Here is a 57671-nt window from a genome sequence, read left to right as displayed (position 1 = left end):
AGTTCTGGAAAAGGCCGCGCAAATTGGCCTGAATGTGATGCAGGTGTACGGATTGACCGAAACCTACGGTCATATTTCCCAATGTCTTTGGCAGGACGAGTGGGAAGCCCTGTCTGTTTCTGCAAGAGCTGAAAAACAGGCGATGCAGGGCGTCGCCCTTCCGATGGTCGAAGACATCCGCGTGGTCGACCGAGAGACTGGCGCGGATGTGCGACGGGATGGGCTGACACAGGGGGAGATCGCCATTCGCGGCAACACGGTGATGAAGGGATATTACAAAGACGCGACCGCCACCGCGGCGGCCTTCGAGTCTGGCTGGTTCTGGTCCGGCGATGCTGCGGTGGTGCATCCGGACGGCTATCTTCAAATCCGAGACCGGCTGAAGGACGTGATCATCTCAGGTGGTGAAAACATCTCGTCGGTCGAGGTCGAGTCCATTCTATACCGACATCCCGCGATCAGTGTTGCGGCTGTGGTGGCCCGTCCGCATCCAAAATGGGGCGAAAGCCCATGCGCCTTTGTCGAACTACGCGAGGGCGCGAGCGTGACCGAGGCGGAAATCATTGCCTTCTGTCGCGCCCATATCGCCCATTTCAAAGCGCCGAAAACCGTGGTGTTCGGCCCGTTGCCCAAAACCGCGACAGGCAAGATCCAGAAGTTCATTCTCCGGGCAGCAGCCCGTGACCTGGGGCCTTTAGCATGACATTTGAAGCACCGGTCAAGGACCTGATGTTCAATATCACCCATATCGCGCCATGGTCGGGCGATGCGGGCAGTGATCTTGAGACGGCCTTGGTGGTCCTCGAGGAGTTCGGCCGCTTTTGTGCTGAGGAAATCGCGCCGCTGAATGCTGCGGGCGACCGCGTTGGCTCGCATTATGACAGAGGTCGGGTCCAAACGCCGCCCGGCTTCCGTGAGGCCTATGCCAAGTTCGTGGCCATGGGCTGGCAGGGATTGCGGCACCCGACTGAATTCGGTGGGCATGATATGCCCCACACTGTCGCCGCTGCCGCTACTGAAATCGTCAACGCGGCGAATATGAGTTTTGCGCTATGCCCACTGTTGACCGATGGCGCGATCGAGGCGCTTCTCCGTTTCGGGTCGCCTGAAATCCAACAGACCTATTTGCACAAGCTGGTTTCCGGCAGATGGACCGGCACGATGAATCTGACCGAGCCACAGGCGGGCAGCGATCTGGCCCTGATACGGACAAGGGCCGAACGCCAGGCGAATGGCAGCTATCAGATCTTCGGAACAAAAATCTTCATCACATATGGCGAGCACGATCTGGCCGAGAATATTATCCACCTCGTCCTTGCTCGAACGCCAGGCGCGCCCGGCGGCGTCAAAGGTATCAGCCTGTTTCTGGTGCCGAAACGGCTGGTGGACGAAAGTGGCGAACACGGAGTGCAAAATTTACTCCGCTGTCACAGCATCGAGCACAAGCTCGGCGTCAGGGCGAGCCCGACCTGCATGCTGGAATTCGAAGGCGCTACCGGCTTTCTAATCGGCCGCGAAAACGCCGGGTTGGAAATCATGTTCACGATGATGAACGCAGCCCGCTTCGCCGTAGGCGTTCAAGGGATTGCGATAGCGGAGCGTACCTATCAAATGGCTCTGTCCTACGCAAAGACCCGTATCCAGAGCCGTCCAGCCGATGGTTCCTCACTTGAGGCCGTTCCCATTATCCGTCACCCGGATGTCCGTCGCATGCTGGCGCACATGCGCGCCACGACCGAAGGGTGCCGGGCCCTTGCCGCCTCGGCCGCAGGATGGCAGGACCGTGCGCAGTTTGCCGCGACGCCGGAACTGAGAGCGGAGGCCTTGGCGATAGCCGAGTTTCTTGTGCCGCTGGTCAAGGGCTTCTGCACCGAGATGAGCTTACAGATAGCTTCAACCGGCGTGCAGATTCATGGTGGCATGGGATTTATCGAAGAAACCGGCGTTGCCCAGCACTACCGCGACGCGCGAATCTTGCCGATCTACGAGGGCACAACAGCCATCCAGGCCAATGATCTGCTGGGCCGCAAGACTCTTCGAGACGGTGGATCAACGGCGAGACGCATTGCTGCAATGATAGCTCAAACAGAAAATGCTCTTCGGCAAGGCTCACCCGCCGCGCAAGAGATCGCAAGGCAGCTATGTTGCGCGCGCGAAGCATTCGAGTCTGCCGTTGCCTATCTAATTGCGGTCAGGCCAACGGATTTGAACGTCGCTTATGCAGGCGCCGTGCCCTACCTGATGCTGGCTGGCAATCTTGTCGCGGGCTGGCAACTGGCCCGCTCGGCCCTTGTCGCTGAAGCGGGACTGGAGGAGGGTGGAGATCCCGAGTTCATGATGGCCAAAATTGCCACGGCCCGATTCTATGCCCAACACATTCTCATTGAGGCCGACCTTCAGCGAGCCCGTGTCATGGACGGCGCCGCAAGCCTGTTGGACGTCGGATTCTGATTTGATCCATCACCCATCTTCACCTCGCGAACTGGACCGCAACATGGCCATCCAAATCGACGTCGCCCGATACGAGAACCTTGCCGTCGAGGCTCATGACGAAGGGGTTTGGGTCGTAACCCTGAACCGTCCCACCAAACGCAATGCGCTAGATGCAAACACGATCGAAGAACTGGTCGACTTTTTTTCCACCGCTCCTCGCGCGGGTATCCGCGCGATTGTGTTGGCTGGCTCAGGAGACCATTTTTGCGCCGGACTAGACTTGATTGAACACCATCAAGCTGACCGTAGTCCGGCGGATTTCATGCATATTTGCCTGCGCTGGCACGAGGCCTTTAACAAGATGGAATATGGTGGCGTGCCAATCATCGCGGCTCTTAGCGGCGCCGTTGTGGGAGGTGGGCTGGAGCTGGCCAGCGCCGCCCATATCCGGGTGATGGATAAGACGACCTATTTTGGGCTGCCTGAAGGCCAACGTGGACTTTTCACCGGCGGCGGCGCCACTATCCGGGTCGCTGATCTGGTGGGCAAGTCGCGCATGATCGACATGATGCTGACGGGGCGGGTGTATCAGGGGCAAGAAGCGGTCGATCTGGGGCTCGCGCAGTACATTGTCAAAGGATCGAGCTTCGAGAAGGCCCTGGAACTTGCTCACAAGGCGGCGCAGAACCTGCCGCTGTCTAACTTTGCAATTTGCTCTGCTGTGAGCCACATGCAAAATATGTCCGCGCTGGATGCCGCTTATGCTGAGGCTGTCGTCGCGGGTGTGGTGAACACACAGCCCGAAGCGCGTGCTCGACTCGCCGCCTTCGCGGATAAGAGCGCGGCACGCGTGCGGCCCAACAATTAATATTCGGGATTGTTCTGACAGAAGCGCGATTTGGCAAGGTTGCGTCGCTAGGGCCGGTGCCTTTGCGTGGGCGAAGTAACGGCTGTCGGTATCGAAAGCCTGCACGGAGCATCTTACCGCGCGCTGAGCGACGGCATTCCCCCGCGACGAAAAGGTGGCACATTCAAGGAATGCGCCGTTCCGCAGAACTCCGCGCCGCTGACGTTTGCACGCTGCATCACCCTCAGACCTCCGCAGGAATTGCCATCCAATGCATTTGGTGCAATCTGCTTGCATGAAGATATCGGGGTCCGATCTCCATCTGTTTCGCGTTTTTGGCCTGATGACCGGCGTGGAACTGGTGGTAGATCGCTTGACAAAGGAGCCGGCTATCACACAGATCGCGCGGCTCATTGAAGACATGCTCGCCCGCAACATCCTTATTGGGAGGGCACGCCCAACATGCTCAGGCTACGCCCTCCGCTGATTTGGTCGCGCGACGAAGTCTACATCTTCGTTAGCGCGTTCGATGACTGCAAGGCATCAATGGACCTGCTAATTCATTTGCTAGAGAACGGATGACAGGCTTGCCTCCAGCCAATCGGGGGCAAGGTCAACGGTACTCTACTTGCCTCCATGAATGGAGGAACAATCGCCTACATCGTAATCCGTCGAGAAAGATCGCGAATTCGGAAACTGGAGAGCGCCGCGGTGTAAGAATTGGTTGCGGCCTCCCCCCGCAACCAATCCTGTCATAAATCAATAATCGTCCTGATCTGGCCGTCAGGACGGTTTTTGCGTTTGCGCCGAAGCCGCCGTTGAATTCTTGAAAGCATCATCAAAGCCCTGAAGTGGACTACGTCCTCATCTCCAATCCCGCTACTCGGAATAACACAGAGTACTCGAGCCAATGATAGTGCCTTATTCGGTGGCAATCGCTGCGTGCGAGCTTATTTGCTCGCCCGCGGAAGTCTGCGAATGGAAGTCAATCGCAGTCGGCTTGATCCGGAACCACGCAGCATAGAGCGCTGGGAGGAACAGCAAGATGAGCACCGTGCCCGCCGCCGTGCCGCCGATCAGCGTGAAGGCCATCGATCCCCAGAAGACGGAATGCGTGAGGGGAATGAACGCCAGCACGGCTGCGAGTGCGGTCAGGATCACTGGTCTTGTGCGCTGCACCGTGGCCTCGATAACAGCGTGATAATCGTCGAGGCCAGCTGCCCGGTTCTCTTTGATCTGCTCGGTCAGGATCAGCGTGTTGCGCATCAGGATGCCAGCCAGTCCTATCAGCCCCAGGATCGCATTGAATCCAAAAGGTTGATTGAACGCCAGCAACATAGGCACGACACCTACAAGCCCGAGCGGTGCGGTCAACAACACCATGGCCATCATCGAGAAGGATCGCACCTGCAGCATGATGACAATCAACGTGGCGGCGATCATGACCGGGAAGACCTTGCCCAAGGCAACATTGGCCTTGGCAGCTTCCTCGATCGACCCGCCGATTTCAATGCGGTAGCCAGACGGGAGTGATGCGATCAGCGGTTGAAGGGCCGACATGATTTGCTTGGATACCTCTGGAGGCTGGGTCGCCTCATTGATGTCGGAACGGATCGTAATGACGGGCGTGCGGTCACGGCGTTTCAGGATCGGCTCTTCCAGACGGATTTCAGAGTGTCCGATCTGGCCAAGCGGGATCTGCCGGCCGTCCCGGCTCATCAATGAGAAATCCTGAAGGCGTGTCGGATCCAGGCGCTCGCCGCCGGAACTACGCGCCACAATAGGGACATTGCGTATATCCTCGCGAACCTGGGTAACGGGGATGCCGGTGAGGAGGAACTGCAACTGCTGGCTCACCTCCGCCGGCGAGAGACCAATGAGGTTCAGACGATCCTGATCGGGAACAAAGCGAAGCACGGGCGTGCGATTGCCCCAGTCACGGTTAGCCTGCCTGACGTCCGGCACACTGCGCATGATATCGAGAGCCTTTTGGGAGATCCCGTACAGTTGCGCAGGATCGGGGCCCATCACCCGGAACTCGACCGGGAAAGGCGTATAGGGCCCGAACACGAGTTGAGTGACACGCGCATAGGCTTCGGGAGCAAGTCCTTGTGCCAGAGCCGCTCGGAGCCGATGCTTCAAAGCTTCACGCGCTTCAGCGTCTGGCGTCAGGACGACGATCTTTGCAAAGGCTGGGTCGGGCAGTTCGGGCGCCATCGCAAAGAAGAAGCGCGGCGCGCCTTGCCCGACATAGCTTGTGACGATCTTGGCCTCGGGCTGGCGGTCCAGCCACTTCTCCAACTTTTTGACCGTGGCCGTCGTCGTCTCGATGCTCGTGCCTTCGGGCAGGCGTACCTCCACCAGCACTTCGGGACGATCGGATGTCGGGAAGAATTGCTGTTTGATGGCCCCCATGCCGACAACCGAGAGAGCGAAGGCAATACCAACGATGGCGCTGGTGACGAATTTGTGGCGCACGGCAAATGTGATGAGGTGCCGCAAGCGCCGATAGTTCGGCGTATCGTAGATCGCGTGATGTCCGCCTTCGATCGGCTTGAACGCCGGAAGCATCTTGACGCCCAGATAAGGGGTGAAGACGACTGCGATGATCCAGGAGACAATAAGGGCGAAGCCAACAACCCAGAAGATGTTGCCGGCGTATTCCCCCGCCGTGGATCGGGCAAATCCCACCGGCAGGAAACCAGCGATGGTCACCAGTGTCCCGGAGAGCATGGGTGCAGCGGTGTGGCTCCAGGCATAAGCCGCCGCCTTGATGCGATCCATGCCCTCTTCCATTTTCACCACCATGACTTCGATGGCGATGATCGCGTCGTCCACCAGCAGGCCAAGTGCAAGGATCAGTGCGCCCAAGGTGATGCGGTCGAAGAACCGGCCGGTTTCCAGCATGATAAGGAAGACAACAGCAAGCGTGAGCGGCACGGCAGCCGCCACGACGATGCCAACGCGCCAGCCGAGGCTGAGCAGGCTCACCAGCAGCACCACGCCGAGGGCCATCGCGAACTTCAGCATGAATTCGTCAACTGCCGAGGAGATGTTGACAGCCTGGTCGGTAACCTTTTCAAGCGTCAGCCCAAGCGGCATCGCCTGGGCGATTGCTGCGGACTTCGCCTCGAGCGCCTTGCCGAGCTCTAGTCCGTTCCATCCCTCCTGCATGACTGCGGAGAGCATGATGGTGGGTTCGCCCTGACGTCGGATAATGTAGGTGGGTGGGTCTTCGTATCCGCGGCGGACGTCGGCGATGTCGGAAAGCTTCAACGTTCGCCCTGCAGCAACGATCGGTGTATCGGCAATCGTCTTGACGCTGTCGTAGGCCCCATTGACCCTAATGAAAACCTGCGGACCCTGGGTATCGATGGAGCCCGCTGGAGTGACAGTGTTCTGTCGCTGCAAGGCAGTGACGATATCTTGGGCCGATACACCCAGAGTTGCCAGTTTGGGATAGGAGAACTCGACAAATATCTGCTCGGGGCGCTCACCAATGATGTTGATCTTCTTCACGCCGGGAACATGCAGGAGTTCCTGGCGGATGGTCTCGGCCTGCCTGGCCAGTTCGCGCATCGGAAGGCCTTTGGCCTTGAGCGCATAAAGGGCGAAACTCACGTCCGAATATTCGTCGTTGACGAACGGGCCGAGGGCGCCGGGCGGCAGATTGCGAGCCTCGTCTCCCAACTTCTTGCGGGCCTGATAGAATTCCTCCTGCACGATGGACGGAGGTGTGCTGTCCTTCAGTGTTACCGTCATATAGGCATAGCCGGGCCGCGTCGTCGTCTCGACACGGTCGTACCAGGTCAATTCCTGAAGCCGCTTCTCCAGCGGTTCGGCGACGAGGTCCTGCATCTCGCGCGCCGTGGCGCCGGGCCATGCGGTCGTGACGGTCAGTGTCTTGATGGTGAAATTGGGATCCTCCGCCCGTCCGAGCATGACGAAGGCATATGCGCCCGCAGCCACCAGCAGGAGAATGAAGAACAGGGTAACAGCCCGTTCACGCACTGCGATCGCGGAAAGATTGAACGACATCACCGGCTCCCGCTCTCAGACACGGTCTTGACGCGTGCGCCTTCCTGGAGGAGATGAGCCCCGAGGGAGACAACGGAGTCTCCTTCGTTCAGCCCGGAGATCACGGCCGTTTCGCTGCTCATGCGAACAAGGTGTATAGGGCGGAAATGCACAGTCGAGGTGGCTGGATCGAGTATCCAGACGCCGGTCTTGCTGCCGTCATCAAGCACGGCTCCAAGAGGAATCTGGCGCTGCGGCTGGTCCGCTTGGCTTGCGACTCGAATGGTAACTGTTGCGCCGAGCGGAGCTGTCGCGGCTTTGCCATCGAGCACATAGCGAGCCTCGTAAGTGCGGGTCTGCGGATCGGCAGAATCCGACAACTGGCGCAGATGCGCCGTGTAGGGATGTTCGTCGCTTCCAAAAAGAGTCGCCTCGGCTACAGAACCGATCGTAGGCCGCATCGTCTCGGGAAGGGCCACCACTGCTTCGCGAGGCCCGGCCACGGCAAGCCGAACGACAGGCTGGCCCGCGGAGACAACTTGACCTGGCTCCCCGAGTGTCTCGACGACCGTTCCATCTGCATCTGCGACCAGGACGGAATAGGTCGCCTCGTTTTCTGCAACCTTGGCATCCGCCTCGGCCGCGGCAACTTGTGCCTGGGCGGTATCGAGGGCCGCCTTGGCCTGGTCATAACGTTGCGGGGTCGCTGCCAGTCCGCTCTTCACCAATGTTGCATATCGCTTCTCGTCTGCGCTCGCCTGAACCAAGGCAGCCCGTGCTGCGGCAACAGCGTTGCGCCTTGCCGTCACTGCGAGGCGAAGATCCGTTTCGTCGATCCGCATCAACGGTTGGCCGCCCTTCACCTGTTCACCCGTATTAACCAGGCGTTCCAGGATTTTGCCGGGAACGCGAAAGCCGAGATTGCTCTGCACCCTGGCCCCGATGAGGCCGGTGAAGCTGCGCTCGTTTTCGACCGCGTTGCCTGCCCGTATCACTCTGACCAAAGGCGGTTCCTGTCTGGGGTCGCTTTCAGCCGAAGCTTCGTGGGGCCGCGCCAAAAGCACAACGAACCCGGCCACGCCCAATGCTGCGACCAGTGCACCTGCCCCAACCAGAACGGGCTTCAGTTTCATGTCCGTGGCCTCTTTGAAAGATAGATTGCGTTCGACCTCTATATCTGATATAGATTACGAGTGCAATCTAAATACGAGGATCAGTGATGCGGGTAAGTCGCGTTCAGGCCGAGGAAAACCGCCAAGCCGTGATCAATGTGTCGGGCCGCCTTTTTCGCGAGCACGGCTTTGACGGCATCGGGCTCAAGGACTTGATGAAGGGAGCTGGCCTGACCCAGGGCGCCTTTTACAAGCAGTTTACGTCGAAGGAGGATCTGGCGGCGCAGGCCTCCAAACGAGCGATGGAAAGCGCTGGGCAAAGATGGGCCGCCGCAGTTGCGGCAAATCCTGACGATCCGCTTGGCGCAGTGCTGGGCTTCTATCTCAGCATGGAGCACAGCCAGGAGAAGATGGACGGCTGTCCGATTGCGGCGCTGGGCTCTGATGCAGCAAGACAGGGCACAAGCGTGAAGGACTCGTTCGAAGCCGGAATTAAGACGCATCTTGAGGCGCTCGGCAGCATGCTTCCCGGGCCGGACGGCGAGCCAACGAACGGCAAGGCAATGGCCATTCTTTCGACAATGCTTGGCGCATTGACGCTATCGCGCGTGGTGAACGACCCTGAGCTTGCGCAGAGTTTTCTGACTTCGGCTGCGCATCATATCCGTGAGACCGTCGCAACCTGAAACGACAATCGCCGCCGGTGACCCGGTTTAAATTAGACCCGTGCCAAGTGAAGCCATTCTGGTCTGGTCGATAAACGCGCCACCGACGACTGCAAGCCGATGAACTCCGGTCACATCCATGAACTGCTGCTCGTAAATCCGCAGCTGATTCACAACCTAGAGAAAGAAACAATCTCCATGACCAAAACTGATCTTGGTGTCGCCTTGGTGACTGGCGCATCCACCGGCATCGGGCGTGCAACGGCAAAAGCTCTGCGGCAAGCTGGCTTTCGCGTGTTCGGAACCAGCCGTCGGGCAGGCGCCGAAGACGTCGACGGCATCACCATGTTGACCTGTGACGTGACCGACGATGAATCCGTCGCAAAACTGATCGACCGGGTGTCGGCCGAAGCCGGTCGCATCGATCTGCTGGTCAACAATGCTGGTATTGGTTTGCTGGGCGGCGCGGAAGAGTCCTCCATTGTCCAGGCTCAGGCCTTGTTCGACGTGAACGTTTTCGGCGTTTTGCGGGTTACCCGCGCTGTGTTGCCCATAATGCGCAGACAGGAGAAAGGCAGAATCGTCAATTTGAGCTCGGTCCTCGGTTTGATCCCCGCCCCCTATTCCGCGCTGTATGCTTCGACCAAGCACGCCATCGAAGGCTATTCTGAATCGCTCGATCACGAAGTGCGGTCATTTGGAATTCGCGTCGTGTTGGTCGAGCCTGCTTATACCCGAACATCGTTTGAAGAAAATCTCACAAGACCCGACAGTTTGCTCGGTATCTACGACTCTCCGCGGGCAATCATGAACCGCGTCTTGCGCAAAGCAATCGAAGGCGGAGATGCGCCTGAGATCGTTGCCAAGACAATCGTCGAAGCAGCGACCGCCGCCGCTCCTAGAAAGCGCTATGCAGCGGGAAAGATGGCGCGTCGCATCAGCTTGTTACGGCGCCTCGTACCAGAATCTGCATTCGACAAGAGCCTCCGCAAGCAAAATGGCCTACCAAATTGACTTCAAGATTGAGGAAAATACGTAGAAAAGTGGCTCGACACGTTTTGCCTTTGCTAATGAGCGATGATTTATCTCCAGATAAATTCCAATATTGCGTTCAACTGAACGATATTGACGGACCAAAACGCGTTTTTGAAAAGATATTATTATGAAGATTGGAATCGTTGGTGCTAGCAATTTTGGCACTGTCCTCGCGCCAAAGCTTGCCGCTTGCGGCCACGAGGTCAAGCTCGCAAATTCAAAGGGACCCGATACCATTCGCGAACTCTCCCGAGAAATAGGAGCATCAGCCGTTTCGAAGGAAGAAGCGGTTGAGGGGGGACATGATCATTCTTGCGATACCGTTCGCGGGCTCTCGGGATCTCGCTCATCTTTTTGACAACGTTCCGGCCGGCGTCGCCGTGATCGACACATCAAATTACTACCCATTTCGTGATGGCTCGATCGCAGAAGTCGATGCGGGCAAGCCTGAGAGCATCTGGGTCGGTGAGCAGATAGGGCGCCCGGTGGTGAAAGCCTGGAACGTCGTCTTGGCAACAACGCTTGCCGAAGGAAGGTAGCCGGGAGGGCAACCTGGACACATCGCTATTCCGGTCGCCAGCGATGATGCAAAGTTCAAGGTCACACCCATGGCGCTGGTGGAGGCAACCGGCTTCAATGTGCTGGATGCAGGAGGCATCAATGACTCGTGGCGTCAGCAGCCAGGCACGCCTGCCTATTGTATGGAGCTTACGTTACGCGAATTGGAATCCGCGCTTCAATCTGTGAGAACGCGTGGAATGTTGTCCCCCTGATGGGCGATGATCGCAAATGGAAATCGGCGGAGCTTGTATCTGACGGGCAGGCTCATGCCACTCGATGTACATCGGCCCTCGCCATTTCCCATGTTAACGTGACAAGGCCGTCGAACCTTCCGACAGTGTCAGCATTGCCGCGGCTTAAACGATGCGGATCCTTTTTCGCGTTCTGCTCAGTCTTCGTCCTGCCACCTGCGCAGATTCGTCTCGTCATGATAGGCCATGCGGTCCGGGGTGGTGATGAATTCCATCGTCGTGCCCCACGGCATGCGGCAGTAACAGACCTTGTTTCCAGGACCTTTCTCGGTTGCATAGGGAATAGCGCGCGGCGCGGTGAGGGGGGTGCCTCCCGCCTTCTCGAAGCGCTCGACCGATGCATCGATGTCGTCGGTGTAGACACCGAAGTGCGTAATGCCGAAGTCGCTCGCTCGAACCGGCTGGGCTTGTTCGGTGCCGTGCATTTCGAAAAGCTCGATGTCAGGTCCGGTGCCGATCTTGACCATCGCCTGCGCACGCACGACCGTTCCGGGGAAAGCGCCGACGGCCCGCTCGAATTCGGGTCCCTGCCGCGGCGGATCCTGTGGTCCGAAGGATTGATAAATCACTTGGCCCCCGAAAGCTTCCACCAGGAACAATTTTGCTGCTTCGATGTCGGGCACCGTGATGCCGATATGATTGACGCCGCGAATTTGAGGTGCGGTCATGGTAGTTTCCTTTCTTGTTTTGTCGATCGAACGCGACAGGTGTGGGCGCAACCCGTTGCGATGTCGTGATCCGACCTCCACGACGGGGCGGTGCGGTATTTTAGTTGGCCTTGAGGAAATCGATCAGAGCGGCTGCGACTTCATCCGGCCGCTCGTCCGCTACATAGTGGCTGCTCCGCGCAATCGGGCCGCCTGTTACATTGCTGGCAAACTCCTCAAGCATAGGCACCATTTGTGCACCGAAACGCTGCTCCCCGCCGAGACCTAACACCGGTATCTTGAGCGGTTGCTTTTTGTACCCGAGTGCGGCCGCATGGTCGGCGGTGAGGGTGCGATACCATTCCATACCGCCGCGCGTGCGGCCAGGAAGGGCCATTGCTTTCGCGTAGATCTCGATGTCCGCCGAATCGAAGGTACTGTGATCGTAGAACCGCTCAGCCATGAAGGCCGAAACATAGTCATATTCACGGCCGTGGATCAGTCGCTCCGGTAGATCCCGGTTCATATGGAAGCTAAAGTGCCAGATTTTTCCCGTCGTCGCCTCCCATTGCGTCCAGCCGGGAAGCGGGACGTCGAGGACGGCCAGGTGGGTAACAGCCTCCCGATAGATGGCAGCCTGCGGCAACGCCACCATTCCGCCAATGTCATGGCCGCACACGGCGTAGCGTTCATACCCAAGAGCTACCATGACCTCGTGCGCATCGCGCGCCATCGTCGCCTTGTCATATCCACCAAGCGGGCAGTCGGAAAAACCCGCACCGCGCAGATCCATGGCCACCACGCTGAAATGCTCGGCCAACGGCGGCATCACATGGTGCCATTCCCACCATGTTTCCGGCCAGCCGTGAAGCAGAAGGATCGGCGGGCCTGAGCCACCGGTGACGGCGTTGATCTTGATGCCATTCACCGGCACCAGTTGTTGGGTAAACCCCTTCCAAGCTGCGATCATGATCGCTTTCCAGTCAGATGTTGACGTTCAAACAGAGCTCGCGGCCAGCGATCAGGGCTGGTCGAAATCGGTGGCGATGGTGATGTCGCGCCAGGCGTCGATATCGCCGCGGAAGGCCGCCAGCTTTCGCTCTGCGATCGAGTGCGCAGCCGGGCCGAGCGGCAGGTGAAGCGGGGCGTTATCGGCATCGACTGCCTGCAGTATCACCGCGACGGCCTTGTCGGGATCGCCCGCCTGATTGCCGTCGTTCGTTTCGCGATAGCGCTTGCGGGAGGTCGCGGCATATTCCGGCATCTCGTTGGCCGCCATCGTGATCGAACGGCCAAGGAAATCGGTGCGAAACGGCCCGGGCTCGACGATCAGCACACGAATGCCGAACGGCTTCAGCTCGCCGGCAAGCGCTTCGGAAATCCCTTCCACGGCAAATTTGGCGGCGTGGTAATAACCCCCGCCGCCGCGGCCCTCGATGCCCGCGCCGGACGACATATTGACGATCGTTCCGCCAGAACGTCGCAGGATGGGCAAGGCGGCTCTGGTGGTTTCGATCAGACCGAAGACGTTCACCTCGAACATCGGCCGATATTCCTCGGGCGTGCCTTCCTCGATCGCGCCGAACAGGGCGTAGCCGGCATTGTTCACGAGCACGTCAAACCCGCCGAAGGTCTCGACCGCCTTTGCGACCGCTGCCTTGGCTGCCGCCGCATCAGTCACGTCGAGTGGCAAAGTGATCATGCGGCCGCCGAAAGGCTCGGCCATGTCCTCGATCATCTTGACATTGCGGGCCGTTGCGATGACCCGATCGCCGCGCTGTGCTGCAGCGAGCGCGAGCCGCCGCCCAAAGCCGCTTGAGCAGCCTGTGATGAGCCACGTTTTCATGACTTTTTCTCCTAGTTGTTTTCAGACGATGCCAGGGGACCGGCTAACGCTGGCGAAGGTGGATTGCCAGAACTCATGGCTTTCAACTTCAATGGCAGGGCGCAGACCCGGAGAGATCGGCGGCCTGCGCAATCGACAGGCACCGATGCGCCGCTCAGAGCTGCTTCACGATGCTGCGCTGCGGTTTGACGGCGGTGACGATCTCGACGTCAGCCATTACCTGAGCGGTCTCCGGCGAATTGAGCGCCGCTTCCATGGCGGCCTCGTCGCGGAAGTTGACGAAGCCGACCGCGATCAGCCCGGCGCCATCACCCTGCGGAAAGAACCCGCCGGCGCTGACCAGCCCATAAGGTTCCCAACTTTCCCGCACGAGCGGGAAGTGTATGTTGATCCAATGATCGCGGTTGAACGGCGCTTGCTCATCGCCCGCATAGGTCACCAGCATCGTGATCATCATCGAAGTCCTTATTTGCGATCGTCGGACCGAGACCCGCGCCGACGAGTTGGCCGGTCGCGATGCCGAAGCCGCAGGGGTGGCTTCGGCGCGTGGGTCACGAAACTTCCGCAGCCCTGAGCCTGAACATCAGGGCATCGGCTTCATTTGCTCGCCGCTTCGGCGATGACATCGGCGACTTCGCGCGGATGCGAGATATAAACCGCGTGGCTGGCACCGGGCACCTCGGTGACCGTCGCACTTGCCCGCTTGTACATAGACCGCTCCGCCTCGGCGCTGACAGCCATGTCCAGCCCGGCCACGATGCCGTAGCTCGGCTTGGTCTTCCAGGCCACGTGCTGCGTCTTGGTTCCGAGGATCTTCGCCGAAACCGGCACCTGCGAGTTAGCCATGAAATCCGTCTCGCCCTTGGACAGGTCAGCGGCGAATCCGGCTCGGAACTTCGCGGGATCGAACAGCAGGAAGCCGTCAGAAGTCGACTTGAACGCGTCCGCGGTCGGACTCGGCCACTTCTCAAAAAGATCGCCTACGCCCTCGCCAACATCTGGGACGATGGCCGCGACATAGACAAGTGCCGAAACCTTCGGATCGACGCCGGCTTCGGTGATGATCTGACCACCATAGCTGTGGCCGACGAGGATGACCGGCCCGGTTTGCTGCTCGATAGCGCGGTGAACCGACTGAACGTCATCCGCCAGCGAAGTGTTCGGTTCCTGAACGACCGTGACTTTCAAGCCCTTGGCGACCAGGCGCTCATAAACGCCCCTCCAGCCGCTGCCATCGACCAACGCGCCATGGACCAAAATCACATTTTGGGCCGGCTGCGCGAAAGCGGAAGGTGCGCCGAACACCACTGCTAGAGCCGCAGCACCGAGATAGAGAGATTTGAGAGACATTTGCCGATCCTTCCGAATGGCATGAGGTGAGACATGAGAGACGGTCCCGATGGACCGATAGTGGGAATTTAGATGTTTAAATTTGTTCTTAAACTGACATACATGTATTCTCCGCGTTCATTTTTGTTTGGATGATCGCGATGGAATGGAGTGACGTCAGAATCTTTCTTGCTATTGCGCGATCCGGTACGCTCGGCGGCGCCGCGCGTTCTCTCCAGACAAGCCATCCGACCGTCGGCAGGCGCCTTCGCGCACTTGAGCAGGCGATCGGTCACACGCTCTTCCAGCGCACAGCGGACGGTCTTGTGCTGACAGAGGAGGGCCACGGGATCATCGCGCTGGCCGAGCAGATGGAAGAAGGTGTGCTGGCCATGCAGCGCCGGCTTGCGGGGCAGGAGCAGAATCTCAAAGGCAGTCTGCGCATTTCATCAGCGGACTGGTTTGGGGCCTATGTCCTCCCTCCTATCCTGGCGGATTTCTCGAAAACCTACCCCGATGTCGACGTCGAGATCTTGACCGGCACGCGCCAGTTCAACCTCGCCCAGCGGGAAGCCGACGTCGCTTTTCGTATCGTGCCGTTCAACACTGCCGATATCGTTCAGCGGCGGCTCTTCAGGCTTGAATACGGCGTCTACATCGCCGAGGAGGCGGCTGATCCAAAATATGGTGATGGGACCGGTTGCCGGCTGATCACCCATGACACATCCACGGGCCATTTCCCTGACATCGCGTGGCTCATCGAGAGTTTCCCCAATGCGAGACCGGTCCTGCGATCGAACAACCGCAACGTTCAGGGGCGCATGTGCAGGCAAGGCGTCGGCATCGCTGTCCTGCCCCGCGTCGTCGGCAATCAGATCCCGGGTATCCGCAGACTGGAACTGCCGACGCCGCCGCCGGCGCGAGACATCTGGATGGGATATCACCGGGACCTACGACGTCTTCAGCGTCTTCGTGCGTTCATCTCGACCGTATCGGACCATCTCCTGAATGCGACTGCATGATGTGCGGCCTAGATGATTCAAGATTACCCGAGAAACTCCAAGATCGCTGCAGTCGTCTCGGCCTGTCGCTCGTCGGGGATCCGGTGCCCGGTTGCCTGGAATTCGATCATCGTCGCATGCTGCGCCTAGCGATCAAGGAAGGTCTTGAGGAACGTTGTGCTGATCCCACTGATGTCGAGCACCGGCACCGCATATGACCGCGCCTCGTCGTTCGCGAGGAGCTGTTCTGCCAGAACTTTATCGAACGCTTCCCGTTAGCATCGGTCACAGTGCAACCCCGCGGGCCTATCGTGGTGTGATATTGGTGAAGCGTTCCTCATTCGCAATGACGGGACGGCCTCCGGTGAGGCGAACGCGGCTACGATTGATGCGTTGTCGAGAAAGCGGCACTCGCAGATCGCGATGGTTCCGTTTTGGACGAGAGTGGGAAAGAAGGCAGACGCTATCCAACCCGTAAGCCGCCCAGGACCGGATCACCAGCAGCTCACGGGTCGTGAATGGGAGGCGACCTTCACCGAGCTCAGACAGGTCGAGGCGCTGACCGCACAGGGCAAACAGCCGCTGGCGCGGTCCGATCGAGGGGGGGCTCACAGCGACCTATTATCGTCGGTGCACGGAATATGGCGGGATGAAGGGCGACCAGGTCAAACGGCTGACGGAGCGCGAGACAGAGGCTTCACGCCTCTCGGGAGGCGGTGGATTTCCACTGGCTTAACATCAAGCGGATCAGCCAAATGCCACCGAAGCGATTACATCGAGAATATCCTGTTCAGCTTCAATCAGGTTGCCAGGCCGCCGATCACAGGATTGTGGCCCAATGTACCGGGCTGGTCGGCCAGCATATGCAGGTGCTCGAAATCGCGAACGATCAGAAAGCCGGCCTCCGACAGAGCGTCGACGAATGCAAATCTCGCTGCTTCGGCGGTCCTGAGATTGGACATGGCTTTTTGGCACACGTCCAAAGCATGTTCATAGAGATCACCGCCCTCGTCCGGCCACCGCGTGCGCATGAACTCCAGCGTTTCGATGACACCACAAATTTCAATCCAATGCTCGGCGTCCAGCAGGAAACGAACTGGTTTGTCGAAATGGCCACTGTTCATAGTCTACCTCTGTGTCACTGCTTGAGCCTGGCCAATACTTCAATGCGCACCCGGCTGCACGAGTACTGGCCAGCTACTCGGCTTATATCCGTTCCGATGAAGCCTCTCCGAGACTTCACTGCAAGGACGGACTACCCCCCTCCGATGAATGTCGACCACCGGCCGCTCGACGCCTGCGCGCCGTCCGATTGTAGCGGGACACACTATTCGGCCGATCGCTGTCCAGCGCGCGAAGCGCATCCATGATCTCATCGAAGGGGACAACGCGCCCTTTGCGGATCTCCCGAAGGCTCGGAGTCGCCTCCAAAGCGCAGGCGTCCGAAGCCCATGCTGCCAGGATTGCCCGCTTTTCGTTCAACGTCAGATCCGGATCGGCAATGATGTCCCTTGGATGATCGAAGGCCGATCCGGGATTAAGAAGTTGGGAAACATCGAATTCGTTTCGTCGTGTTCGCTTTTCCATGACAGTATTCTCCGTAGACGGAGGGCGATAAATTAGCGCCCCTCTAGTCATAGCATTCAAGCTGCCTTGGCTGGCCTACTTTGATCGGCGGCTTCAGCGGAACTGATCTCAATGCGGCGGGGCTTCATGGCCTCCGGTATCCGCCGCGTCAGATCGATTTGCAGCAAGCCGTTTTCGAACCTTGCGCTGTCGACCTCGACATAATCGGCCAGATTGAAGCGACGTTCGAAGGGCGCGGCCGATATGCCGTGATAGATGTAAGCTGCGCCATTCTTGGTCTCCGACTTGCGTCCGACTATGATCAAAAGATTTTGTTGTGTCGTGACAGCTATATCGCTCGCTTTAAAGCCAGCGACGGCCAGGCTGATCCGGAAACTGTCTTCACCGGTCCGGATGATGTCATAGGGGGGATAGCCTTCGACTGTCTCCCTGGTGCCTGCATTCAGCAGGTCGAACAGGCGATCGAACCCAATCGCCGATCGGGCAAAAGGTGTGAAGTCGTAAGTTCTCATAGCCACATCCTCGTGAAAGCAACATGGTTATAAGCAGCGCGCCAGACGCCGCTGACGTCTGCATCGGGCCCATATTGGGCACCCGACGGGCAACGAGATGGTAAGAATGACATCCCTTTCAAGGGAGCCGGAAGAAAAAATTCTCACGCACACCCTTGCCCCGACATCGGTCTCCATTTCTGCACTCATCATGGCTGCCATCAGTTATGATCGATCAGCATTGTGCCCTCTCAATCCGTTTCGTGCTGAAATGTTTGAAGGACTGCCGCCAGTCTGGCTCGCACCTCGGTATTGGCCGCGGCTTGTACTGTGGCGCCGGATTCGGACGTTGCGCGAACCATGTACTCACCATTCCGTGCCTGCAGCGCATCGATTTTCCATTTTGGCCTGCCCCATGCCCTCAGCTTTTCGACGGCATCGAGGGACGAGGTTAGCATCGGAATAAAGGTCGGTGTTTCCACCTTCGTCGGTGAATCATAAAGCATGATGATCGTCGACGATGGATGAGCTCTGACATTGGTGTATTCAACCAGGGCATCCGGAACATACTGCAGCGCTGCCGCTATTTCGCAATCCAACCTGGGATCACGCCCCTCGCTCTGTTTGACTCGTTGAACCAGGTCCTCAAGTTTCGTTTTGTCGATCAGCGAGCTTGCTTCGTTCATTTTGCTCCCACCTTCCTCAAGGGAGTAACGACTTGGAAAAGGATGCGCCGTTTTCTCGGCTTGACGGATCCGACAAATCCCACAGCCGCTCAGCCGCAAAATCGGCGCTAGTGCTGCTGCTGACCGCGATGCCGCTCAGACACGCGTTCTAAGCGTGAGGCTGGAAACCAGGGCTCTATTTTGCCGTCTGGACGTCGCAGATCCACATTTCCCTCAGGATCGTTGCCAGGGCCGAAATGCAAAGCGATCACTTCGTAAGTTGTTTCGGCGCTGAACATTTCTGACAAAGACGACACTGCGTCCGATTTGACGCGAACGACATCACCGATGTTCACCATATTCTCCTCCTTACACGTGTTCAGAAGTCTACCGAGACGAAAGGCTCAAGTTCTGACCGGTTGTCCCCCGAACCGTTCTGAACCTTTCCTCGTCTTCGGGCTCAACCATCTTGTTCACATTGAAGCCAGCTTCCGATCGCAGGCTGTTGTTGCTTGCGGGTCGGCCGCAAAGCTCTCTTGGCTTCCGAGTGGTCAGATCGCGTGAAAACTCTCGCAGAGGTGCCGAGCTCGCGCCGGCCATTGTCCCAGTCGCAAACCAGGCGTGCCCTTTTTTGCCGGTCTGGCTTATGCGTTCCCCGGCCAGGTCGGGATTTTTGTGGGCAAATAGTCGGATCTGGTTAGACGTCGTGCGGTCGGACATCTTGACCGTCGGCCCGATGCCTTCGCTTTCGCTGAATTCTTCGAGATGCGACATTCCCGCTTCGGCCAGGGCCCCAGCAAAGGCCTGGCGGCAGTCATCGGCATTCATCCGACCGAGGGCAGCAAGATAACATGCGTTGCGCGCGGCCAGATATGCCGGACCTCTTGCTTGCGGCCAGTGATGCAAGAGAAAATAGGAAGCTTCGGCTGCATTGGAAATCCGCTGCAGCAAGTTTGGGCGAAGCATGAAGACGACGGGTCTTTCAAATGATGCTTTGCTCATTGCCAGACTTGAACCAAGCTAAGTTCAGAGCAAATCCGCTCCTTCCTGTTGATCGGCGGGGCGGCAGTCATGCTCATACCGCCGCCCCTGCGCTGCTCAGCTCTTAACCTCAATCCGCTTGACCTGCGTTTGCGCCTTCGCGGTCTTGGGTAGCGTAATGGTCAGCACACCATTCTTGAATCGTGCACTGACCTTGTCTTCCTCGACCTCGAGGCCAACGGGGATACGCCGCTCGAACTGACCGTAGAAACGCTCGGAGAATTGCCTTTCCCTATCCTCGGTCTCCGAATGCTTCTCACCCTTCAATGTCAGCACGCCCTCGCTCAGGAAGACTTCGACATCCTTTTCCGACAGCCCCGGCACTTCGGCGGTTACCTTGATCTCCTTGTCGTTGTCGGAAATCTCCACGCTGGGCCAACCCGCCCCGGAAGCACCTAATCTGCCGAAAGCCGGCGACCGGGTGTCAAAGCCACGAAAGGCGTCGTCGAACAGCTTGTTCACCTCCCGGTGCAGTGACAGGAACGGATCGCGGTCGCCGTCGCGAGAAAGGGCCGGCAGTTGATCACCATTGCTGCGACCCCAGGGAATCAGATCACGAACACTCATCATCTGTCTCCTCTGTGTTCATTCGATTGCCAAAAGCTTGCATAAGCGCCGGACATCTTGGTCCGGCGCCTTGCTCGAACCGTCTTGCCTGGCCGCCTCAGGCCGCGTGCTTCTCGGCTGGGATCTTCGTAAACTCGGCCTTGGGTGGAACGCCGTAGTCGGCGATTTCAATCCTGCGCGGCTTCATCTCTTCTGGAAGGTCGCGCTTGAGATCAATCGTCAGCAGGCCCTTGTCGAGATTTGCGCCAACGACCTTGATGTGATCAGCCAACTCGAAGCGTTGCGCAAAGGCACGTCCGGCAATGCCGCGATGCAGGTACTGGCCTGCGTCCTCGTTTGCCTTCTGGCCTGACACGATCAAGACGTTGCGCTCTTGGGTGATGCCCAGTTCGTCTTGCGAGAATCCGGCTACTGCCATGGTGATGCGGTAGTCATCCTCGCCTGTCTTGGTAATGTCGTAGGGTGGCCAGTTATTGGCCGTCTCGATACGGCTCGTCGCTTCGAGCGCGTTCAGCATCCGGTCAAAACCGATGCTCGACCGGAAAAACGGTGTAAAGTCGAGAGTGGTTCTCATAGCCACATCCTCCTAAAAGCAACATGGATACAAGGTTGGTTCCAAGCTCCCGCACTGCCGTGGAGCGGGGAGCACCGGCCCCTCAATGGCGACCGGCAACTACGAGTTAGTCCACGCTCGTGGCATTTCAAGAGGCTCGCCGCAGCAATTTTTGCGGTATGCGCGAATGCCGGTTCCTGTCGTGCCCGAGCGCTAATTTTCACGCGACGGAAAGCGATCATCTTTCCCATTATGGCCGTGCGATCAATGGGTTATCACTCGTCACATTCGATTGCTAAAAAATTTTCCATGACTCTCTTGAAATCAAAAAGGCCTTCAACCAACTGATTTTGCGCGCGGCGCCGCCGGGGTCGCGCGCCCCGCTCCGGTCGCCGGATCGGAGCGGTGGAACACTCAAAATTGTTTGTCCTCGAAGGAGAACGATATGACGTTCCGTCCATTGCATGACCGTGTCCTGATCCGCCGCATCGAAGCCGACGAAAAGACGGCTGGCGGTATCATCATTCCCGATACGGCCAAGGAGAAGCCGCAGCAGGGTGAGGTCGTCGCGGTCGGCCCTGGCGCGCGGGATGAAGCCGGCAAGCTGGTCGAACTCGACGTGAAAGTCGGAGACCGCATTTTGTTCGGCAAATGGTCGGGCACCGAGATCAAGATCGACGGTGACGATCTTCTCATCATGAAGGAAAGCGATGTGCTGGGCGTGATCGAGAACGCCGGCGTCGTGAAGAAGGCCGCCTGATGGCTTCTTCATCCCATCACAGTCTTCGATAGCTGCCTATTGCAGGAGAGATCCAATGGCTGCCAAGGAAGTCAAATTCTCCACTGACGCACGTGAGAAAATGCTGCGCGGCGTCGACATTCTCGCCAATGCCGTCAAGGTCACGCTCGGCCCGAAGGGCCGCAATGTGGTGATCGAAAAATCGTTCGGAGCGCCCCGCATCACCAAGGACGGCGTCACCGTCGCCAAGGAGATCGAACTTGCCGACAAGTTCGAGAACATGGGCGCCCAGATGGTGCGCGAAGTTGCCTCCAAGACCAGCGACCTGGCCGGCGACGGCACCACCACGGCGACCGTTCTCGCCCAGGCCATCGTGAAGGAAGGCGCCAAGGCGGTAGCCTCGGGTATCAATCCCATGGACCTCAAGCGCGGCATCGACAAGGCCGTCGATGCGGTCGTCGCCGAGCTGAAGGCCAACGCGCAGAAGATCACCAGGAACGACGAGATCGCCCAGGTCGGCACGATCTCGGCCAATGGTGACACCGAGATCGGCCGCTTCCTGGCCGAAGCGATGCAGAAGGTCGGCAATGAAGGCGTCATCACCGTCGAGGAGGCCAAGACCGCCGAGACAGAGCTCGAAGTGGTCGAGGGCATGCAGTTCGACCGCGGCTATCTTTCCCCTTACTTCGTGACCAACCAGGAGAAGATGCGCGTCGAGCTTGAAGATCCCTACATCCTCATCCACGAGAAGAAGCTGGGCAACCTTCAGGCCCTGTTGCCGATCCTGGAGGCGGTCGTGCAGTCGGGCAAGCCCCTGGCCATCATCGCGGAAGACGTGGAGGGCGAGGCCTTGGCGACGCTGGTGGTGAACAAGCTACGCGGCGGTCTGAAGGTTGCGGCGGTCAAGGCTCCGGGCTTTGGCGACCGGCGCAAGGCCATGCTGGAGGACATTGCCATCCTTACCGGCGGGACGGTGATTAGCGAGGATCTCGGCATCAAGCTGGAGAACGTGACCCTCGAGATGCTCGGCCGTGCCAAGAAGGTGGTGATCGAGAAGGAAAACACCACCATCGTCGACGGTGCGGGCGGCAGGAACGACATCGACGGGCGCGTTGCCCAGATCAGGGCCCAGATCGAGGAAACGACCTCGGACTATGACCGCGAAAAGCTGCAGGAGCGGCTGGCCAAGCTCGCGGGCGGCGTCGCGGTCATCCGCGTTGGCGGCGCCACGGAAGTCGAGGTCAAGGAACGCAAGGATCGTGTGGACGATGCCATGCATGCGACTCGGGCGGCCGTCGAAGAAGGCATTCTTCCGGGCGGCGGTGTGGCTTTGCTGCGGGCATCCAAGGCCCTCGACGCGCTCACGCCCGACAATGCCGACCAGAAATACGGCATCGACATCGTCCGCCGGGCCGTTGAGGCGCCGATACGCCAGATCGCCGAAAATGCCGGATGGGAAGGTTCGCTCATCGTCGGTAAGCTGAGGGAGAGCGCGGAATACGCCCATGGCTGGAACGCTCAGACAGGCGAATATGGCAATCTTTTCGAGCAAGGGGTGATCGATCCTGCCAAAGTCGTTCGCACGGCTCTGCAGGATGCGGCCTCGGTTGCCGGCCTGCTTGTGACCACCGAGGCCATGGTGGCCGAAAAACCGAAGAAAGAGGCAGCTCCTGCCATGCCTGCTGGTGCTGGCATGGACTTTTAGTCGGCAGGCCACTTCCTGAACGGGGAGTGGCCCCTAACGCCGGTGCAGCACCCAGTGCTGCCGGGAGGCGGAGATGAGGGGAAAGGATTCTAATCTACTGAGCCAAACAAACGGGACCTGACCAGGAGGTTCTGTCGCAAACTCAGAGGAGTGACGCGAAGTTCACTCGCGCCAGGCGGTCACGAGGCGAGCATTTCGAATTGCTTTGAACAGCCCCGAGTTTCGTAGACACCCTCGGGTTAGATTTTCTGCTGCTTCTCGAACGCTACGGGCGACAGCATCCCGTTCCTGTCCGATGTGAATTGGTGGGTAGGTCGCATGCCGATCGCACCACAACTTGTTGATATATTTGGCACTACTGGGGCCCTGCCGCGATGCCGATTCACATCATGAACGATGTGGAGGAGGCTGACGCGTGGTATCAACGGATAATGGAGTTCGAATTGATCTCGAACCAAGCGCCGGCATTTGCGGACGTCAAGCGCGGTTCCCTCCGTCTGCTTCTGAGTGGTTCCAAAAGCTCGGCGGGGTGGGCGGTGTCCGATGGCGAGAGCCCCCGACCAGGCGGCTGGAACCGCACCCACCTCGTAGGGGAAGATTTTGTTGGCAGAGATCACCCGACTGACAGCTGTAGATGTCTTAAAAACGAGAACTGTTAGTGTAGAATCTCGACAGGCCGATCGCCAAACCCACGATGAAAACAATGACAGCCAGGGGGCCTTCGAAAAAGAGGAGAAACGCGAGCCCCGGTGCTTCCGAGTCTGTGAACCATGCTTGCCCAGCGAGCGGCATGATCGCAGCTAAAAGAATGATGAATCCGCCTGCGATCGGATGCCCATATTTGAACATTAAGATTAGACCAACGATATAAACGACCCAGTGGCCATAGAGCATAGCTTCATACAGTGGCCAGCTTTGGATTACCGTTGGGTTCAACTTGATATCCTAACCGGGATTTCGGCGCGGGTCATTTGCACGAGTTCCATCGCCCGATCCTGTGTAACCAGGCCGGCAAAATCCTCGTCGATGAGGAAGACGAGAGGTGTGGTCTGGGCTCTGTCGACTGGCGACCATTTCGCCCAATGGGCTCGCACCGTCCTCCACGCCATAGCATGGTCTCCCCGGCGCAGAAACGCTTTCGCAATCGACACGGCGTGATCGAACCTGACTTGGCCGCCCATCTGGTCGAACAAGCGGATCATCTCATCGTCGAGATGGTACATGCAGGCGAAAACGAGGCGTCGCTCTGGCGAGCAGCCTCGATTCCACTTCGATTTCATGGCGATGTCGAAGAGATCAGGCCTCGGAATCTGAGCCTTCGGACGAAAAATGTTCCAGTCGCCATGCAACCCGATGCCCCCTTCTCTCAACGCATATTCACCGAGTTGACTAAGTATGAGGAGAAGCCTTTGAGCTCCCTCAATCTTTGTTTTCGGAAAGCCCCAGGGATTTGTCTGTAGATCCGCTTCGACCCGCTGTGAAGCAGCATCAGCCGCGTGGGCGATTGCCCGCCAATCTCCCGTCTCCCGTCCCGCACGTCCCAGCAGCAGGACCAGCTCGTCAAAGACGTTGCCGGCATAGACCGCGAAAGGATTAGCGATCAGCTGCGCAGCCTGAACGATAACGTCGCCCCATCGCCACAGATAGGCCGATAGCTCCGCCGCAGAAGCCGCAGCGCCATCGTCGCCTGCTTCAGCGTGCTGAGCAAGGACTGGCAACGCCGTTCCGACATTTCCCCGGAGCGCTTCGATGCGGGCAAGATCGATTGGGCTCTGCTGTGTCATTGATGCTCCAAAAGACGCTTGTCGGGTATCCCGACAACGTGGTCGCGCCCGTCATCGGTGTCCCAACTGCGGCAGTTGCCGAGGAGCGTCATGTACGTCCCCCCCCGCCAACCAGGCGGCAAGTCCCGCAACTGCGCCATCTGCGGCGTAGAAGAGCATGAGGAAGAGATCGAAAAGAATGCCTTGCGATGTAGGCAGGCTGTCTTTTGTCAGCACAATGCCGCCCTGAGTATACGAGTAGCTGCCGCCATTCGTGTAGACCAGGACATGGAGGCCCACCGCCATCAGAAGACAAAAAGCGGCGCCAACGGCAGCGCCAATCTTGATCGCATCCCAGCGGGACGTTAGTCCGTATCTGCTGGCCCATTTCCAGGCCGGATAGCCAAGCGCGAAACAAATCACCAAAGAGATCGGCAGTCCGATTGCCGCCGTAAAACCGACGGGGCCAAAAATCTCTCTGGCGCTGGGCCAAACCGTATCATTGGAAGTCAATGACAACATGCCGTTAGCGAGCAGCGGCAGCGCTGTCGCTAGAACCATAAAGAATCCCCATGCAGCCAGCGATGCCGCCAGCAGGCCTCTCGCACGATGAGGATTGCTGGCTGCGACGGCCGAGTTCGCGTTCCGCACTGTTGATGACCTCCCTCGCTTCTGCAGTCGTCGAATTCCTCAAAACAAGTTGTAGCCGGGGGTAAGCAGATTCTTGGGATCGTAATGGCGCTTGGCTTCACACAGCGCCGGCCATCTCGATCCGAAATGCACTTTCCAGTCCTCGGATGACATCGGAAAAGTGCCCACCGGGTATTGCACACCGCCGGCTCCGCGAAGGCGTTCATAGAGCCCGCGGTTCCGCGCAATCGCTTGCTCCAGCTTCGCGGCATCGTTCTGCGACGGAATGCAGATAATGTTGAACGGAAATATAACGCCCTCGTGTGGCAAACGCACCAGCGGCGTATGAAACCTCCCCGTGTGCATCGGGTAATAGGTGACCCGTCCGAAAGATCCCACTTCCGCACCCGGCAGTTCGCCAAGGATCTCACCGGCAATCTGCTCTGCGCGACTGCCAGGAAGAAAGGTGAAGAGCCACGGCTGTGGATTGAACCAATGACCGTTCGATCGCAGCAGAGCTTCGAGCTTGGTGAAGGCGAGCGCATCGTCACGATAACTCAGGTCGGTGATCGCCGCGGCACTGCGGTCATCCGACAATGACGCCAGCAGGGCCTCGTCGTTGGGAACCAAATTGCCGTCATGATAGACGGCGCCCTCGAGCTGATATCGCCAGCCGCCGTTCGGTTCGGGAATAATCGCGCCCTGCAACTGATCGAAGCGATCTTCGGCCAATGCACGGCGTTGGTCCGCGGTCAGCATCGCCAAATCCCGATAGAACAGTTGAAACCGGCGAACCCGTTCTGGCGCACGCACCAACCGCAGCGCAACACGCGTGATGATGCCGCACTGCGCCAGTCCGCCGCGAGCAACATCGAACAGGTCCGGATTCGAATTTGGCGAGCACCTCAGTTCCCGACCATCGCCCGTTCTGACGTCCATCTCGAGAATCTGGTCTGTCTGCATCCCATGGCGCGACGACGCACCACCGATTCCGCCCACGGCTATCGTCCCACCCACTGAGAGGCCGAGATAGTTCGGCAGCACCGGCGGCGTGAGCCCTTGCGCCAGCGTCGCTTCGAGCACGCTATTCCACGTTGCGCCGGCATCGACCACGATACGATCCGGCTGAACATCTCGGATCGTACTGACCGTGCTCATGTCTATCACGACGCCGTCTTCAGTCAGGGAGCGGCCGTACGTCGAATGGCCCTGGCCGCGTGCCGCGACTTTGACGCCCTGGTCGCCAGCCCATCGCATGAGGCTGGCAATGTCGGCACTCAATGCTGGCTTAAGGACGGCTCGCGGCTGTCGGTGAATGATGTTTCCGAAATCGCGGGCAGCTGCTTCGCGAACATTCGTATCGATGCTGAACTCGCCATCGACGGATGGCGCATCATGAGGCCTGGCTTGAGCGGTTGTAGGCACGCCCTCAGTCCGAGAGGCCAAGGCCGCGGTGATGCCGGCAGTCGCGCTTAGCAGCGTACGTCTGTTGGGAGTCACCGGGCGCTCCTCAACGCAGATGAAAAAGTGGCGAACTCGATGGCTCGCCTTCCCAACAATGAGATCGCTTGTTCTTTGAGACAATCGACGCCATGCGGAATAAACATTCCCGAAAATCGGGATAATCGACCGATGCTCTCAGAGCCGCTCGTGCTTCAGCCTCTCGGCCAGCATATCGACGAACAGCCTGGTCTTGGCAGGTGCCATGCCGCTCGGCGGCAGGACGGCCTGGACCGGCATTCGTGGCGGCTCGAACTCTTCCAGCACGACTTCCAGAGCGCCGCTGTCCAATAACTCCCTGATCTGCCATAAAGGACCGTATCCGATGCCTACCCCCTGGAGGACGGCGGCATGGACCGCGGCGGTGTTGTCGGTACGAAAATGCCCCTTCACCTCCACCGTTTTGATCTGGCGTCCGACCCTGAAGCGCCAATTTTCAACTTCACCATCGCCGGCGATGCGCAAGACGCATTGGTGTTGCATGAGGTCAACAGGTTGTCGTGGCCGACCATGACCCGCGAAATATCCGGGCGCGCCATAAGCCACGATGCGAATCTCGCTCAGCCGCCGTACCTTCAGCGAAGAATCCGGCAACTCCCTGATACGCACTGCCAGATCCACGTCTTTACCAATCACGTCGATCGGGTGATCCGACGCCGTGAGATCAACCTCGATCCCTGGATAGTGATGCATGAACGCGGCGGCGGCCGGCACGACGAAGGCTGGGGCGAAGTGGGCGGGCGCGGCGATCCTCAACAGTCCCGCCGGCTCGATGCGGCGGTTCGCTGCCTCGAGTTGTGCCTCGCTGATCTCCGTGAATGCCGGCTTCACGCGGCGATAGAACGCCAAGCCAGCCTCGGTTGCGAAGGACCGCCTTGTCGTTCGCCGCACCAGCTCGACCCCAATTTTGCGCTCGAGTGCGGCGAGCGAGCGATTGACCGCTTGCAGGGAACGGCGGAGACGACGGGCCGCCGCCGTCTGGCTGCCTGCCTCGATGACGGCAAGAAAGGCCTCAAGGTCCTCCATGGCACTACCCACCAATCCTCTCATATCTCGGTATAATGTATCACGAGATCGATGGATTGTCCCGGTTTCGTCCAGATCGTAGCATTGGCGGACAGGCGCTGAGATATGTCAGATCATCTATGCCGCGATGACCTGCATTCTCGAGACCGTCTCCGATTCCGTGTCGACCTGTCGCCCGGATTTGCCAAATTGCTTGAGCGCATGGAGGACGCGACATCTTGACCCTGACCAAGCACGACCGCGCCTACAGCACCCATCAGGCCACTGCCCGAACTCGATGGCGGAACGCGGTCGCAACGCTCTCAGCTGTCATCGTGTTGCCGGCCACGGCAATCGCACAGGTTCCAAAAGAATTTCAAGGCGATTGGTGGTCAACGGGGGCCCCGTGCGAACAACTTGATCCGTATCTGAACCTGCTTAAAATTTATAAAGATAGTTTAGAAATTTACGAAGTCGGATGCGATCGATTAAAAATACAAAGTAAAGGACCTCTCAATATTCTTCATTTCGCGGCAACTTGCTCCAAGGGCGGAATTCCGGCTTCGAAAGGAACGATAGAACTGAGCCGAGAGAATAATATTCTCTCCTTGAAGCTTGTCGGTTTTTCCTGGAACGCTCCGACGGTCGAAACTTTCCATCGATGTCAGAGATGAGGAGGTAATGATGATCACCTTCCGATTTTCGACGCTCGGCGGGCTTTGCGCGTCCATGCTGCTCGTCGCCCTTACCTTGCCTCTTGCCGCCAAAAAACCGACAGCGACAGCAGGCAAGGATCTGCACCAATATTGCCGCCAGGTGCGCAACGACGACGCGATCCGCGAATACACTCACGACCTCTTCGAAGAGACGGTCAAGGTCTACATGAAGGATAGTCCGGACCGAAAGGGCGCAGTGGACGAATCGGAGCTCAAGAACCAGGCTCAGTATCGCTGCATGGACGGCAAGGTGATGGTTTGCTTCATCGGAGCGAACCTCCCCTGCGTGAAGATCAACACCGCCAAAGACAATCCCGGAGCTGCGGCAGCCTGCAAAGGTGCCAAGGACGGGAAAACCCCCGCGGCCGCTCAGGTCGGTCACGATTCAGCCTATTCCTTTGTCTGTCGCGGTGGGAAAGCGGTTGTCGACGGCGAGGCTTGGATGTTAGACACACGCGGCTTCGCAAAAGAAATCTGGACCGAACTCCCGGATTGATAGGAGTCATCGGCATCGCGGACTTATGACCGTGAAGTTCTGCCCCCCCGGCCTCAAAACCCAACTCGAGCCGTCGATGAGGCTCCCAAAAGATCTTTGAGGAGGAGCTGATGTGGAACCGCCTGGAGAAGGCGTGGCACGACAACGAAAATGTTCAGGGCATGATCCTCGACCAGACCGATCGCGGTTTCACTGTGAACTTGGGCGGCGTCTTCGCATTTTTACCCGCCACCCAGGTTGATATCCGGCCCCTTCTTGATGTGACCCTGCTGAAGAATGCTCCGCAATCGTTTCAGATCATGAAGATGGACCGCGAGAACGGTACCATCGTTGTGTCGCGCCGGGTTGTGCTCGAGGCGGCTCGCTTTGAGCGGTTGAGACAACTCGCGGAAGGCCAGGTCACCGAAGGCGTGGTGGACAACATTGTCGATGAAGGCGCGTTCGTCGATCTTGGCGATCATGTCTTCGCGTTGCTGCCTTCCTCGGATATTTCCTGGCGGCGCGTGAAGCACCCGAGCGAAGCGCTTGACGTCGGGCAACGGATCAAGGTCAAGATCATCAAGATCGATCCCGAGGGCCAGCGCGTTTGGATCGGTATCAAGCAGTTGCTCGACGATCCGTGGGAAGCAATCGAGGCCAAGTTCCCGGTTGGTGGTCACTTCAAGGGGCGCGTGGTCGATATTCAGGAGTATGGCGCCTTCGTGGAACTTGAGGCCGGTATCGAGGGCCTCGTTCATATGTCCGACATGGCGTCACCCCGGGAAGGTCCCTCTACAGCGGATTTGTTGTCCCTGGATCAAGAAATCGATGTCCAGATCCTCGAAGTCGACGCTATCAAGCGCCGCATCTCGCTTTCGGCAAATCCCACCCGCCGCGAAAGATAGCGCGGCGGCCACCTGAGTTCCCGCTTGGCCTTGGCGTTTGACCCACCTCGATTCTGTCATCATGATGACGATATGCTGGCCAGCTTCAAGACAGCGATGCTGAGCCGGCAGGATGTCGCGGACATCGTCGTGGATGCTGTGTGGCTGGGATTGCGAGGATAGACGCGCTGACGGAACGTGCAACCTCTTATGAATTACTTGCCTCCCTTTGGCGTTCTGCTTGGATCTGGCAGCGCCGTCCAAAACACATCGGCAAAGCCACGAGCATCCAGCCTCCAGGGGCCGCCTATGATCTCGGCGCGGCCGTCACGGCATCTATATTCATACAATGAGTCATGCCCGGCGACCGACGGACCGACATTGTCATCGTTGGGGTAGTCTTGGCAGAACCTGGTGACACGCGACATACCCTGGCTCTTGTCGAGTTTGTCGCAAGGATGGTTGGCACCGATGGCGCAGACCATGACCCTGCCGTACATGCAGCGAAACTTCGCATAACGGCCCAGATAGGAATCGAGGGCGCTGTCGTCTTGAGCAGCATCCAATCCAGGCAGATCCAACTCGGATGCCTGGCTCAATTGCCTCAAGGCCTGCATTGTTCGCTCGCGCAGGCCCGGCGCATATTCGCGCAGCGTGTCGTCAGTATCGACGCGCGCGCAGTAATCGGCGAGGTTCTCATGGGGGGTACCGGCGTCTGTACCTCGCGCCGATGGCATCGCAAAAGTTCCCAGACTCATGGCCAGGCATGAAGACAAGACGGGCGAGAGTTGCCGGATGCTCGCATAATGCCGCACAGGCCCGGCGCATTCATACCTGCATACAAATATGCCTGAGTGGATCACATGAGCCGCCAAACGAGCGTGACGCACCGCGACAGCCCGGATCCGGCCAAGTACTTTGTTCGTGGCCGCCGCTGACGGAGACGGTCTCCAGGCCCGCAGCCTGGCATCAGCCCGTGCACCTGCAGCCGTTCGAAATGCGTGTCGCTTGCGGACCTTGAGCGCGAGATCTGTCAAATTGACCTGCATGTGCGATACGGCCTTTCAACGAGCCTCCCATGCCGTCGATGATATCTATGACAGTTTTTGAGACAATTCTCGTTTTCAAGAATACATTATCTCAAGAATCGAAAGGATCGAGTCGCATTGAAGAGCCGATGGTTTTCATCGCGATTATCGAGGAAGGCAGCTTTCTGCGCAGCCCCGAATGCCTGCTTGCCAAGCCTGCTGAGCGCCAGATCATCGATCCCAGCGGCCAGCCGCAGCGTCCCGACGGCATCGATCAGGCCCATGTGACGATCTGCATCCAAGTCGATGTCGCAACAGTTGCTGGTGTCATCCCAGCTCAATAGCGCGACGAGCAATGCGGTTCTTGATTAGGGCTTGGCGATGACGGCCGTTTGCGAGATGAGGAGCACGGCTGTCGCAAAAACGATAGTCCGCAACAATGTTCTCTCCTTTGGAGGTCCCACAAAACCTACGACGCACGATGATACGCTAGGGTGCGCATGCCGCTGTGCTCACAATCCACTCAAGTATCTGCTTAAACTAAATTTACATCAATCGCGCAAAGCCCTGTGCATTCCTTGCGTCGCCACATTCTGCGATGGCGTATCGAGTGTGTTGTAACGAGACGAACCTCAGGTCCGAATTCTGAGGGCTGCCTCCGCTCTGTCGGCGATTTGCGTTACTATATATGCGATCACCATGTAGACTACGACCGCAATCGCAAATGCGTCGAGGTAGAAATAATTTAGCGCGGCAGTCAACTGGGCTTGCGCAAAGATATCGACAACCTCGATGGCGAAGGCAAGAGAGAGGGCCTTCATGATAACCATGAATGAGTTTGCGAGGTCCGGAATCGCGGCGACGATGACTTGCGGGAACAGGATTCGTCGAAACAGCTGGCTGCTTTTGTAGCCCAGTGAGTAAGCGGCGTCGGCCTGCCCAGTATCGAAGGCATTCAAGGCCCCCTTTACAACCTCCGCCTGGAATGCCGCCACACAGGCGGACAAGGCGACGATGATAATGACCCAGTTGGGTAGTTCGTGGGCATTCAGCTGCACCCCGAGCATCGAGGCTGTAAACTGCAGGGCGGGAGGAAGCCCATAATAGGCGAGGAAGATCACGATCACCATCGGCACGCCCTTGAAGGCGATCTTGTAGGCCATCACGAGTTCCCGCAGCACCGGTATCCGCCGGAATTCGATCAGGGCAAATAAGCTGCCGACGATCGTGGAGATGACGAAGATCGCAAACGCCATGGCCAGTGTCATCGGCACTGCGCCCAGGACGCTCCACAGATCCTCGAGCAAGACATCCATATCGAACATGTACCGTGACCTTCTCTTGGATCAGACGCTCGCCATCATCGTGCTTTTTGTCGGGGCAGCCCTGGGTGCAAACCTCGAGGAGCGCAGCTCGAAAAACCGAACGATGAGCCAGGCGACAAGGCACAGCAGTGAGTAGATCACCGCCAGCACGAGATAGGTCTCGAACTGGTACTGGTTGTAGTCCCGCTCCATGATCAGGTGAGCCGTCGCCATGACGTCTGCGGCCCCGATGTACATGACCAGCGCGACGTTGTGGATCAGGTAGATGATGGAGTTTCCATAACCTGGCAGCGCGATGTGTACGGCTTGCGGACCGACGACACGGGTGATCTTCTGCCGGAAGGTATATCCCAGGCTATCGGCCGCATCATGCTGCCCGCGCTCTACCGCAAGGTAGGCTGGTCGCATGACTTCGGACAGATATCCGCCGTGATAGAGGCTCAGTCCCACCATCGCGGCCATCGTGGGCGTGACGAAATCCTCCGCGCCGAGCTGGATTACCAGCAGCGGGAGCCCGTAGAAGGCAACAAACAACTGAAGGACGACAGGAACACTCCGGGCGTAGGATACATAGAGATCGGCAAGCTGGCTGATCATCGGTATCCGCAGGACCCGGAATGTTGTGGTAATCAGAGCCAGGCAAAAGCCGACGGCGAGGGCTGTGAATGTAATTGCGAGTGTCAGCGGCAAAGCCGATAGAAGCTCGGGAATCATTGCAGAGAGGTCCATTTGGAAACACGCCTCCTTCAAACCTCAGCCTTGCCGGTCAATGCCATGATGAAGCGCTCAGCAAAGGCTTGCGCTACTTGATGTAAGTCGTGACATCCTCACCGAACCACTTCTGCGAGATCTTGCTCAACGTGCCGTCGTCCCTGAGTTCCTTGAGCACCTTGTTCACGTCCTCGGCGAGTTGCTTGTTTTCATCCGATTTGTGAATCAGGAAATAGGTGTTCTCGATGGAGACGGGTTCACTGGCCTTGATCTCGAGCTTCTGGTTTTCAATGACGGTCTGCTCGCCTAGGTTCGAGGGCAGGATCAGGGCATCATACTTGCCGCTTTGGACTTCCTTCAGGCGATCTGGATAGGGAACACCCGCGCTCGAGGCGGTGATGTCGATCTTGTAGCCGGGGTTTTCCTGCTGCCACTGGTTGACGAATTTATAGACACCGCCGCCGGCCGTGACCGGCACAATCCGCTTGCCGACCAGATCCTTCATGCCGGTGATGGTGCTATCCTTGCGGGTATAGATCTTCATCAAGCTGGCCCCTTCGGGATTGTCGGGGATCAGGAACTGTTTCAGCCGGTTGGGAGACTTGAAGTAGCCGCCGACCGCAATGTCATACTTGCCAGTGGCCAGGCCGGTCTCCTGCGCGATATCCGAGACGCCTTCCATGGCGAACTTATACTGCGGCAGCTTGGCATTGACCGCTTTCAGAAGATCCGGCTCGTATCCTTGCGGCTCAACGCCGATCGCCCCCCAAGCCAGTGGCTTGGACTCTGCGGACGTGGCAATCTTGATTGTGCGGGGGGAGGTCTGAGCATAGCCAGGCCCCGTAGCGACAAGGGTGATCGCCATGCCGCCAAGGAGCGCAAGGCCGAACAGACGACGTGACGTCGATTTCGCAGCAGACATTTTAGGCATCCCCTCTCATTGGAATGTGCGCTCGGAATTGAGGAACTGGGCAAGGCGTGGATTGGCGGGCGTGTCGAAGATCTCGGATGGACTGCCTTCGGCCGCGACGACGCCCTGGTCCATGAAGACGATCCGGTTCGAGATGTTCCTTGCAAATTGCATCTCGTGGGTCACGAGGAGCGAGGTGATGCCCGACGACGTGACATCCTTGATCACCTTCAAAACCTCGTTGACGAGCTCGGGATCCAGCGATGATGTGGGCTCGTCGAAAAGCATCACATCCGGTCGAACCGCCAACGCCCGCGCGATGCCGGTCCGCTGGAGCTGCCCTCCCGAAAGCTGTGAGGGATAATTGTCTTTCTTGTCGGACAGGCCAACGCGCACAAGTTCCTGCAAGGCGATTTCACGCGCCTCGTCCCTGGATTTGCGCTGCACCACTATGAGCGGATCCATCACATTTTGAATGACCGTCATGTTCTTGAAGACGTTGAACTGCTGGAAGACCATGGCGGTGCGAAGGCGAATAGCCTGCACGGCTGCCTTGTCCGCCCGCTGGTAGTCCATCCTGATCTGATCGAAGGTGATGGTTCCGGACGCAGGCTTGACCAGATAGTTGATGCATTTCAGCAGCGTGGTCTTGCCCGTGCCGCTGGGGCCGATGATCGACACCACGTCGCCACGCTTTACAGTGAGGTCGACACCCTTGAGGATCTGCGTCTTTCCGTAGGACAGCTTGATGTCTTTGAGTTCGAGCATGTCAGATGGGTGTCCTATTTGGGAAGCTGTTCGGAAAGCGGTACGCCAGCGCCCAGTTGGGCAGCCGCGCTCTCGTCGTCCGCCCATTCATCGCCAAGAAGTTCCGGCGTATCGAATGCCTTGAGATCCGCGAAATGACGCTCACGGTCTGCCACGAAGAGCGCTCTCACGATGCCGCGCGCCAGCCGGTCAGCCCCCTCGCTGATCGCTGGGATGTCGCCCGTCAACTTGCCGTGGCTCATGGTGGCTGGAAAGTTGAAGCAGTGAATCTGCGCCAGTGCCGGACAAGCACCCGGCTCGTCTTCAAGAAATTCGAATGCCTCTCCAAGATCAGGGGAGCCTTCGAGTTCACCGTTGCGCATGTCGGCAGGTGCCGGGAAGCGATCACGCCACAAACGGATGTGGCCTGCGACGGCGGCGAGTTCCGGCCGACTGGCCAGATCGATCTTGAAGCCTGTGCCGAAGATCAGGAAATCGATGGGATAGCGCCCCTTCGGCGTGGTCACCACGAGGTGATCGCCTTCCTGCTTCAGAGCATCGATCGGGCTACCCAGATGGAGATGGGCCTGGGCAAATGCGCTGACACGCTGGACACTGGTGCGGGGCGGAGGTGTCTGCTCGCGCATGGCATAGTCGAGAAATCGCCACTTCCAGTCGTCAGGCAGCCCTGCAAACCCGTGTACCACGCCTTGGCTTCCGATGCCGGTGAACTTGTTGATGCGGGGCAGGCCTGTCCGGCGCACGAACATGTTGAGGCGAGCCGCGCCTGCTTCGAGTGCTGCAGCGGCATTGTCCATGGCCGAAGCTCCGGCACCGATCACACCGACCCGCTTGCCGCGCAACGCGGCAAAATCAATCATGTCGGCGGTGTGAGCCCAGAACTTCGGATCAATATCGTTGGCGATCGGCGGCACGAACGGACCGCCAAGACCATCGCGGCCTGTCGCAAGCACCACATGGCGCGCGATCAGGCTGTTGGCCCGGCCATCCTTGCGGCAGATGACATCGAGCAGGCCGTCTGCACGCGGCACGATTGCCTCGACCGTCGTCGCGTTGCGCACTGGCAGATCAAGCACGCGACGATACCAGATGAGGTAATCCATCCATGTCTCACGCGGCGCCTTTTCAAGCGCGATCCATGCCGCATGTCCATGCAATGCCTCGAAATAGGCACGGAAGGTGAGAGCCGGCAGACCCATCGCGGGTCCTGTCAATTGCTTGGGCGAGCGAAGCGTACGCATCCGAGCAAAGGTGACCCAAGGCCCCTCGCGACCGGCCGGCGCCTTGTCGAGGACCACGTGGTTGGCCACACCAAGCCTCTTCAACATGGCGGAGGCGACAAGCCCGGCCATGCCCGCGCCGAGGATGACGACATCCATGACGCGATGGCCATCGACCTCACGGGACGGCACCCAGGGCTTGGCCGGAAGTTCCAGCCAGGCGAGATCCTGGCGAAGGCGCGCCTCAAGGGCTTCAAGACCGATCGGGAACTCCGAAAGATCGCTCATGACTCGCCTTCCTCGGGCGACGAGTTCTGCCCGTAGACGGTATCGGCCAAGGCCTCGGTCCCGCTCGAGTCGAGCAGGCGGCATCCCGGCATGATCAATGCTGCTGCGCGCGCTGCCTCGATGAGGGCAGCGATGGTTGGTGTGAGCGGCAGTGCTGCAGGTGAGATGGCGCCGAACAGGAAAGGAATGACGTGGTCGATCGGGCGTATCACGACACCGTTGAGCGGGACGCCGCAGACGGTCGCCGGTTCGACGATGGCAATGCCCAATCCCGCCCGGGCCAGCGTGAGCGCCGTCATTGAAGCGTTCACATCGATGAGCCGCTGCGGCTTGACGTCGGCGGCCGCCAAGGCTTCGTCAACGCGGTGCCGTAAGCGATAGGGGTTTGCCAGCGTGATGATGCAACGGTCGGCAAGATCGGAAAGTTTGACGACCTCGCGATCGGCCAGTGGATCGTTCGCGCCGATGGCGACGACGCACGGTGCCTGTGCAATCCAGTGAACATCCAGGCCGGGATGTTCGAGCGGTAGGCTCGCGATGCCGAAGTCGGCCGAACGAGCAAGCACCGATTGTATGACGTTCTCGGCCGCCAGTGCCTGGACGTGAAGGTGGCTCGGAATCAGGCCCTGCGGCACGGCTGCAATAGCCTGTGGCAAAACGCCTGCTGCTAAGGACGGCGTGGCTGCGATCGTCAGGGTCTGCGGCTCATCAAGAGCGATGGCATCCGCTCGCTCGCGAAGATGGGTCAGGCTTGCGAGATGACGCTCCACCTCGGCGTGAAAGAGGATGCCACGTGAAGTTGGACTGATACGTGGGCCGGTTCTGTGTAGCAGCGGATAGCCGATATCAGATTCCAGGTCCTGGATGAGCCTGGTGACCGCAGGCTGCGACCGGCCAAGCAGCCGCGCAGCCCCTGTGATGCTGCCGGCGGACATCACGGCTGCGAACGCTTCAAGTTGCCGTATATCGAGCGAGTTTGAATGCATCATTGACATCAAACACCGTTCTTTATGTTTGTAAAGCATGCATAAGCGAAAACACTACAAAATTAGTATATTTTTATAGCGCATGAAAGGGGTGATGCGATTAGAAATTGACATGATCGTTCCCGTCATGCCTGAGTATGTGGCCTCTAACGTGCCGAGGAGCTTGCGGTGACACTGATCGAAACTCTTGCCTCGGTGAGACCGGGCACTGTGCTCGCAGACGCCATGGCGAAGCGCGCAGAGATCTTGCGACTAAGCCAGGCGGCCCATGATGCCGTGCTCTTGCCGCGCGATCCCGGCGGCCTGTCGCACGGCCTCAGGGCAGCGCTTGCGGCCCGTATGGCACGCCTCAATCGTAACGAGGCGCTGGCGAAGCACTACGACATGTTGGTCGCACAGGCTGGCGAACCGATAACGGCGCCGCTTGCCGAGCCGGGCACAAGCGCTACCGACGAGCGTATCAACGAGATCGTTCGTCATGCCGATCGACTCACAGTCGCACCGCGTGACGCGACACGGGCTCATGTGGAGGCATTGCGCGCTGCCGGGGTGGCCGACCCTGACATCGTCAGGCTGGCTGAGCTGGCTGCCTTCATAAACTACCAGGTGCGCGTCATCGACGGCATAGCATTGCTTGGGGGCGTGAAATGAGCGAGGTCGTCCATACCTTCACGACCACAGTGCCACGCTGGCAGCCTTACGTTGTTCCTGTCGATCTTGCGAGGGCGACTGACGAACAGCGTGCTGCGATGCAGGTGACGCCCTCGAACAAAGGCATTTCGCCTTATGTGCTCACTCTGGCGCACGATCCCGAGTCGCTCGCGGTTCGTTCGCCCTTGTTCAATTTGATCATGTATGGACGTGATGGGTTGGCGGCGAGCGAGCGCGAATTGGGGGCCGTCGCTGCTTCCGTCGTCAATCGTTGCGTTTACTGCGCTGCCGTTCACGCCTCGCGCTTCAACGGCTTGACGAAACGGTCTGATGTCATCGAAGCCGTGTTCGCGAATGGTCTCGAGGCGAACCTCGATGAACACCTTCAGGCAATCTTTGACTTCTCGGCACGTCTGTCGACCACGCCGCCCTCGGCGACGACGACCGACGCACAGGAGCTTGCCGATGTCGGGCTCGACCATCTGGAGTCACTCGACCTCATCCTGTCTGCGGCAATCTTCGGCTGGGCGAACCGATTGATGCACACGCTCGGCGAACCGGTGAAGGACTAGGTCACATACCCATAAACGGGCTTCCCAGAGAGGCGGCATTCTGATTCATTGATCTCGACCTCGGAGGTTGAGATGGCACGCTTTGACTTAACGGATTTCGAGTGGTCGGTGATCGAGCCGCTTCTGCCGACGAAGGTGCGCGGGGTTGCACGTGTGGACGATCGCCGCGTTCTGAACGGCATCTTCTGGCGCCTGCGCACCGGAGCGCCATGGGCGGACATCCCTTCTCGTTATGGGCCCCATACGACCTGCGTCAACCGCTTCAACCGGTGGCGCAAAGCCGGCCACTGGGCCCGCATTCTGCAAGCCGTATCAGCGGCTTATGACGGCGATATCCAAATGATCGATGCCTCGTCGATCCGCGTTCACCAGCACGCCGCCAACGGCCAAAAAAAGACGAAAGATCCCGTTGCATGGGTCGCTCGCGCGGCGGCCTGACCACCAAGATCCACGCCCTCGTCGACACCGAAGGTCGCCCGATCCGTCTGAAGCTGACCGAAGGCCAGGCCCATGATGGACGGTCGGCCGCCGACATGCTGGATACGCTCGAACCGGGAAACACCCTTCTCGCAGACAGAGCTTATGACAGCGATGCCTTGCGCGAGGAGATGGCGGGGCGCGGCGCGTGGGCCAACATCCGCGCCATGCCCAATAGGGTTAAAACCTTCGCCTTCAGCTCTTGGCTCTACCGCCAGCGCAACGCCGTTGAACGCTTCTTCAACAAACTCAAACACTTCAGGGCCGTCGCAACCCGATACGACAAGCGCGACGACAACTTCCTCGCCTCAGTCCAACTCGCTTCAATCCGCATCTGGCTGCGAAATTATGAGTCGGTCACCTAGCACTACTTTGGCAGATTAAGTGCTTGTTAAGTTATCTGATCAATGCTGATCGCTTGAGGAGGGTCCCGAGCGATGGCAGAGGCGGATGTTACGCTGGCGGAGTGGCTAAAGCCGTTCGTTGAAGAGCTGGGGCATAAGAGGCGTCGCCAGATGTGCCCGCTCTACATTTCCGGCTTGATCGGCCCGGGTGAACGCAAAAGCATGGAGCCGATGGCGGAACGCCTGGCGCTGGCACAGTACGACCGGCTGCATCATTTTATCTCGGATGGGATGTGGGATAGCGCGCCGCTGGAGGCAGAACTGGCGGTGCAGGGCGACCGCCTGGTGGGCGGGAGCGATGCCTTTCTGGTGATCGACGACACCAGCCTGCCGAAGAAGGGCGAGCATTCGGTCGGGGTGGCGCCGCAATATGCTTCGATGCTCGGCAAGCGTGCCAATTGCCAGACTCTGGTCTCGCTGACCTTAGCTCGCGAGGAGGTTCCCGTTCCAGTCGGTCTGCGGCTGTTTCTGCCAGAGAGTTGGACCAGTGACCTGGAACGGATGGCCAGGGCCGGCGTTCCCGAACCCAACCGCATCGCCCGCACCAAGCCCGAGATAGCGCTGGATGAGGTCGACCGACTGATCGCAGCGGGCCTGCGGTTCGGCACCGTGCTTGCCGATGCCGGCTATGGACTGTCGGCTCCCTTCCGCCAGGGCCTGAGCGCCCGCGGGCTCAGTTGGGCCGTCGGCATTCCCAAACACCAGAAGGTCTATCCGGCCGATGTCTCCTTGATCTTCCCGGTCGCTGGCCAAGGTCGGCCGCGCAAGCATCCCATCCCCGACACGCTCTCGATCGCAGCCGAGGAGGCTTTGCTGCAGACGAATTGGAAGAGGGTAAACTGGCGGCGCGGTACGAAAGCGCCTCTGGCGGCCCGCTTCGCCGCCTTGCGCGTGTGCGTCGCCGATGCCAACCCCCAGCGCATCCTCGACAAGGGACAACAACATATGCCGGGCGAAGAGGCTTGGCTGGTCGGGGAATGGCGCTCCTCAGGGGAGCGCAAATATTACCTGTCCAATCTACCCCTCGAAACGCCTCTCAAGGCCCTGGCGGGCGCCATCAAGGCGCGGTGGGTGTGCGAACAGGCTCATCAGCAGATGAAGGAAGAACTCGGTCTCGATCATTTTGAAGGACGATCCTGGCAGGGCCTGCACCGCCACGCCCTCATGACTATGATCGCCTACGCCTTCCTGCAGCATCGGCGTCTGCAACAGCAAGAGGACGCGGGGAAAAAAACGAACGAGGGAAGGACCGCCCCAACCAACCCTCCCAGCCATCAGGCGCGCTGTCATCAAAGCACTATACCCGATCAAATCCTTCCATCGATGTCCCAACTGCCGCATCCGCTTCAGCGGAGCGTCTCCTTGAATCTGCCAAAGTAGTGCTAGGGCGATCCGCCACCCGAAGAGTGGCAGATTTGCACGGCTTGAGGCGTAGCAGGCAGATTGATAGCGTAAGTAACAGCCCCCGGCCTTTACGCAGACTGCCTGAGAGGCTTTCTCTCATCTGCAGGATCGCGCTCCTCGCGCCGTCCAGGCGAAAGGCGACGGGTTGCCGATATAGGGCGGAAGGATCGACATGGAAGCCCGTGCGATCATCCCCCTTTTCCAGATCGCGAAGGTTCGGTTTGCAGATCGGCCCGACCTCCCGGATAAGCGCCGGAAGCTGTCGCGCACCCTCTCGGTCACTAGGAAGTCCCACGATGGAGTGGATCAACGATCTGGCAAGCCGAGCAAAGGAATTTGGGTGCCGGGCTTGCCCATAGTATCGTTTCCATCGAACTTGAGATCAGCGATAGTCAGTCACCAGGTTTTGCGATCTCTGCTGATCCTCCATTGGTTGTTCCATTGTATGCTACGCTTCACATGTGATGCAGCGGCGGTAAATTGTAGGGTCTTCAGAATCGAAATCAAAGGACATGGTGGCGGAGTGCTTGGCTTTTGCAGCCTTATGAAAGTCCGCTGTTAAAGTCATCGCTAAAAAGGGGGACGGGGTATGAAATACCATTTTGACCCACTTCGATCATTTTCTGAAAGTCATGCGCTCATTGGCAAAGCCTTGGACCTAGCCCCCGAGGCCGTTGTCCTAAGTGAGCGTACGCTTCGACGGATCGAGCCGGAAAGATTGGCTGGGTTCCGCCAACACTACCGCAGGCAGCTGAGTTCCTTCGATCCGGCCAGCCAGTACAAATTTGCAGAGCTCCCGGTGTGGACGGCCAGTATGGCCCAAATTGCCCTTGCGCTTGGATTGCATGCATCGGGCGCCGTTTCTGTGTTGGACATTGGCATGGGGGGAGGGGCTTTTTCAGCCATCCTCGAGACGCTCGGACACCGGGTCGTGGGAACCGATATCGAAAACCCTTGGTACCGGGATCTGTGCCATCTGCTGGGGGTCAAGCGCGTGATATGCCCGGTCGAGCCATACAGGCCCTACCGAGTCCAGGGCGCTCCCTTCAACCTCATCACGATCCTCAGGCCGACCTTTCACCGAAAGACGGTGGATGGCAGCAGGCAATATTGGGGTGAGGCAGAATGGCGTTTTTTGTTGTGCGACCTCATACGAAACAACTTGGCCAAAGACGGAAAATTCTTCCTGATGATGCCATATGACAAAGCGGGGAACACAGAGGCCGGCCCGTCCTTCCTGATGGAATGGTGCCGGAAGCGGGGAGCAAAGCTTATCTGCGTTTCTGGGGAACGCGTGAATTCTATCTTGATCGAAGGCGGGGCCCTTTCGGCCTTTCGCTAGCCAACGATCGGAGGCCGCCGGGATGATCCGACTTCCCAATACGGTCGGCAGGCTGTCGCCCGTTATCGCCCCAGCATCTCGCGTGGCGCAGGGGCGCTTGAATTGGCCTCCTAAGCGCTTCTACAGCTATCGTGGCAATGCTTGGCATCTCCGGAAAATGAGAGGGTTGAAAGTGTATGGCTCCCGTAAAGGGGCAGCGGGCAAGGATCGTCGCCTGCTCCGCACGAGGGTTTGCCGGTACCTCGCCTTCCAGCAATGTTTCGGAAGGTCTTTTTTGCATTGTCACGATCGTTTGGTAGGTTACCCCGCCGGCTGTCGTCAGGCTTCCGGTACCCCGGCCGGCAAGATATTGCGCAATCTCAAGCCGGTCGGGGGTCGTCCTGCAGAAGATCCTTGCGCTTCAGGTGCCCCATGGGGGAGTGGAAGAGGAACACCGTGAGCGGTCTTTCCCGGGGCTGAGGCCGGGGATGGTTTCACCAACGGAAATTCCCGTAGTTCAATCGTGACGTGGTCAGATATGCAAGTGAAAGGCCTGAACTCGTTGACCTGCATGCGCCATGATCGGTTCAAACAGAACATAGTGTTTCTCCGCCGCATCCAGACGAGTTGGGAAAAATGAATCAAACTTCCACTGTCGATCCGGCTGTTTTTGCCTATGTTCGTACCGTCATCAGCATCATTGTCGGGCTGAGTATCGGTCGGTTACTCACGGGCATTACTCGCTTCATTCAGCATCCAAAACAGCAGAAAATATTCGCTCCACATCTTACTTGGACATTCTTCCTGCTTGTCTATGTAATTCATTTTTGGTGGTGGGAGTTCCATCTGCAAGTAGTTCAGTGGAATTTCGCAATTTACAGCTTCGCTGCTTTATATGCGAGTTTGATATTTCTGCTTTGCACACTTTTGTTCCCAGATACGATGTATGAATATAAAGGGTTTGAGGATTATTTTATATCTCGGCGAGGTTGGTTTTTCTCTATACTTATCGCAATTTTTCTTCTCGATATCGTCGACGGCAGGATCAAAGGAGCTGACTATCTTTCGTCACTCGGAGTGGGTCTATGGTTCCGGTTGGCCTTCTATGTCGCTGGCAGCGCTATTGCCATGGCGAGCAGCAATGTGAGATTGCAGACAGGTTTTGCAGCCATTGCATTGATCTGCGAGCTCGGCTGGGCGCTTTCAGAATATTATACGTTGATGTAGTGTGATTGCTGCAGTGGATGTGCCGTCGGCGTTCCTGCCCTACTACGTCGGGCAGTCGTGCCTCATTGGCCGTAAAGGCTTGGATCATCAAGAATGAGTTCAATGCCTCGGGGATCCGTGCAAACTCGTGGGCCGGATCTGACCTCTAGGCTTGGTGTCACAGTGCTATTTCAGGCTGGTATGAAGCGCTGCCGAATAGTGTACGCGAACACCAAAGGCGTCTTGAAGATCGAACGATAGGTGTCGGGATCGTTTGGTGGCCTTGGAACATGCGACGGAGGCGCTCTTCAGGCCCGTCGCAACTGGTGTTCTGCAACGTGATCGGATTGCCTACAGACTCCCACGACTGCACGATAGCGTTGATATCAGCCGCAACAATGAAGGCGGGTCGATTGAAGCAGTTGGCTTCGTTCATCGCAAACGTTTATTTTCTACGAGATTTGGGACGGCCCGCGTTTTTCTGACCCAGTCCCATGGTTTTGGCCAACTCAGAGCGGTGCTTGGCATAGTTGGGTGCAACCATCGGGTAGTCCTCGGGCAAGCCCCATTTTTCGCGATATTCCGCGGGCGTCATGCCATACCGAGCTTTCAAGTGACGCTTGAGCGATTTGAATTTACCGCCGTCCTCAAGCGAGATGAGGAAGTCAGGTGTCACAGACCTGCGAATCGGCACTGCAGGACTTGGCTTTGGTACCTCGACAGCAATCACTTGCTCACCACGGGCGAGACGGTCAAGTGCCTGGTGGGTGTCGGCAATCAGTTGCGACAAGTCGTTTGCCGAAACGGAATTGTTGGTGACATAGGCCGAGACAATATCGGCGGTCAGTTCAGTGATGAGCATTGCACAGATTAGCCTTGTGAAAATGCGATATCTTTAAGGAATTATCCGATGATATTCGGCCAAATTAAGTCTATAATCGATCAATTTTGTGTCACTCACTGTTAAGCTTGGCACTGATTGCTGCGACGGCGAACTCTCAGCTGGGTGACGATCTCATCCGAGGGGAGCACACGGACCAGAAATTTATCTTCAAATCCAAATATCATCGGCACTAACTCTTTGTCACTCATAGATCTGATCTTTTAAGGTAGTGGCGAGGGTGAGAAAAGTACGCTGGATCAGATGTGTTTGATGGGTCGCTGTCGTTTCATTGCCGAGGCTATGATGCTGACCGCTTTAATGCCGGTCGAGCAGCATCAAGATTGGAAAGATAAAGGGCCTTCAGTTGCATGTTTCGCCGTGGCAGGCATGTCCTCATGGTATGCGGCTCAAGGCGAGCGCGATATCGATCGGCACGCACAAGCGCTCAGCCACATCCGGGCTTTGAGCCGAGTACAAGCGCTCCAGCGCGTTGGATTGTCGTGCCGGAGGCTCGGGAGGAGAGGTTGAAGCCTTTCCATGCCGGCGAGTAAGAGAGGGCAGATCAATCAGATGCCGTTCACACCATCGCTTCAAATTCGTTTCGAGTTGCTCGGCATCTGCCGCACGCATCTCTGTCAGGCTGGTAATTTCCAAGCCGGGCAAACGGAGGTCTTCATCCACAACGATGCCACCATTTTCGAAGGGTGCACCATACGAATAGCTGATCCTCGGTTCGAGACGAACAAAGATTGTCTGCCCTTGTGGCGCCTCCTGGGTGAATGCCAAGAGGAGTGACCTGGGAAGCTCGCGCAGAAGGTGACTCTTGCGCCTTTTGTCTATCGCTTCAAAAGCACGTCGCTCGTCACCCTTCAGTACGACCGCAATGAAAGACGGCACATCGGGATCGCATACCAAATTGATGTTGTTGACGGATTCCGCGACTTCGAAAAGAGTGCGCTTCTCAGCTGTCAGTGGCCAAGCGCGCGCCTTGGTGAGACGCGCGCCGAGGGTGGACAGCAAGAGTAGCTCGGCATCCGCAGCGTTATAGTGGTCCTGAACAATCTGAAATATCCGATCCTCGATCATTACCCTCTCTTACTACCTTGTCTGGCACTCCACATGGACCGGCTTACGCCGTCGACAGTCTGGTCGAACAAGTAGACGATCATCGATGAGCCAAAGCCGGCAAATTCGTAGTCCCTATCTGATGTGTTGTCCTTATTGCCCTATCTGCGAGACACTGGCACCGGCACTGACGATGCCCACGCCCCCGCCGATCATCTGCAGGAACTTGGCGAGATCGGTCGACGGTGCGTTGGAGATGTAGAGCACGTCCTTGTTGCGCATCAAGAAGCGCTGCGACCACACGAAGGAACCCGGATTCTTCATGTCGAGGCGATAGACGACGGGCACGCTGCCCGAACGATAGCCACCGGATGTCGCGCCGCCCCTGAGTTCGCGAAAGGCAGCTGCATCCTCGTAGCGGAATACGAAGACGCCGCTCGCATCCGAACGCGAATCGTTCAAGCCGCCCGACTTGCCGATGGCTTCGGCGAGGGTGACCCTGTCGCTGGTAAAATCGATGGTGTCGTTCTTGCCGGTGGCGCCGAGCACCGTGAAGGTACGCGGCTCGCGATAGATGAAGAGCTGATCGTCCGCGCGCAGATAGATGTTCTCGCGCGGATTGGAGACCAGGGAGGTCAGGCTTTCCACGCCCGTGCGCGACCCCCGCGTCAGGCGGACGAAGAGGTCGTGGGCCGCTGCCTGCGGACCGCCGGCCAGGGCGATCGCATCGAGCACGCGCGTGCCCTTGACGGCGAGGGGGAAGCGGCCGCCCTGGCCGACTTCGCCGGAGACCGTGACGAGATTGGCGGCATTCTGGGTGAGGGTGACCAGCACCTGCGGCTCGATCGCCTTGGACGACAAGGCGCTGACGATGGCCTGGCCGACCTGGGCCGGCGTACGGCCGGCGGCGACGACGCTGCCGGCATAGGGCACGTTGATGCGCCCGCCGCGATCGATCTGCTGGGGCGGCAGCTGCACGCTCTTGCTGCCGGCGCTGCCGGTAGCGTCGGAGGTGCCGAACAGGCCACCCGAACTCGCCTCGAAGATCGAGACCGACACCATGTCGCCGATGCCCAGCGTCCCGCTCGACGGCGGGCCGCCTGCCGCGAAACTGCCGAGGAAACCGGTCGGGCGATGCCGCGACAGTACGGTAACCGTCCCGGCATTGACGTCGAAGATGGAATAGGGACTGGCGACGCCGCGCGACTGCGCACCGCCATTCTGCTGACGGCTCAGAATGGTTTTGGCCGTGGGGCCAGCATTCGGCAAGCTGGAACAAGCCGCAAGGCTGGCGGTGATCAGGAGAATGATTGGAATACGCAACACTTCGACATCACTCGCTTTTTAACGGCGCCATTTGAGAGGGGGGAAAGCATAAATAGAATAACGTACCTGCTGAGTTGATCTATCTCAGATATTTATATCATACTGTCGGTATTCTCCGGGTTGTTTTTTGATAAACAATGCAGGAGTGGCTCTCTATGAAGAGAGTTGCTTATTGGGAATGCTTCTGCTTGGGGCTGTATTCTTGTGTTCTGAGCAGCACCAGGCCAGAGCGTGGTTTGAGCTCGACGGGGCCGCTGATCGACTGGCCAAACATGTCGTGCCAGTTGCCGGGAGGCGGCTGGACAGTCGTGGTCGCGCTGCCGGAGAAGTTCACAGCGACATAGCCCTTTTGATAGTTGCGCCAAGCAAGTGTACCCTGCAGTTGCGAGGCCTCGCTTGGCGCGCCAACCGGCGGGTCGAGATTGGGATATTCCACCCAGCGACCACTGTCCTTGTGCGACAGCACGGCGAGGTAGCTGCGATTGTTGCGGTTCACCAGGAAACTGGCAACGATCCAGGACAATTCGTCATTGTCGAGAGGCGTGGGTGATGTCATGCAGGTGTAGTTGATCGAGACATAGGCCCGGTTGCCGCGAGACTGAATAAGATCGCGCTTGAGGTGCCAGATATTGTCGACAACACGATGACTGCAGCTATCGCTGAAACCACCCTCGTCAACCCAGATATCCGCCAAGTCGATCAGCGCCTTGGTTTGGGCGGGTTGGTAAGGGTCAACCTTGGCATTCAGGGCGACGAGTCCCCCCCGCTGATGAATTTGTGTGGCGAACCAGCCAATATAGTCAAGCTTTTGCGCGGTATAGGCCGGATCACGCGACTGCCCGCTGAAGAGTTGTACCCATTTGCTGTCGCGCCATACTCCGCAGCGTTTGTCAGTATTGGGTAAAGCGACATTGTCGAAAGCGATGGCCCGATAACCCTTAGCCAGGGCTGGCTCGATATAGGTTTTCAGCAGATACTGCCGGACGTCAGGATTACTGGTGTCCAGTGGCGCATAGGAGCCCCACGAATAGGTGTAACCGTAGGACGGCGTCTGCCGGTCGCATTGGTAGGTGATCCAGCTAGGCTGATTGGCCTTATACCAATCGGCCGTGTGGGCTCGATTGAGATCGCGTTGATTGGGATAGTAGAAACTGTCGAGCACGCTGGAGGAGCGCAGGGGGGCTCTTGACCCCCATACGAACCCGACATCGGGCAAGTTGGTGGATGAGGCCATGCGGTTGTTGAAGATCTGGGCCTTGGGAATATGATCCGCGATCTCAGGAGTAAGCTTGTCTTGCTGTCCCAGGGCCGGAGAAGTTGCGATCAGGGACAGAATTACAATGGCGGCAGGATGGCTCCTCCTGACTAACCGCGTACTGGATTTTTGATTTGAGTGGAGCCGAGAAATCCTCTTGTTGCCCGCTGTTCCAGAGTCGGAAAGCCAATGCTGAGGAAAGTCGGGTTCGAAATATGACGGGCTTTGTCGTTGTTGGGTGATTGAAGCAGCCTTGGTCTGTGGAAGATGCACGATCCATCGGTCGATCGCCTGCCTGGCATCCGCAGCCTTGGTATCTTGTTCGGTCATTCGCTTCATGCGTTGTCGCCTCGCGGATTAGCGGTCGAGATAGGCATCGACGGTCAGTTCCAGCATGCGGCGCATGGAAAAGCGTTCGCGGGACCATTTCGCCACATTGGCGGCGAGTTCCGCGCGGTCCTGATGATCGCGGCGCCAGGCCAGCACTTCGCCGGCGATGGCATCCGGTTGCAGATTGTCGATCGAGGGCAACACGGTGCCGCTCACTCTCGGCATCAGCGTTTCGGCCGCGCCGCCTGCCGGCGTGGTCACGACCGGAACCCCGCTGAACTGGGCTTCGATCAGCACGTTGGGCAGGCCTTCATGGCGCGACAACAGCAGGAAGACGTCCATATGCGACAGCCAATGGCCGACGCGGGGGGAGCGGCCGGTGAACAGCACGCGATCGGCGATGCCCAATTCCTCGGCATAGGCGGTCGCCTTGCCGAGCAGGGGGCCGTCACCCACCAGGATGAAGCGGGCATCGGGCACGCGGGCGGCGAGGCTCGCGGCGGTCTCCAGCCAGAGCAGCGGGCGCTTGTTGTCGTCAAATCGCATGACCGAGCCGACGGTGAAGCCGGCCTTGACCTCGAAGCTCTCAAGCTTTTGGGTCAGGGCCAGGGTCTTCTCGTCGGTTGCCGTGCTCAGGGGATCGAGCCCGTTGGGAATGATGCGCACCGAGCCGCGCGGCAGTTTGAGCCAGGCTTCGTAGCGCTCGCCGGCGGCCTGGGAATTCGCCACGATGGCAACGCCCCGTGCCGAGAGCAGCGAGCGATAGACCGCCTCATATTCAGGCTTGTTGCGTTCGAAGCGATCTTCCGGCGGCAGCGTGCGCACGCCGAGCAGGATGCGCGGCACGCCGGCCAGCAGGGCGGCGAGGCCGGTGGCGAGGACCGAGCCGTCCTGCCAGATATGCACGATGTCGGGGCGGATATAGTTCAGTGCGTCGGTAAGGCGGACCACGCCCGTCCGCATCTGCGTCGGAAGGTGGTCGAGGAAGCCGATCAGCTCCTTGACGCGGGAATAGCGCGGGCGTCCGCCATATTCGGCAAACAGCGAATATTCATGGATCTGCAGGCCCGCTTCCACGAATTGCGGCACGAAGAAATCGGCACCGGCACGCGAATGCAGCGAGCTGCAGACCACATGGATGGGGCCCATGATGTCGGTATCGGCGATCGGGCTGGCCGAGTGGATCGCCCGGTTCAGGCCGAGCGCCGTGTTGGTGAACTGGCGTTCGGCCCCGCCCGATCCCAGGCTGCCATTGATCAGCACCACCGGCCCGACGAAGCGGCGCGGCTCGAAGTCCGCGGTCGCCGCCCGCTGGGCGATGGCCATCTCGAACACGCGCTCGATCACCAGATTGGGCAAATGGTCGTCGCTGTCGGCGTGATCGGGCACGAGTTCGCTGAGGCTGCGCAGGTCCTGTTCGATCCGCGCCTGCGTCTGGGCGATGTGCTTGGTCTCGCCGAACTTGTCGCGTGCGAACTCGATGATCTCGCGCGCCCGCATCGGCTGTCCCAGCGAGACGTAGAGGCGTCCGAGCGCGACCAGCACGGATTCGGGTGTGTTGTCCATTTCGACGAGCTGGCCGAAGGCGGCCTCGGCGCCGTCGAAATCCTTCAATTCGATCAGGCCGCGGCCATAGATCAGCAGCTGCGAGGGATCTTCCGGCTCTTCGGGGAAGCGCTCGCTGTGAAGTGTCCTGCCGGCATCGACCCCGTCGATGCGGATGGTCCAGCGCAGCACGCGGAAGAAGGCTTCGCGCGAGGTCGGGAAGCGCTCGTCGATGCCGCGCCAGACCAGGAGGGCACGCGGGTCCTGCACGCGTTCGAGCGCCCGGGCGACCAGGGCCTGGAAGCGCTCCTCGCGCGGATGCTTGATCACATAGGGAAGCAGCTTGTCGAGGGCCTCGGTGAGTTCGGGCAGCCGGCGCATCGCGTTGGAGATGTCGCGGGCCCGGTTGACTTCGGCCGTGGTCACGCGCTGCACGCCATTGCCCGCGCGCAGGCCGTTGGCCACCGCGGCCGAGACGATGTCGCGTGCCGAGATCTCGTGGGCTACCGGTGCCGACGTGGCGCCGCTTGCGCCGGCGTCATCCACCGGCTGCACGGCAGGCTGGGTGCGGAAGGCCATCATGACGAGGGAACCGCCCGGGCCTTGCGGAGCCGTTCGACCAGCGCGTTTGCCGATGACAAGGCGCGCCACTCCTCAGCCCGGCTCGCGCTCTTCTCCTGCTGCGCATGGCGCAGCGAAGCGTCACCGGCGAGCCGGCGCAGCGTTTCGGCCAGGCCGTCCTCGCCGTCCTCGATCCAGACCGCGGCATTGCCCAGGATGGCGCGCGCCACCGGGCCGTCGGACGCCACGATGGTCTTGCCATGCATGAGGGCATCGACGAGGTCGAACCGGGTCCGTTCGCTCCGGGCCACACCCGCCAGGGCGGGCGTGACGAAGATGTCGATCGCCTTGTAGGCCTCGGCGATGGAGCCGACCTTGGGACGGCCGGGGAAGAGCACGCGCTCGCCATGGCCCATATGACTCAGGCGCTCATGCAGCTTGAGGAAGCGCGAACCCACGCCGAAAATCGCCAGCCCGGCGTCGATCCCATGGCCTACGAGCTTGTCGAAGGCGTCGGCGATGCCGTCCAGATCGAGGTCGTCATAGGGATCGCCGACATAGCCAAGGACCAGCCGGTCCTTGAGGGCCGGGTCGCTGCGCCAGGCGGGAGTCTTCTCGTCGTGCTTGAAGGCGGGTGCATTCTCGCCCAGCAACAGGAGCTTTTCGGCCGGCACGCCCCGGGCCGAGAGGGCCTCCGTGGCGCCGGGCCAGCGGGCCAGCATCAGGCTCGCCTCCGCCACCAGGACGTCGTCCGCCTGTCGAAAGAGCGCTTCGCGGTCGTTGGCGGGCGCGGCATCCGCCGTCGATGCCAGGCGCTGGCAGTCGAGAACGAGATCGGCGCCCGTCATGCGGGTGGCGATGGCGGCGGGATAAGCCGCCTCCAGCTCACCGGATACCATGATGATGTCGGCTTCCAGTGTCCTGGCGATCCGTCCGAGCGCCACGCCGGCCTCGCGGGCATATTGATCGATGATGGCCGGAGCGGCCTCTATCGGGGCCATGCGATGATAGGCGATGCCATCCACCATATCGGGGCCGGATTTGCGCGAGGCGCCAGTGTTGCGGACGGGATAGCCGGGCTGGGTCACCACCCGCACCGAACAGCCAAGGCTCGTCAGATCCTGGGCCAGGGCATGCGTGCGCATGCTGGTGGCGGACCAGTGATAGGGCAGGGATTGCGGCACATAGAGCAGGATGTTGAGACGCGTGCCCTGTGCCTTGCGCGATACGGGCTTGGGCAGGCGAATGCCCTGGCCCTTGAACCGTTCGAGCGCCATCAGCTCTTCATAGCGGCGCGTTTCCGTCGCATTGAGGGCAGCGCCGGCGCGCAGGGCTTCCTGGAGAATGGCACTGGCCTCGTCGATCGAGCCGGTATCCATGAGCGTGAAGGCCAGGAGCTTGATCCGTCCCTCGTTCGGGTCGGCCTCGGCGGCGGCCTTGGCGAGCGCGACGGCCGCGGCCGGATCGGCGGTTCTGGCCTGCTTGGCCAGGTCGAGCAGCACGCGCGACAGCACGCTGCCACGCGGGCGCTGGTCGTGGATCCAGCGCTCGGCTGCGGTCAGGCCGTCCTTCTGCGCCTTGGCGAGGGCGATCTCGGACAGCTGCAGATATTCGGGGGCTGCACCGGTCGGCACCAGATCGGCCGGCAGCGAGAGGGAATGACGATAGTCGCGATACCATTCGGCGATGCGGGCCGGCAGGCGCATGCCATCGCGCCAGCTCGAAAAGCCGGTCATCATCACCTGGCCGAGCCGGTATGTATGGCCTTCGCGCAGCTTGGCGATGCGCTGCTCGGCGTGTTTCCAGACGCTGCGCGTGTCGAGCACGGCCAGTTCAGCGCTACGCTTGGCCTCGCGATAGACGTCGAGGTCGCGTTCCAGCTGCTGCAGCCGGGTGGTGAGTGCGACATTGTCCTCGGCCAGGGAACGCTCGGCCAGTTCGGCTTCGAGTTCCCTGATGCGCCGTGTCGCAGCCGCCTCGCGGTCGAGCGCGGCCTGGAGCTCGGTGTCGGAAGAAGAAGCCTGCAACGTTGAAACGGCTGCAAGATTGGCTTTATGGCGAGCGGGGGCAAGTCCGAGCTTGTTTTGTCTTGCAGGGGTATCGCCACCTTGATGCAGTTTTTGTGCACCAGCCATTGTGTTCCCCTTTCTTGTAGATCAAGTAGCTAGATTCAGGTCCAACAAGCTTTGCAGGCTCTTGCTGGCACTGTTGTCCGGCGCGAGCTCGCGGCTGCGGGCGATGGCGGACGTGGCTGTGGCGACATCGCCGGCCCGGTGGCTCGCGCGCGCCAGATGCAGCCAATGGGCGGCCGAGTCCGGCTTGAGCTCGAGCACACGCTGATAGTAGTTGGCCGAGTCGGCGAAGGCGTGCGTCTGGTAGAGATGATGCGCCACCGCCGTCAGGGCCGGCACGTTCTCCGGATCGATCAGGAGCAGGAGATCGGCGACCTCGGCGGCCTCTGCCGGCCGCTTTTCCCGGCGATGGGCGCTAAGTTCCTTTGAAAGGACGGACGAGATCTTGCGGCGCAGCACCTGCAACTCGTCGTCGTCCTGACCAACCTTGGATAGCAGGGCCAGGTGAAGCGCTGCCTTGCGCGCTTCACCGCCGCGCAGCGCGAGCTTGCCGGCACGGCGGACGCGATGGATAAGGCGAGGCACATAGTCAGCGTCGGCATTGGCAACACCGACACGGTAGAGAGCGGCTAAGCCTTCATATTCACACTCGGCCTGTTCCGCAGTCCGTGCGACACGTTTTACCATTTTTGCATCGTTGGGGGCCGCTTCCAGCAATCTGGTCCACAAATGCAAGGCACGTGTCGCGTCGCCATCGCGTTCGGCTGCGGTCGCCAAGCGCTTGATCGCAGTGGAATGTTCAGGATCCACGCTCAGAACCTGCTCCCAGGCAGCCACGAAGGCGACTGGATCCTGGTCGAGATCCCTAAGTCTGGCTCGCTCGACAACATCTGAACGAAGTGCAGAAAGGCGCTTACGCAAGATGGAGTCAGTGGGGGCGACTGCTATGCCCAGACGCAGTACGCGCCGATACCCTTCATGATCGCCCTCGTGCTCGAGGTCTGCCGCCGATTTGCCAAGATTGGTTGCGATGCGCTTGGCAATCTCATCGAAGCCATCAATATCGCTGGCGTTTGCATGACGAATGGCGATCAGGACTTTGGCGGCGCTTTCGACTCGACGGTTGCTCAGAAGTTTCTTGGCTGCCAGGAACGCGGTCGATGGATGGGTTTCGGCAGCGGCGATTGCCGATTGTGCGACCTTGTCGAGCAGCCCGGCACTGATAGCCGCCCGCAGGCGCATCTTCAAGGTGCTGGCATGGTTGGGAGAAAGAGCGAGCAGATCGTTGGCCGCCGCTATGACCCCTTCCCAGTCAGAAGACTGCCAGGCATCGCGTACCGCTTCGAGGTGGCCACGCAATTCCGAGGCGGAAGGAGCCAGGCGTCGCCCGGGCTGTCCCCAAATGGCAGGGCCGGGGATGACTCTGTCACTTGAGGAGGCTACCGAGATAGTCTTGGTTGCAACATCCATCTTCATGTCACTCATCGTATCGCACCTCGATAGGTGACGGAGTTTCGATCATAAGGACCAAACCTCAGATCCTGCGGTATGGGCCTTGTTTTGGAACATGCTGTCTCAAGCGAGGAATACGCTGCAGTGAAAATGAAATTTACCTTAGTGTATCTAGTAATTTGTGAAAAATTTAGCATATTAAGCCGTTCCTCAATAAGAGTTCGTCCAGCATTAAGAGGGATGGTTTTTATATAGAGAGAGTTCATGAGGAAAATACGGCTCTATTCGTATCTTCTACGCTGCTCCAGTAGGGTATTTTATCTTTTTAATTTGGCGTCTTTTTGTATTCCCGATAGATTCGGATGGTTGTGAGCCAGCGAGTAGTTCGACAGTCTGGCCTACCATACGCGTTGTCGAGAAACGCTCGGAAGCAATTTGCCGGATGCGGTCCGCAAGGCTCGGATCCGAATGCCGCCAGTCGACGACGTGCCCGACCTTGGCGCACAAGGCGTCGAGATCGACGGCCTCGACCGTGTCGGTGGCCAGCCCCGTCACACCCGGCGTGAAGGTTTCGCAGGCGCCGCCTGCCGGCGTGGTCACCACCGGAATGCCAGCGAGCTGGGCTTCGATCAGCACGTTGGGCAGGCCCTCGAAACGCGACAGCAGCACGAAGGCATCCATCTTCGCCAGCCAATAGCCGACGCTGGCCGAACGGCCCACGAACAGGATCCGGTCGGCGATGCCGAGTTCGGCTGCACGCTGGCGTACGCGGGGCAGCAGAGGGCCGCTGCCGACCAGAACGAAGCGGGCATTCGGACGGGCCTCATGATAGGCGTGGACGAAATCGATCCAGAGTTCGGGGCGTTTGTCGACATCGATGCGGAAGACGCCGCCAATTGTCTCGGTGGCATCCGCGGTGCGGCGCTGGAATTTCTGCCAGCGCTCCTCGTCGGTCTCGTTCGGCTCGGGCGGCAGGTGCTCGACCCCGTTGTGAACGATGGTGAAACGCTCCTGCGGCAGGTCGAGCCACTCGCAATAGGCCTTGGCGGCCGCATGGCTGTTGCTCATGAACTCGACGCCGGGAATCCGAGCCAGGGCCCGATACATCGGCTCATATTCACCCCGGAACAGATGGGGCCGCAAAACCGGCGGCAGGCCGCGTACATTGAGGACGATGCGGGGGACGCCGGCCACGAGTGCCGCCAGGGCAGCGAACAGGACGGCGCCGTCCTGCCAGATATAGGCGACCTCGGTTTCGTGCCGCCGAAAATGCTCGACCAGGCGTTGCGTGCCGAAGGCCGCATGGACCGGCACCAGGGACAGCAAATGCCGGAGATCGCTCTCCTCGGGCACGAGTTCCGCCGGGCGGGCCGACGTCATGTTGTCGATCTGATAGGCCTCGACCTGCTCGCAGGCGATCATGGGCAGAAAGAAGTCGTGGTTGTTCCTGGGGCTGAGCGATTTGACCACGACCTGAATCGGACCGCGGATCTGCCGGCCGGAGATGCTGCCGCTTTCGCGCCGGGTGCGTTCCAGCCGGGCTGCGGTTCGGGCAAGCTGGCGTTCCGCTCCGCCGGTGCCGAGGCTGCCTGTGATAAGCGAGACGGAGCCGAGCCGGCCTGGCACCACCGAACGCACGGATCGGTTGCGGAAGATGTCGATGGCCGCCCTCAGCACCACGATGCGGGCGGGGATGCCGCAGGTCTGCCAGTCCGGTACGTGCCGGCCGAGCACCTCCATGCCCTTGCGCAGCTCCTCGGCCATGACCGAGGCGTTCTTGGGGGCTTGCCCGGTCGCCAGCAGCCGGTCCAGGATCAACAGAGCTTCGGTTAATTCTCCCCATTCGCGCAACCGCTTGGCATAGACGAGCGGCGCGTTCTTGGAATCCGGGAAATCGGCCAGGGTCGAGACGAACAGCGCCTTGGCTTTGGCGATTTCACGCAGTTCGACGAAAAGCTCGGCCTTGCCGAGGCGACGATCGACGTCCGAGGGCACGCCGGGGTAATGACGCTCGAGGATCTCGAGCCCCTCGGCAATGCGCTGATGCCGCGACAGCCAGCGCAGGCGATATTGCAGGGCCCGGTAATTGTCGGGGAATTTTTCGTGGACGCCGGTCCACAGCTCCAGCATGCCCTCGCGGACACGGGTCATCTCGGCGACGAGAGCGTGGGAGAGATTGACGTCCAACTCCCCCGGAAAGCGGGAGAGCAGATATTTCAGGCGCGGCAGCGCAACCTGGGCGGTTTCGACATTGTCGGCACGCTTGACCAGATCGGCGCATTCGGCGCGCACGGCCTGGGAGTAAACATCGGTTCCCGAGAGCCACGCATGTCCAGTATCCTGGACTGCGAGTAACGGCGCGCCTTCTGCCTCAGACGATGAAAATCTGTTAGGGATCAACGGGGCCACCTACAACGCTCTTTTATTGCAATGCTACAAAGGGGGAATCCTAGGAAATATAGGAGTCTGACAATATAACAACTTCTGTATTTTCCTCTGAAGCTGTAAATATTGCCGAGTATATTTGTTTATTTATGGCGATCTTCGGCTGGAAGCCGTGTCAATATATATGTTAGTATTTATATATATTGACGAGTTTGAAGCACTTGCAGGAGGGGGGTGATCGAAGGCTTGTGCCTTAACGAGCGGCCTTGCGCAGCAGGCCGTATAGATCGGCCAGTTGCCACGGCGTTTGAGATTGCGGCGAGGGAATGCGCCGATACTCGCATCAGGGGTACAGGACAGGGCCTCTTTCCGACCTAGTTCAGATGGGACAATTGTCGACGGAGCAGCCAAGGTCCGGCCCGATATGGTGCCGGCGCCCAGAGGCGTTGACAGTATCCAAACCACTTCCATCCTCCGTCTTTGTGCGCCCACCCAATGCCCCGATCCGTGTAGCGGTCCGACAGCATCTGCGGCATTTTCCAGCCAGAGAAGGCTTATTCCTAGAGTCATAAGAAGTGGATTGCAAGCTTATAATTATATCAGATTTGTGGTGTGATTCCCGATCGGCCATAAATAGCCAACTTATAACCCGTTATGTTCATATATATGTACCAATTCGGAGAATTTTCAAAAAAACACTATACTTAAACTGATAGTATCAGGGTGTATCATGGGACTTAATCAAAATTTCCGTTTATTGGCGCTCCCCATATGCTTAAGCTCCAATGCCGAGGAGACGGCGTGCCAGCATTCTTTGCACCACAACACGGGGGAGCGAACCGGACACTGTCCGCGTTCTGAGGAAATCAAGGGCCTGTAATTTCCTGCTCCCCATTGCCCGAGGGCATGACTTGCAAAGTGGTATGCATTCTTGATCTGCCGCTCGCCTGCCTTGGCAAGCCTGGCGATGGTGCTCGCTGGCAAACGATCAATCAGTTAAGGCTAGGTTCGATCGCGATAGGCGGCATCTTCATAGCGTAAGTATCCACATCAAGTTCAAAGTGAGTCTCACCATCTCTATCTTGCTCGATCTTGACGAATCCGAGCTTGGCATAGTGCTCCTTTACCATGGCGTTCTTGGCGGTCGGCTTGTAGATACCGATCAACTTCTTCACACCCCGAGCTTGTGCGTCGAGAACGAGCCGATCGAGCATGGCCTCCTCAACCCGCCTACCGAGTACACGGCAACTCATCAGCCATGTATCGATTTCCCAACTTGTCTCCTGTGAGCCATTCGGGCGGGCAATGATCACACCGATCATTCCGAAGTCGCCGAACGTATCCCTGAGGCGAACTTGAATGGTGTTGGCACGTAATTCGGCGTCTTCGACCTGCTGGGCAGTGTAGCGCTGGGTCGTCAGGTTGAACTGGTTGGTCTTATTGATAAGCTGAGTGATGCGT

General features: G+C 59.0%; 54 protein-coding genes and 1 pseudogene (2 of these 55 cut by a window edge). 19 read left to right on the top strand and 36 right to left on the bottom strand.

Annotated elements, in window-relative coordinates; translation table 11 throughout:
• The 3 genes in view from ACIGJE_RS33410 to ACIGJE_RS33400 are tightly spaced (at most 43 nt apart) and all read left to right on the top strand, a layout consistent with a single transcriptional unit that may run on beyond the window.
• Positions 1-703, top strand: partial view of an AMP-binding protein gene (locus ACIGJE_RS33410; RefSeq protein ID WP_483681562.1) — the final stretch only. 923 nt of this gene lie to the left of the window's left edge; 703 of the gene's 1626 nt are visible here — the last part of the coding sequence; the start codon falls outside the window, past its left edge; it ends in the stop codon at positions 701-703.
• Positions 700-2451, top strand: coding sequence for an acyl-CoA dehydrogenase family protein (locus ACIGJE_RS33405; RefSeq protein WP_483681560.1), 1752 nt, complete (start codon positions 700-702; stop codon positions 2449-2451). The genes ACIGJE_RS33410 and ACIGJE_RS33405 overlap by 4 nt, the downstream gene beginning before the upstream one ends.
• A 43-nt stretch (positions 2452-2494) precedes the next feature.
• Entirely contained in the window at positions 2495-3301 is an 807-nt protein-coding gene (locus ACIGJE_RS33400) for a crotonase/enoyl-CoA hydratase family protein (protein WP_483681558.1), read from the top strand.
• Between the two features lie 900 nt (positions 3302-4201).
• Here ACIGJE_RS33400 and ACIGJE_RS33395 read toward each other — a convergent pair.
• Together ACIGJE_RS33395 and ACIGJE_RS33390 are read right to left on the bottom strand one after the other, a co-directional pair.
• Positions 4202-7318, bottom strand: a complete 3117-nt coding sequence (locus ACIGJE_RS33395; protein ID WP_483681556.1) for an efflux RND transporter permease subunit — start codon at positions 7316-7318, stop codon at positions 4202-4204.
• On the bottom strand, positions 7318-8430 hold the full coding sequence (locus ACIGJE_RS33390) for an efflux RND transporter periplasmic adaptor subunit (RefSeq protein WP_483681554.1): 1113 nt from the start codon (positions 8428-8430) through the stop codon (positions 7318-7320). The genes ACIGJE_RS33395 and ACIGJE_RS33390 overlap by 1 nt, the downstream gene beginning before the upstream one ends.
• Positions 8431-8516: 86 nt before the next feature.
• Here ACIGJE_RS33390 and ACIGJE_RS33385 point away from each other — a divergent pair, with 86 nt between their 5' ends.
• The 3 genes and pseudogenes from ACIGJE_RS33385 to ACIGJE_RS33375 form a co-directional block, all read left to right on the top strand.
• Complete coding sequence (locus ACIGJE_RS33385; protein WP_367626385.1) at positions 8517-9095, top strand: TetR/AcrR family transcriptional regulator; 579 nt, start codon at positions 8517-8519, stop codon at positions 9093-9095.
• A gap of 177 nt (positions 9096-9272) precedes the next feature.
• Positions 9273-10088, top strand: coding sequence for an oxidoreductase (locus ACIGJE_RS33380; protein ID WP_483681788.1), 816 nt, complete (start codon positions 9273-9275; stop codon positions 10086-10088).
• 148 nt (positions 10089-10236) lie between these two features.
• Positions 10237-10849: pseudogene (locus ACIGJE_RS33375) on the top strand (NADPH-dependent F420 reductase); the annotation flags it as partial.
• 209 nt (positions 10850-11058) lie between these two features.
• Here ACIGJE_RS33375 and ACIGJE_RS33370 read toward each other — a convergent pair.
• From ACIGJE_RS33370 to ACIGJE_RS33350, 5 genes are all read right to left on the bottom strand, one after another.
• Positions 11059-11589 carry a VOC family protein gene (locus ACIGJE_RS33370; protein ID WP_483681552.1) on the bottom strand — a complete coding sequence of 177 codons (531 nt, stop codon included), beginning with the start codon at positions 11587-11589 and terminating at the stop codon, positions 11059-11061.
• A 100-nt stretch (positions 11590-11689) separates the two neighbouring features.
• A complete protein-coding gene (locus ACIGJE_RS33365; RefSeq protein ID WP_483681550.1) occupies positions 11690-12538 on the bottom strand; it encodes an alpha/beta fold hydrolase in 849 nt (282 codons plus the stop codon).
• Between the two features lie 51 nt (positions 12539-12589).
• Complete coding sequence (locus tag ACIGJE_RS33360) at positions 12590-13414, bottom strand: oxidoreductase (protein ID WP_483681548.1); 825 nt, start codon at positions 13412-13414, stop codon at positions 12590-12592.
• 154 nt (positions 13415-13568) lie between these two features.
• Entirely contained in the window at positions 13569-13871 is a 303-nt protein-coding gene (locus ACIGJE_RS33355) for an EthD family reductase (RefSeq protein ID WP_367626568.1), read from the bottom strand.
• A gap of 140 nt (positions 13872-14011) precedes the next feature.
• A complete protein-coding gene (locus tag ACIGJE_RS33350) occupies positions 14012-14764 on the bottom strand; it encodes an alpha/beta fold hydrolase (RefSeq protein ID WP_483681546.1) in 753 nt (250 codons plus the stop codon).
• A gap of 140 nt (positions 14765-14904) precedes the next feature.
• Between ACIGJE_RS33350 and ACIGJE_RS33345 the strand changes: the two genes are divergently transcribed.
• Positions 14905-15765: a LysR family transcriptional regulator gene (locus ACIGJE_RS33345; RefSeq protein WP_483681544.1), complete on the top strand. Its 861-nt coding sequence runs from the start codon at positions 14905-14907 to the stop codon at positions 15763-15765.
• Between the two features lie 779 nt (positions 15766-16544).
• Here the strand turns inward: ACIGJE_RS33345 and ACIGJE_RS33340 are convergent.
• The 8 genes from ACIGJE_RS33340 to ACIGJE_RS33305 form a co-directional block, all read right to left on the bottom strand.
• Complete coding sequence (locus tag ACIGJE_RS33340) at positions 16545-16868, bottom strand: DUF982 domain-containing protein (protein ID WP_483681542.1); 324 nt, start codon at positions 16866-16868, stop codon at positions 16545-16547.
• 115 nt (positions 16869-16983) lie between these two features.
• A complete protein-coding gene (locus ACIGJE_RS33335; RefSeq protein WP_483681540.1) occupies positions 16984-17331 on the bottom strand; it encodes a hypothetical protein in 348 nt (115 codons plus the stop codon).
• 56 nt (positions 17332-17387) lie between these two features.
• Positions 17388-17843 carry an Hsp20 family protein gene (locus tag ACIGJE_RS33330; protein WP_483681538.1) on the bottom strand — a complete coding sequence of 152 codons (456 nt, stop codon included), beginning with the start codon at positions 17841-17843 and terminating at the stop codon, positions 17388-17390.
• Between the two features lie 230 nt (positions 17844-18073).
• Positions 18074-18508, bottom strand: coding sequence for a hypothetical protein (locus ACIGJE_RS33325; protein ID WP_483681536.1), 435 nt, complete (start codon positions 18506-18508; stop codon positions 18074-18076).
• A 107-nt stretch (positions 18509-18615) separates the two neighbouring features.
• Positions 18616-18846, bottom strand: coding sequence for a hypothetical protein (locus ACIGJE_RS33320; protein ID WP_394315130.1), 231 nt, complete (start codon positions 18844-18846; stop codon positions 18616-18618).
• Between the two features lie 28 nt (positions 18847-18874).
• Positions 18875-19489: a DUF982 domain-containing protein gene (locus ACIGJE_RS33315; protein WP_483681534.1), complete on the bottom strand. Its 615-nt coding sequence runs from the start codon at positions 19487-19489 to the stop codon at positions 18875-18877.
• 96 nt (positions 19490-19585) lie between these two features.
• Positions 19586-20095, bottom strand: coding sequence for an Hsp20/alpha crystallin family protein (locus tag ACIGJE_RS33310; RefSeq protein WP_483681786.1), 510 nt, complete (start codon positions 20093-20095; stop codon positions 19586-19588).
• A gap of 97 nt (positions 20096-20192) precedes the next feature.
• A complete protein-coding gene (locus ACIGJE_RS33305; protein ID WP_483681532.1) occupies positions 20193-20669 on the bottom strand; it encodes an Hsp20 family protein in 477 nt (158 codons plus the stop codon).
• Positions 20670-21093: 424 nt separating this feature from the next.
• On the opposite strand from ACIGJE_RS33305, the gene groES reads away from it, so the two are divergent.
• Entirely contained in the window at positions 21094-21408 is a 315-nt protein-coding gene (gene groES, locus ACIGJE_RS33300; RefSeq protein ID WP_483681530.1) for a co-chaperone GroES, read from the top strand.
• A 55-nt stretch (positions 21409-21463) separates the two neighbouring features.
• Positions 21464-23092 carry a chaperonin GroEL gene (gene groL / locus ACIGJE_RS33295; protein WP_483681528.1) on the top strand — a complete coding sequence of 543 codons (1629 nt, stop codon included), beginning with the start codon at positions 21464-21466 and terminating at the stop codon, positions 23090-23092.
• A 639-nt stretch (positions 23093-23731) separates the two neighbouring features.
• Here groL and ACIGJE_RS33290 read toward each other — a convergent pair.
• The 5 genes from ACIGJE_RS33290 to ACIGJE_RS33270 all read right to left on the bottom strand — a co-directional run bounded on the left by ACIGJE_RS33290 (position 23732) and on the right by ACIGJE_RS33270 (position 28011).
• Positions 23732-24028 carry a hypothetical protein gene (locus ACIGJE_RS33290; protein ID WP_483681526.1) on the bottom strand — a complete coding sequence of 99 codons (297 nt, stop codon included), beginning with the start codon at positions 24026-24028 and terminating at the stop codon, positions 23732-23734.
• Positions 24025-24876 carry a hypothetical protein gene (locus ACIGJE_RS33285; RefSeq protein WP_483681524.1) on the bottom strand — a complete coding sequence of 284 codons (852 nt, stop codon included), beginning with the start codon at positions 24874-24876 and terminating at the stop codon, positions 24025-24027. The genes ACIGJE_RS33290 and ACIGJE_RS33285 overlap by 4 nt, the downstream gene beginning before the upstream one ends.
• A 51-nt stretch (positions 24877-24927) precedes the next feature.
• Positions 24928-25506, bottom strand: coding sequence for a hypothetical protein (locus ACIGJE_RS33280; protein WP_483681522.1), 579 nt, complete (start codon positions 25504-25506; stop codon positions 24928-24930).
• 39 nt (positions 25507-25545) lie between these two features.
• Entirely contained in the window at positions 25546-26910 is a 1365-nt protein-coding gene (locus ACIGJE_RS33275) for an FAD-binding protein (RefSeq protein WP_483681520.1), read from the bottom strand.
• A 213-nt stretch (positions 26911-27123) separates the two neighbouring features.
• Positions 27124-28011 carry a LysR family transcriptional regulator gene (locus tag ACIGJE_RS33270; RefSeq protein ID WP_483681518.1) on the bottom strand — a complete coding sequence of 296 codons (888 nt, stop codon included), beginning with the start codon at positions 28009-28011 and terminating at the stop codon, positions 27124-27126.
• 218 nt (positions 28012-28229) lie between these two features.
• Here ACIGJE_RS33270 and ACIGJE_RS33265 point away from each other — a divergent pair, with 218 nt between their 5' ends.
• The 3 genes from ACIGJE_RS33265 (at position 28230) to ACIGJE_RS33255 (ending at position 30086) form a co-directional block, all read left to right on the top strand.
• Positions 28230-28664 (top strand): hypothetical protein, encoded by a 435-nt coding sequence (locus tag ACIGJE_RS33265; RefSeq protein WP_483681516.1) that lies wholly within the window; start codon positions 28230-28232, stop codon positions 28662-28664.
• A gap of 7 nt (positions 28665-28671) precedes the next feature.
• Positions 28672-29202 (top strand): hypothetical protein, encoded by a 531-nt coding sequence (locus tag ACIGJE_RS33260; RefSeq protein WP_483681514.1) that lies wholly within the window; start codon positions 28672-28674, stop codon positions 29200-29202.
• A gap of 110 nt (positions 29203-29312) precedes the next feature.
• Complete coding sequence (locus tag ACIGJE_RS33255; RefSeq protein ID WP_483681512.1) at positions 29313-30086, top strand: 30S ribosomal protein S1; 774 nt, start codon at positions 29313-29315, stop codon at positions 30084-30086.
• A 194-nt stretch (positions 30087-30280) separates the two neighbouring features.
• Here the strand turns inward: ACIGJE_RS33255 and ACIGJE_RS33250 are convergent, their stop codons facing one another.
• Positions 30281-30823: a hypothetical protein gene (locus ACIGJE_RS33250; RefSeq protein WP_483681510.1), complete on the bottom strand. Its 543-nt coding sequence runs from the start codon at positions 30821-30823 to the stop codon at positions 30281-30283.
• Positions 30824-31143: 320 nt separating this feature from the next.
• On the opposite strand from ACIGJE_RS33250, the gene ACIGJE_RS33245 reads away from it, so the two are divergent.
• Complete coding sequence (locus ACIGJE_RS33245; RefSeq protein WP_483681508.1) at positions 31144-31437, top strand: hypothetical protein; 294 nt, start codon at positions 31144-31146, stop codon at positions 31435-31437.
• A 288-nt stretch (positions 31438-31725) separates the two neighbouring features.
• Here ACIGJE_RS33245 and ACIGJE_RS33240 read toward each other — a convergent pair whose 3' ends face one another.
• The 6 genes from ACIGJE_RS33240 to ACIGJE_RS33215 form a co-directional block, all read right to left on the bottom strand.
• A complete protein-coding gene (locus ACIGJE_RS33240) occupies positions 31726-32418 on the bottom strand; it encodes an amino acid ABC transporter permease (protein ID WP_483681506.1) in 693 nt (230 codons plus the stop codon).
• Between the two features lie 21 nt (positions 32419-32439).
• Complete coding sequence (locus ACIGJE_RS33235) at positions 32440-33147, bottom strand: amino acid ABC transporter permease (RefSeq protein WP_483681504.1); 708 nt, start codon at positions 33145-33147, stop codon at positions 32440-32442.
• Between the two features lie 73 nt (positions 33148-33220).
• A complete protein-coding gene (locus ACIGJE_RS33230) occupies positions 33221-34051 on the bottom strand; it encodes a transporter substrate-binding domain-containing protein (RefSeq protein WP_483681502.1) in 831 nt (276 codons plus the stop codon).
• Between the two features lie 15 nt (positions 34052-34066).
• A complete protein-coding gene (locus ACIGJE_RS33225) occupies positions 34067-34807 on the bottom strand; it encodes an amino acid ABC transporter ATP-binding protein (protein WP_483681500.1) in 741 nt (246 codons plus the stop codon).
• A gap of 14 nt (positions 34808-34821) precedes the next feature.
• Positions 34822-36315 carry an NAD(P)-binding domain-containing protein gene (locus ACIGJE_RS33220; RefSeq protein WP_483681498.1) on the bottom strand — a complete coding sequence of 498 codons (1494 nt, stop codon included), beginning with the start codon at positions 36313-36315 and terminating at the stop codon, positions 34822-34824.
• Positions 36312-37310 carry a LysR family transcriptional regulator gene (locus ACIGJE_RS33215; RefSeq protein WP_483681496.1) on the bottom strand — a complete coding sequence of 333 codons (999 nt, stop codon included), beginning with the start codon at positions 37308-37310 and terminating at the stop codon, positions 36312-36314. The genes ACIGJE_RS33220 and ACIGJE_RS33215 overlap by 4 nt, the downstream gene beginning before the upstream one ends.
• 159 nt (positions 37311-37469) lie before the next feature.
• Here ACIGJE_RS33215 and ACIGJE_RS33210 point away from each other — a divergent pair, with 159 nt between their 5' ends.
• The 6 genes from ACIGJE_RS33210 (at position 37470) to ACIGJE_RS33185 (ending at position 43357) form a co-directional block, all read left to right on the top strand.
• Positions 37470-37952: a CMD domain-containing protein gene (locus tag ACIGJE_RS33210; protein WP_483681494.1), complete on the top strand. Its 483-nt coding sequence runs from the start codon at positions 37470-37472 to the stop codon at positions 37950-37952.
• Complete coding sequence (locus tag ACIGJE_RS33205) at positions 37949-38524, top strand: peroxidase-related enzyme (protein ID WP_483681492.1); 576 nt, start codon at positions 37949-37951, stop codon at positions 38522-38524. The genes ACIGJE_RS33210 and ACIGJE_RS33205 overlap by 4 nt, the downstream gene beginning before the upstream one ends.
• A 72-nt stretch (positions 38525-38596) precedes the next feature.
• Positions 38597-39366 (top strand): IS5 family transposase gene (locus tag ACIGJE_RS33200; protein WP_483681490.1). Its coding sequence is split into 2 segments (ribosomal slippage): positions 38597-38911 and positions 38914-39366, totalling 768 coding nucleotides; the frame shifts between segments, so codons are not numbered across the junction.
• 72 nt (positions 39367-39438) lie between these two features.
• The gene (locus ACIGJE_RS33195; RefSeq protein WP_483681488.1) at positions 39439-40785 is read left to right on the top strand and encodes an IS701 family transposase; all 1347 of its coding nucleotides are present in this window, start codon (positions 39439-39441) and stop codon (positions 40783-40785) included.
• A gap of 613 nt (positions 40786-41398) precedes the next feature.
• Positions 41399-42151 (top strand): hypothetical protein, encoded by a 753-nt coding sequence (locus ACIGJE_RS33190; RefSeq protein WP_483681486.1) that lies wholly within the window; start codon positions 41399-41401, stop codon positions 42149-42151.
• A gap of 615 nt (positions 42152-42766) precedes the next feature.
• Complete coding sequence (locus ACIGJE_RS33185; protein WP_483681484.1) at positions 42767-43357, top strand: hypothetical protein; 591 nt, start codon at positions 42767-42769, stop codon at positions 43355-43357.
• Between the two features lie 424 nt (positions 43358-43781).
• Here ACIGJE_RS33185 and ACIGJE_RS33180 read toward each other — a convergent pair whose 3' ends face one another.
• From ACIGJE_RS33180 to ACIGJE_RS33140, 9 genes are all read right to left on the bottom strand, one after another.
• Positions 43782-44198, bottom strand: coding sequence for a Ros/MucR family transcriptional regulator (locus ACIGJE_RS33180; RefSeq protein ID WP_483681482.1), 417 nt, complete (start codon positions 44196-44198; stop codon positions 43782-43784).
• Positions 44199-44612: 414 nt separating this feature from the next.
• Positions 44613-45305, bottom strand: a complete 693-nt coding sequence (locus tag ACIGJE_RS33175; RefSeq protein WP_483681480.1) for a hypothetical protein — start codon at positions 45303-45305, stop codon at positions 44613-44615.
• A 132-nt stretch (positions 45306-45437) separates the two neighbouring features.
• Complete coding sequence (locus ACIGJE_RS33170) at positions 45438-46610, bottom strand: polysaccharide biosynthesis/export family protein (RefSeq protein ID WP_483681478.1); 1173 nt, start codon at positions 46608-46610, stop codon at positions 45438-45440.
• A 169-nt stretch (positions 46611-46779) separates the two neighbouring features.
• A complete protein-coding gene (locus tag ACIGJE_RS33165; RefSeq protein WP_483681476.1) occupies positions 46780-48204 on the bottom strand; it encodes a hypothetical protein in 1425 nt (474 codons plus the stop codon).
• Between the two features lie 18 nt (positions 48205-48222).
• Positions 48223-50322: a glycosyltransferase gene (locus ACIGJE_RS33160; protein WP_367626730.1), complete on the bottom strand. Its 2100-nt coding sequence runs from the start codon at positions 50320-50322 to the stop codon at positions 48223-48225.
• Positions 50319-52328, bottom strand: a complete 2010-nt coding sequence (locus ACIGJE_RS33155) for a glycosyltransferase (protein ID WP_483681474.1) — start codon at positions 52326-52328, stop codon at positions 50319-50321. The genes ACIGJE_RS33160 and ACIGJE_RS33155 overlap by 4 nt, the downstream gene beginning before the upstream one ends.
• 129 nt (positions 52329-52457) lie before the next feature.
• Positions 52458-53849 carry a tetratricopeptide repeat protein gene (locus tag ACIGJE_RS33150; RefSeq protein ID WP_483681472.1) on the bottom strand — a complete coding sequence of 464 codons (1392 nt, stop codon included), beginning with the start codon at positions 53847-53849 and terminating at the stop codon, positions 52458-52460.
• A 270-nt stretch (positions 53850-54119) separates the two neighbouring features.
• Positions 54120-56117, bottom strand: coding sequence for a glycosyltransferase (locus tag ACIGJE_RS33145; RefSeq protein WP_483681470.1), 1998 nt, complete (start codon positions 56115-56117; stop codon positions 54120-54122).
• A gap of 1085 nt (positions 56118-57202) precedes the next feature.
• A protein-coding gene (locus tag ACIGJE_RS33140) for an HAD-IIIC family phosphatase (RefSeq protein ID WP_483681468.1) crosses the window boundary here: on the bottom strand, positions 57203-57671 show its 3' portion. Its footprint extends 1424 nt past the window's final position; the window shows 469 of its 1893 coding nt (coding positions 1425-1893); the start codon falls outside the window, past its right edge; it ends in the stop codon at positions 57203-57205.

Source organism: Labrys sp. E2SS-1L (assembly GCF_057073705.1).
Note: the sequence above shows the minus strand (reverse complement) of the source record. Positions and strands in the feature narration are given on the sequence as shown.

Coding starts and splice junctions, on each gene's coding strand:
- ACIGJE_RS33405 (WP_483681560.1), top strand. CDS start 700: ATGACATTTGAAGCACCGGTCAAGGACCTGATGTTCAATATCACCCAT.
- ACIGJE_RS33400 (WP_483681558.1), top strand. CDS start 2,495: ATGGCCATCCAAATCGACGTCGCCCGATACGAGAACCTTGCCGTCGAG.
- ACIGJE_RS33395 (WP_483681556.1), bottom strand. CDS start 7,318: ATGTCGTTCAATCTTTCCGCGATCGCAGTGCGTGAACGGGCTGTTACC.
- ACIGJE_RS33390 (WP_483681554.1), bottom strand. CDS start 8,430: ATGAAACTGAAGCCCGTTCTGGTTGGGGCAGGTGCACTGGTCGCAGCA.
- ACIGJE_RS33385 (WP_367626385.1), top strand. CDS start 8,517: ATGCGGGTAAGTCGCGTTCAGGCCGAGGAAAACCGCCAAGCCGTGATC.
- ACIGJE_RS33380 (WP_483681788.1), top strand. CDS start 9,273: ATGACCAAAACTGATCTTGGTGTCGCCTTGGTGACTGGCGCATCCACC.
- ACIGJE_RS33370 (WP_483681552.1), bottom strand. CDS start 11,589: ATGACCGCACCTCAAATTCGCGGCGTCAATCATATCGGCATCACGGTG.
- ACIGJE_RS33365 (WP_483681550.1), bottom strand. CDS start 12,538: ATGATCGCAGCTTGGAAGGGGTTTACCCAACAACTGGTGCCGGTGAAT.
- ACIGJE_RS33360 (WP_483681548.1), bottom strand. CDS start 13,414: ATGAAAACGTGGCTCATCACAGGCTGCTCAAGCGGCTTTGGGCGGCGG.
- ACIGJE_RS33355 (WP_367626568.1), bottom strand. CDS start 13,871: ATGATGATCACGATGCTGGTGACCTATGCGGGCGATGAGCAAGCGCCG.
- ACIGJE_RS33350 (WP_483681546.1), bottom strand. CDS start 14,764: ATGTCTCTCAAATCTCTCTATCTCGGTGCTGCGGCTCTAGCAGTGGTG.
- ACIGJE_RS33345 (WP_483681544.1), top strand. CDS start 14,905: ATGGAATGGAGTGACGTCAGAATCTTTCTTGCTATTGCGCGATCCGGT.
- ACIGJE_RS33340 (WP_483681542.1), bottom strand. CDS start 16,868: ATGAACAGTGGCCATTTCGACAAACCAGTTCGTTTCCTGCTGGACGCC.
- ACIGJE_RS33335 (WP_483681540.1), bottom strand. CDS start 17,331: ATGGAAAAGCGAACACGACGAAACGAATTCGATGTTTCCCAACTTCTT.
- ACIGJE_RS33330 (WP_483681538.1), bottom strand. CDS start 17,843: ATGAGAACTTACGACTTCACACCTTTTGCCCGATCGGCGATTGGGTTC.
- ACIGJE_RS33325 (WP_483681536.1), bottom strand. CDS start 18,508: ATGAACGAAGCAAGCTCGCTGATCGACAAAACGAAACTTGAGGACCTG.
- ACIGJE_RS33320 (WP_394315130.1), bottom strand. CDS start 18,846: ATGGTGAACATCGGTGATGTCGTTCGCGTCAAATCGGACGCAGTGTCG.
- ACIGJE_RS33315 (WP_483681534.1), bottom strand. CDS start 19,489: ATGAGCAAAGCATCATTTGAAAGACCCGTCGTCTTCATGCTTCGCCCA.
- ACIGJE_RS33310 (WP_483681786.1), bottom strand. CDS start 20,095: ATGAGTGTTCGTGATCTGATTCCCTGGGGTCGCAGCAATGGTGATCAA.
- ACIGJE_RS33305 (WP_483681532.1), bottom strand. CDS start 20,669: ATGAGAACCACTCTCGACTTTACACCGTTTTTCCGGTCGAGCATCGGT.
- groES (WP_483681530.1), top strand. CDS start 21,094: ATGACGTTCCGTCCATTGCATGACCGTGTCCTGATCCGCCGCATCGAA.
- groL (WP_483681528.1), top strand. CDS start 21,464: ATGGCTGCCAAGGAAGTCAAATTCTCCACTGACGCACGTGAGAAAATG.
- ACIGJE_RS33285 (WP_483681524.1), bottom strand. CDS start 24,876: ATGACACAGCAGAGCCCAATCGATCTTGCCCGCATCGAAGCGCTCCGG.
- ACIGJE_RS33270 (WP_483681518.1), bottom strand. CDS start 28,011: ATGGAGGACCTTGAGGCCTTTCTTGCCGTCATCGAGGCAGGCAGCCAG.
- ACIGJE_RS33260 (WP_483681514.1), top strand. CDS start 28,672: ATGATGATCACCTTCCGATTTTCGACGCTCGGCGGGCTTTGCGCGTCC.
- ACIGJE_RS33255 (WP_483681512.1), top strand. CDS start 29,313: ATGTGGAACCGCCTGGAGAAGGCGTGGCACGACAACGAAAATGTTCAG.
- ACIGJE_RS33250 (WP_483681510.1), bottom strand. CDS start 30,823: ATGAGTCTGGGAACTTTTGCGATGCCATCGGCGCGAGGTACAGACGCC.
- ACIGJE_RS33245 (WP_483681508.1), top strand. CDS start 31,144: ATGCCGTCGATGATATCTATGACAGTTTTTGAGACAATTCTCGTTTTC.
- ACIGJE_RS33240 (WP_483681506.1), bottom strand. CDS start 32,418: ATGTTCGATATGGATGTCTTGCTCGAGGATCTGTGGAGCGTCCTGGGC.
- ACIGJE_RS33235 (WP_483681504.1), bottom strand. CDS start 33,147: ATGGACCTCTCTGCAATGATTCCCGAGCTTCTATCGGCTTTGCCGCTG.
- ACIGJE_RS33230 (WP_483681502.1), bottom strand. CDS start 34,051: ATGTCTGCTGCGAAATCGACGTCACGTCGTCTGTTCGGCCTTGCGCTC.
- ACIGJE_RS33225 (WP_483681500.1), bottom strand. CDS start 34,807: ATGCTCGAACTCAAAGACATCAAGCTGTCCTACGGAAAGACGCAGATC.
- ACIGJE_RS33220 (WP_483681498.1), bottom strand. CDS start 36,315: ATGAGCGATCTTTCGGAGTTCCCGATCGGTCTTGAAGCCCTTGAGGCG.
- ACIGJE_RS33215 (WP_483681496.1), bottom strand. CDS start 37,310: ATGTCAATGATGCATTCAAACTCGCTCGATATACGGCAACTTGAAGCG.
- ACIGJE_RS33205 (WP_483681492.1), top strand. CDS start 37,949: ATGAGCGAGGTCGTCCATACCTTCACGACCACAGTGCCACGCTGGCAG.
- ACIGJE_RS33195 (WP_483681488.1), top strand. CDS start 39,439: ATGGCAGAGGCGGATGTTACGCTGGCGGAGTGGCTAAAGCCGTTCGTT.
- ACIGJE_RS33190 (WP_483681486.1), top strand. CDS start 41,399: ATGAAATACCATTTTGACCCACTTCGATCATTTTCTGAAAGTCATGCG.
- ACIGJE_RS33185 (WP_483681484.1), top strand. CDS start 42,767: ATGAATCAAACTTCCACTGTCGATCCGGCTGTTTTTGCCTATGTTCGT.
- ACIGJE_RS33180 (WP_483681482.1), bottom strand. CDS start 44,198: ATGCTCATCACTGAACTGACCGCCGATATTGTCTCGGCCTATGTCACC.
- ACIGJE_RS33175 (WP_483681480.1), bottom strand. CDS start 45,305: ATGATCGAGGATCGGATATTTCAGATTGTTCAGGACCACTATAACGCT.
- ACIGJE_RS33165 (WP_483681476.1), bottom strand. CDS start 48,204: ATGAAGCGAATGACCGAACAAGATACCAAGGCTGCGGATGCCAGGCAG.
- ACIGJE_RS33160 (WP_367626730.1), bottom strand. CDS start 50,322: ATGATGGCCTTCCGCACCCAGCCTGCCGTGCAGCCGGTGGATGACGCC.
- ACIGJE_RS33150 (WP_483681472.1), bottom strand. CDS start 53,849: ATGAAGATGGATGTTGCAACCAAGACTATCTCGGTAGCCTCCTCAAGT.